Source organism: Rufibacter immobilis (genome assembly GCF_003721565.1).
GTDB classification, from domain to species: Bacteria; Bacteroidota; Bacteroidia; order Cytophagales; family Hymenobacteraceae; genus Nibribacter; species Nibribacter immobilis.
Genome location: NZ_RJJE01000001.1, coordinates 458,375 through 516,045, shown reverse-complemented (window position 1 = coordinate 516,045; position 57,671 = coordinate 458,375). Strand labels below are relative to the sequence as shown.

The window sequence follows — 57,671 nt, the reverse complement described above, 5'->3', positions numbered from 1 at the left end:
GCTTTTGCCACAGACGCTCGCAGGACCTCCGGAGGCTACGAGGTCAGCACTTGATTTTCTGGTTTCAAAGAACCTGCCCATTTCTCTATACACTTATATATTCCACGCTGCCCCTATGTTCCACGCTGTCGCGAGACTAAAGTCTCGTGACACGGGATGATGCGAGTCTCCAGACTCGCCAGGAACCATCAGCAACACGTAAAATGGAGTCTGGAGATTCCACAAATCCATCGGCACGAGTCTACAGACTCGCGCCAGTTTCTTCTACTATTCATGTCCAAAAGACCTCGGATCGTCCTGAGGACCTGCGAGCGTCTCTGTGCCGTTTTACGTTTTTGGCCTACTTTTCACAAAACAGGCCAAAAACGCAAAACGGGCGAGATCTCCCAGACCTCACCCGTTTTGAACTAAGAACGAACAACTAATAACGAATAACTATCCGCGTAATCTCACGTCAATCTGCAGTTCATCTAACTGCGCTTGCACGATAGGGGAAGGAGCATCAATCATGACATCACGGCCCGAGTTGTTTTTTGGGAACGCAATGAAGTCGCGGATAGAATCTGCCCCGCCAAAGAGCGAGCACAGACGGTCAAACCCGAAGGCGATACCCCCGTGCGGAGGCGCACCGTACTCAAAGGCATCCAGCAGGAACCCGAACTGCGCCTGCGCTTCCTCGGGCGTGAAGCCCAACAGGTTAAACATGCGGCTTTGCACGCCCCGGTCATGGATCCGGATGGAGCCACCACCCACTTCCACACCGTTGATCACCATGTCATAGGCATTGGCACGCACGGCGCCGGGGTTGGTGTCAATCAGGTCCATGTCCTCGGGCTTGGGCGAGGTGAACGGGTGGTGCATGGCGTGGTAGCGGTTGCTATCCTCGTCCCACTCCAGGAGCGGGAAGTCCAGTACCCATAGGGTGGAGAACGTGTCTTTGTCACGCAGGCCTAAACGACTGCCCATCTCCAGACGCAGTTCATTTAAAGCTTTACGGGTTTTATCGGCGAAGCCGGCTAAGATCAGCAGTAAGTCACCGGGCTTCGCGTCAAAAGCCTGGGCCCATTGCGCTAAATCTTCTGGAGAGTAGAATTTGTCAACGCTTGATTTCACGCTGCCGTCTTCCTGCACGCGAGCATACACCAAACCGGTGGCTCCAACTTGCGGACGCTTTACAAAATCAGTCAGCTCATCCAGTTGCTTGCGGGTGAAATGGGCGCTGCCGCTGGCGTTAATGCCCACCACTAGCTCGGCATCATCAAACACTTTGAAACCTTTGTTCTTTACCAGGTCATTCAGCTCCACAAATTGCATGGCAAAACGGGTGTCTGGTTTGTCTGAGCCGTAGAGGCGCATGGCATCAGCGTAGGTCATGCGCGGGAAATCTCCCAATTCAATGCCTTTCACGGTCTTGAACAGGTGCTTCACTAAACCTTCAAAGGTGTTCAGGATGTCTTCCTGCGTCACGAAAGACATCTCGCAGTCAATCTGGGTGAACTCGGGCTGACGGTCGGCGCGGAGGTCTTCGTCCCGGAAGCACTTCACAATCTGGAAGTACTTGTCAAAGCCAGACACCATCAAGAGCTGCTTGAACGTTTGCGGTGACTGCGGCAGGGCGTAGAACTCGCCGGGGTTCATGCGGCTGGGCACCACAAAGTCGCGGGCTCCCTCGGGGGTGGATTTAATCAAGACCGGCGTTTCTACCTCAATAAAGCCCTGGCCGTCTAAGTACGCGCGGGTTTGCTGGCCCATGCGGTGGCGCAGCTCCAGGCTTTTGCGCACGGGCGAGCGGCGAAGGTCCAGGTAACGGTACTTCATGCGCAGGTCGTCGCCGCCGTCGGTGTCGTCCTCAATGAGGAAGGGAGGCAGTTTGGCGGGGTTCAGGATTTCCAGCGCAGTTACTTTTATCTCAATGTCGCCGGTGGCGATTTTGTCATTCTTAGAAATACGCTCAATCACGGTGCCGGTGGCTTTTACCACGTACTCGCGGCCCAGCGTGCGGGCGGTGGTCAGAACCGAGGCCTCAGAAACGCCTTCCTCCAGGCTTAGCTGCGTAATGCCGTAGCGGTCGCGCAGGTCAATCCAAAGCATGCCGCCTTTGTCGCGGGATTTCTGTACCCATCCGGTCAGGTTCACTTCCTGACCAACATTCTCCAGGCGTAATTCGCCGCAGGTGTGTGAACGAAGCATTGTGTCTGTTCTTTAGAAACTAAGCTGCAAAGGTAAGGATTGTTTTGGGAGTTGTTGAAATGCGTTTAACGGCTCTTTTTCCAAAATAAGCCCTAAAACAACTAGGGGAGAGAGCAGCACCGAACGCAGTAGATGTATCCTTCTCGGTTAGGGCCGTTTTTTCAAAAAAGAGCCGCTAAACAGAAAGGGCCGGAGCCTTGAAGAAGGACGTGCAGGGCAGAACGCTTTTTTGTGCAGAATTAATATGGAGTCTGGAGAAAGAAGCAATGCCATCACTTCTGCTTTTGAAAGGATGTGGTCTGGGTGCCACGTGCTCCGTGGGGTCTTTGGACGGGAATACGTGTAGGAACTAGCCCCGGCGCAGCTATCATTATCTGCGGTTTTGACTATTGTATAAAAGGAAGGTCTGTGAAAGACGTGGCTTTAGTGCTAGGTGAGAAGCCGTTTGAGTTGAAGAGGCAAAGTAGAGGCAGGTGCCCTTGAGTTCTACTGCTTTCTAATAAGCTATGGATGAAAAGGCCCGAAGAAATAAACTTGAGCCGCTCCTTTGCTAGCAGGAGAGCTATTGGCAAGTGAGCCTTATTTCTTTTGTGTAACTTGGACTAAAGTAAGTTTGTCTTAGGATTATAGAGGGGGTGTAAAAGCTTTTGGCAAGAGATATAAACGGTAGTGTGGCAGCTAAAGACTTAGCAGGAGGAATGAAGATAGAGCAACGGGGAATATTAACATTTTAGTATAATGCCTGCTAATATTTGCACTACTACTGATTTTGTATTTTTTGGTTTTACATGAAATAAAGAACTTGTTATAATCTTCGTAGAATCTCTTTGAAGAATAAAATAGCCTTGGTAAATAGCTTAAGAAATAGAATAGACGCAGTGGCTAGGAATGGTTGCAGAAGCGTTTGAAAACAGCTTAGAAATAGAAGAAACGTCTTAACATACAGAATTTTAACTAAGGAATAGAAATGTTTGGTTTATTGTGGCAGAAATCTTCATCGGCAAAATCTAAAAAGGGGTACGAGACACACTCCTTAACGAAAGAGGAGTATTTCGATAAGACCAATTACCCCCGCACCATAGTAAGTTTGCTGAACATTGTTGCTCCCAAAAAGGGGGTGATCTCTAACACCAGCGCTACCATCAATTTCAGAGGAGTAGAGTTTGGGGCTTCTGTGAAGGAAGCAAGACAAATTTTAGGCAAGCCTAACCTGCATGCGCACAAAGGCATGGAGGTAGATGGACATGAGATTCTGTTCTACAACTCTTCAATTGGTTCTGTACGTGTAACACAGTGTCTCCATTTTATTGATGGTCACTTTATTCTGGGTCAGACCATTATCAGAAGACCTACGCAAGATCAATACAAAGCTTTTGCGGAGAAGGTGCTGGAGAAGTATGATCTGTATGCAGAAGGCATGACACTGGCCGACCTGGAAGCAGAGTTGCCCGTGTGTGACCTAGACCGCAACCGAATTGAGTTGAGCCAGGCGTTCCACTTGACCATCAACTATGTGTCTGGTGATCCGAAGGCCATGCAGGCGCTGGAAAGCATCCGTGACCAAAGAAACAGCAAACGCTCTTCGGCTAAATCGAATTTCCGGGAGCAGGTAGCCAACTTTATATAAGTACATGGTGTAACCAAGATTCTGCCAAACATAAAAAGCCCTGGCTCCCATGGGAGCCAGGGCTTTTTATGTTTAAGGCTTTGTCAGTAGTGGCGCTACAAATGAGTATAGAGTTGTAGGCATGAAGTAAGATTCTCCTATTCCCAAGCATCTGCGGCCTGCTGCTTTCCAACAGTTTCTTTAAAAAATAGCGGAACTCCTGTTAGTTGAGCAGAAAGGTGCCAAGGTATAGCTTCCTCAGGAAGGTAACAGTTAAACTATGCCAGATTTTATGAGTTGTGTTTCATGATGCAGCTTGGTTGAGCTTTCTAATTGCCCATCTCCTGAATCGCGTTTAGCGAGGCTTTTTCTGAAATATGGGCAAAACTGACTAGATCTCCTCCTTCCATAGTTCTCAGACTGAGTGAAGCTAAGGGATTGGCTTTAGTGCCTCAGTTGTGGAAAGGTTGACCAGCGGCAACTTTGGATAGTGCAGGATTGCTTGTGCCTACTTCATTACCTTAATTCTTAGCACCTCCCTCGCTTTGTCATCTGAGTACTCTGTTGCTCAATGGATTCGTTTCTTAGTGCTCAAAAATAAAATCTACTTTGAAAACAGACTGGCTTAGATGAGGATAGTTATAAGTAAGAATAAACCTATTCTGGTTTGACTTATCTAGGGGCAGATTGATAATATTACTTTTTAAGAAGAATTTTAAGCTTAGATAAAGGCAAGTTGTTGTTGGAAGAAGCTTGTAATGAGAAATTATAAGAAAAAGTTAGCTATAAAAACCTTCGTATACAGCCTAAAAACAGGCTTTTTTTTGTTTTAGAAATTTTTTTATATATTTTTTACTACTGCTTCTTGCTTTCGTTCTGATTGTTTTAATATATTTGTCACATTCTTTTAAACAATTGAAATATTTAGCGCTTGTGGAGATCCGCAACAGGGACTACTCACGTTAAAAATTAAAGACATTCATTTTATATTAAAATTAAAAACAAAAAAGATGCAAGTGGCAAGGTTGATTCTAGTTGTATTATGCTTGATAGGTGCCTCTTTGCAAGTGTCTGCTTTCACAGAAGATATGCCATTGGTTTCTGCCTCTAAGCAGAAGATCAAGGAGATGTCTCAGCTCCTGAAGAAAGAGCCTAAAAATGTACAGGCCTACGTAACCCGAGCAGCTGCCAGAATGGAGCTTGGCGATCTGTATGGGGCCATCAAGGACTATTCAGCCGCTGAAGAGCTTTCTCCCGAAGATAAAACGAGTATCCTGATTGGTAGGGGAAACGCCTTTCTGGAAATTGGGGCTTATAAAGAAGCTCTCAAAGACTTTGATGCGGTGCTGGAGAAAGCCTCATCACCGGAAGCACAATATGGAAGAGCCGCCGCCAAATACTTTCTGGACGATCTCTTCGGGGCCATGCGCGATCTGGACGAAGTAGTAACTGAAAAGCCTGAGCATTCCAAAGCGTTGTTCAACCGCGCCATCGTGAAAATGGACCTGAACCAACTGGAAGGCGCCGTGTCAGATTTGAAAGCTTTCCTTGCTTACCATCCAGATCATAAAGACGCCCAAAATGCCTTAGCCAGCGCAAATGACCAGCTGGGGAGACGCTTTGCCAGACGCTAAACCCAAAGAATATACCCTTTCCTGTAGCCCCATATGCTACGCCCTCACCATTATAAACCTTATCTAATCCGAAATTAACAAACTGTCCACATCATGAAAAATTTTACCCTCACCCTCTGTCTTTTATTTGCTCTAGCGGTTAATGCCATGGCGCAAGACACCCCCGCCTTGAACAAAGCGCTGGAGAAAACCTGTAATTCAGTAACTCGCCTCATGGTGCAGTCAATGGGTTTAAACGAGAATGAGTACATTCAATTAAGAGCCCTGAACCAAAAGCGTTTAGCTAAGGCCGCTGAGGTAGCAAAAATGTACAGCAATGACGCCGAGATGCTTGACGCTCGCCTGAAAGAAATTGAAAGCAGCTTTGAGGGTGACCTGTACAAAATCCTGAACACTCGCCAGGCTACTGCGTATGCAGAATTCAAGGCTAAGCCAGAAGGAAATTTCCTGTCTATGGTACAGGAAGTAACCAAAGGCAGCAAGAAATAAGCAGCGTTAAATTCCATATAAAAAGAGTCGGCCCACTCCTCTGAGTGGGCCGACTCTTTTTATACACATTCTGGAATCCAAAAAATAAGGGAGCGCTTGAGCTTGACAATAAGTTACTGCCTTTTGCTCAGGAAATCCCATACCACCACGCCCACCGTCACGCTCACATTGAGGGAGTGTTTGGTCCCAAACTGCGGAATCTCCAGCACACCGGTTGCCTGCTCAATGACTTCCTCTTCCACGCCAAACACCTCATTCCCAAACACGAAGGCATATTTAGCATCTACATGCGGCTTGAAATCAGCTAAAGACGTGCTGTTCTGGGCCTGCTCCACAGCCCATACCTGATAACCCTGTTGCTTTAGTCCTTCCACAGCCTCCAGCGTAGTGGGCACGTGTACCCAATCCACAGATTCTGTGGCGCCCAAGGCAGTTTTGTGGATTTCTTTGTTGGGCGGCGTGCCGGTAATCCCGCACAGATAGATTTTCTCCACGGCAAAGGCATCTCCGGTCCTGAACGCCGAGCCCACGTTGTGCAGGCTCCGCACATTATCCAGCACCAAAACCAACGGATTTTTTTGCTTATTTTTGAAGTCCTCCACCGAGTCACGTTGGAGTTCGTCCATGCTTAACTTACGCATATCTTATTCATTTTCGGCCAGGCCGGATGAGACGCAAAGGTAACACAAAGCAGGGACAGATGCGTTTAGCGCCTGTTTTTCAAAAAAGAGCCGCTAAACGCACACAGGAGAGATCAAAAGAAGTGGGTCTTGCGGAAACAGGAAATAACCCTGAGTCCAGCATTGGAGCCGCAGCACAGTACCTTTTTAGCACAAGAGTTTTGGCCAAATCTGCAGAGTTCAGCGCTACGCCGCTGATGAAACAATACAATGCCATCAAGGCGAAACACCCGGGCGCGCTGTTGCTCTTCAGGGTAGGGGACTTTTATGAGACTTTTGGCGAAGATGCCATCAAAGCCAGCAAGATACTGGGCATTCTGCTGACCAAACGGGGGAACGGCTCGGCGGCAGAGACAGCATTGGCCGGTTTCCCGCACCATTCGCTGGATACCTATCTGCCCAAACTGGTGCGGGCCGGTGAACGCGTAGCCATCTGCGACCAGCTGGAAGACCCCAAAACCGTGAAAGGCATTGTGAAGCGGGGGGTAACGGAGCTGGTAACTCCGGGGGTGTCTTTCAACGATCAGGTGTTGGAGCAGAAGCGGAACAATTACCTGGCCTCGCTTCACTTCGGGAAAGGGCCACTGGTGGGTATTGCCTTACTGGATGCCTCTACCGGTGAATTCCTGCTGGCTCAGGGTGATGCAGGCTACGCCGCCAAGTTGCTCCAGAACTTCAGCCCCGCCGAGGTGCTCTTCTGCAAAGGCAAAAAAGAAACATTCTTCCAGACTTTTGGCAATGATTTCTGCCATTATGCGCTGGATGAGTGGGTGTACAGCTATGACTTCGCGCTGGAGGCGCTCACCAAGCAGTTCAATACCAAAACCCTCAAAGGCTTTGGGGTGGAGGCGCTCACGGAGGGTATCACGGCGGCCGGGGCCATCCTACACTATCTAGCCGAGACCCAGCACCACGACCTGCGCCACATCACGGCGCTGGGCCGCCTGGAGGAAGATAAGTACGTGTGGCTGGACCGCTTCACGGTGCGCAACCTGGAGTTGATCTATCCGCAGCACCCCGAGGGTGTGCCGTTGATTGACGTGCTGGATAACACCATTACGCCCATGGGCGGCCGGTTGCTGCGCAAGTGGCTGGTGCTGCCGTTAAAGGATGCAGCGCAGATCAGGCGGCGGTTAGATACCGTGGAGGCTTTGCAGGCCCGTCCAGAACTGTTGCATGACATCCACCACTACCTGAAACAGATCAGTGACCTGGAGCGCCTCATCTCTAAGGTGGCGGTGCGCCGGGTGAACCCCAGAGAGTTGTTGCAGTTGGCACGGGCGCTGGAGGCTACCCTACCCATTAAAGAACTATTGGCGGTGAGCGGCGTGCCCGCCCTGCAGAAGCTGGCCGATCAACTGCTGCCCTGCGAGAGCATTAGAGATGAGATCCAGAAAGTCCTGAAGCCCGATGCGCCGGTACTCACCAACCAGGGAAACATGGTGCAGAACGGTATTGATGCCGAACTGGACGAGCTGCGGGCCATTGCGTTTTCGGGCAAAGATTACCTGTTGCAGATTCAGCAGCGCGAGGTGCAGAACACGGGCATCAGCAGCCTGAAAATCGCCTACAACAAAGTGTTCGGTTATTACCTGGAGGTGACGCACGCCCACAAAGACAAAGTGCCCAGCTCCTGGATAAGAAAGCAGACGCTGGTGAACGCCGAGCGCTACATCACCGAGGAGCTTAAAACCTACGAGGAAAAGATCCTGCACGCCGAGGACCGGCTGTTCGTGATTGAGCAGCGCATCTTCAATGAACTGGTCTTGAGTGCCGCCGAGTTTGTGCCCCAGATTCAGCAGAACGCCAAAGCCCTGGGTATGCTGGACTGTCTGGCCAATTTCGCGCAGCTGGCCACCCAGAACAATTACGTGAAGCCCGAGGTAGACGAGAGCACCGTGCTCAATATCACGCAAGGCCGCCATCCGGTTATTGAAAAGCAACTGCCGGTGGGGGAGCGCTATGTGCCCAATGACATCAGGCTAGACAACGACGACCAGCAGATCATTATCATCACGGGGCCAAACATGGCCGGTAAAAGTGCCCTGTTGCGGCAGACGGCTTTAATTGTGCTCATGGCGCAGATTGGCTGCTTTGTGCCCGCGCAGGCGGCGCAGGTGGGCGTGATTGACAAAATCTTCACCCGGGTGGGCGCTTCAGACAACCTGAGCCGCGGCGAGAGTACGTTCATGGTGGAGATGACCGAAACGGCCAGCATCCTGAACAACCTCTCTGACCGCAGCCTGGTGCTCATGGATGAGATTGGCCGGGGCACCAGTACCTATGACGGCATTTCCATTGCCTGGGCCATTGTGGAGCACCTGCATAACGCGCCTAAAGGCCGGGCTAAAACCTTGTTCGCGACGCATTACCATGAACTGAACCAATTGGCCGAGGATTTCCCGCGGGTGCGCAACTTTAACGTGAGCGTGAAGGAAAGCAACGGCAGAATCTTGTTCATGCGCAAACTGGTGGAAGGTGGCAGTGCCCACAGCTTCGGGATACAGGTGGCGCAGATGGCGGGTATGCCCAACAGTATTGTGCTTAGGGCCAATGAAATCATGCACCACCTGGAGCAGGAGAAAATCAGCCACCCGCACCAAGATCCGCAGGAAACCCTCAAAACTCTGCCCAAGCAGCCGTACCAGCTCAGCATGTTTGAACTCAACGATCCGCAGTTGGTGCGCATTAAGGAATTGTTTGAGAAACTGGACATCAACACCATTACGCCGGTAGAGGCGCTGCTCAAACTCAACGAACTGAAGATGCTGGTAGACGGCAAACGGCAAAAAGCTTAATCTATCACTCAGGAACCTGAATTCTTAGGTAAGCCGAAGCCACCCGTTTAGGGGCTGTTTTTCCAAAAACGGCTCCTAAACGGGTGGCTTCGCTGCAAATAGAGCCCCACCAGAATATGGATGAAGGCTGCCCGCTCAATTTATCTGTAAACTTGGTGATGGGGCAGACTTTGTTAGGGCAAGACTGCTTCTAATGGGAGGAGGCTATGCAGCTAGGCTTGCTCCTACCTCTTGTAGGTGGAAGAATAAGCTGTGAAAGCTACCGCCGGGAAGCCATGCCAGACAAGAAAGAGGGTGGAGCATGTCTAATACCTAATAAAAAAGCGGAGGTAAATCACTGTTTTAGGCAATGTTTTGAAGAGAGGCGCTTTCTCTGTGGTGCCAAGAGTATCCGTTTAGGGGCTCTTTTTCCAAAAACAGCCTCTAAACGCTATAGGGCCACAAAATTATTTGAAATTTTTCTTCCTGATTTTCAGGGAGAAGCTGTAGTTGGTGAATTTTTTTTGAGGGCTGCGCTTGACATTAAGATTTTTGTGTATACCTTTGTATCACTAATTCAAACAGCGAGTTAGTTAAAACGCGAAAGTAGCTCAGTTGGTAGAGCGCGACCTTGCCAAGGTCGAGGTCGCGGGTTCGAACCCCGTCTTTCGCTCAAAACAAAAGACGTTGCCTCGGTAACGTCTTTTGTTTATCTGCCTAATTCATTTCCTTCGGGAGGTGAGGTTGCCGGGATGGTGGAACTGGTAGACACGCAAGACTTAAAATCTTGTGACCATTAGGTCGTGCGGGTTCGATTCCCGCTCCTGGTACAAAGCCGCTCATACGCACTGTATGAGCGGCTTTTTCTATTTATGCTCGCCTGGCTTGTTCAGCCTTTTGCCCAGATTACCACTGGCGCATGTGCTGTTCCTCAAACTCCAGGATGAACTCGGTGCCTTTGTTCACTTCACTTTGCACATAGATTTTGCCACCCAGGGTCTCTACCTGCGTCTTTACCATAAAAAGGCCCATGCCTTTGCCGTCTGTATGGAAATGAAACCGCTTGTACAGCCCAAAAAGCTTGTGTTCATGGGCTTTTAAGTCAATGCCCAAACCGTTGTCCCTGAAATAGAAGTAGATCTTACTATCTATTTTGTCGGCGATGATTTCAATAATAGGCCTTTGGTCTGGTTGGCGGTATTTGATGCTGTTGGAAATGAGGTTGGAGAAAATGCTGTGCAGGTAGCTCTTGATGGAATAGATTTTCCCCAGGCGGGAGAAATCTGTGTAGATCAGGACATTTTCTTTGTCAATCAGATTCGCGACCATAGACTTGATATCATCCACTAGCTGTTGGAGGTCTATTTCCTCTTTCATCTCATTGATCTGCCGGCGTATCTGCAACACGTTGTTCAAATCCTTGATCACGGTGTCCAGCTTGTTCACGGAGATTTGGAGTCCGTCCATAGACTTTTTAAAGGCAGAATTCTCTGGGGGGAGCATCCTGATCAGGTTGGAGAGGCCCATGATGTTGGCCACCGGAGCCCTGAGGTTGTGGGAGACAATGTACGCAAACTGCTCCAGGTCTTTGTTGCGCTGTAGCAGATCTGAGGTAATGCGCTCGTTCTCCAGCTGGGCCAACCATTCTTTGGTGACATCATGCGTTATGCCTATTAGTTTTACGGGTTTCCCGTCAGGTTCTACTATCGCCTTAAATTCATTGTATAGGTATTTTACGCTGCCGTTTTTGAGCACCATGCGGCAGTTGAACTGGTAAGAGGTGTCTGCTTTGTAGGTTTGGGCCGTCAGCATCTTGCGAGAGTGCTCCACATCCTCGGGGTGCACGAACGTCATGAATGATTCCAGCTTGGTAGGTGTCTCAGTAGGTGAGGTGCCCAAGATGCGGTAGATCTCATCAGACCAAATGGCCTCCTGGGGCTCCAAAGAAAATTCCCAACTACCCACATGTGACAGGGCCTGTGCCTCCTTCAATCTCTCTGAGCTCATCCTTAGTTCATCTACGGCCCTCAGTAATGCTTCTTCACTGGCTTTTTTAGAAGTGATGTCCCACCTAATGGCCAGATACTGGTGCGGGCTGCCCTGCTCATCCAGGATGGGGACAATGGTGGTCTCAGTCCAGTAGTAGACACCGTCTTTGGTCAGGTCTTTGATCTCGCCTTTCCAGATGTTGCCCCGTGAGATGGTCTCCCACATATCTTGGAAGAATTCTTTGGAGTGGTAGCCGGACTTGGTGATGCGGTGGTTTTTGCCTAACAGTTCTTCCTGGCGGTAACCGGAGATGTTGCAGAAGTTGTCATTGACGTAGATAAAGGCGCCGGTTTTATCTGTGATCTCCACAATGGAAGATTGGTCTAGGGCATATTTGTAGTCAGAGACTTCCTTGATACGCTCGGCCACGCTTTTCTCCAAAGAGATGTTTAGGTTCCGGATAAGTTCATCGGCCTGTTTCTTTTCTGTGATGTCTACCGCCGCAGAAACAATACATTCTTTCCCGTCTAGGCGAAGGATCTCTGCGTGGGTAGAGATATGGTGAATAGCGCCCTGTTTGGTTTTTACCTCCAGTTCCAGAGACTTCACCCGCTGCTCATTTCTAAGCTTCTGGGCAAAGGCGGTACGGTCATGCTCATTTTTCCAGAGTTGGAGCTCTGTGCTGGATTTGCCCAGGATTTCTTCTTTAGGGTAACCAAAAAACTGACAAAACCGATCATTCACATCTAAGTAGGCACCCGTGTTGGCGTCTGAGATGGATTTGATGATGGGGCTTTTGTAAAAAATGGTAGAGAACAGGAGTTCGCTGTCCTTTAGCTTTTTCTCTGCCCGCTTACGGTCTGTGATGTCTTCAAAGGCCAGCAGAATGCAGTCTAGGTTGTTGAGGTGCATGCGCTCAATGTTGTACATGACATCCCTTATTTCGCCGCTTTGGGTGCGGAGCCGCATTTCCAGATTGCGTACCTTTTGGTTGTTGAGCACCATCTGGATCACATTTTCCCGGTCCTGCGGATTAGGATATAGCTTCAGCTCATGGGCGGTGCGGCCAATGACCTGTTCGCGCGAATAGCCCAGGAAGGCCAAAGAATTGTCATTGGTGTCAATGATTTTACCGGTAGAAAGTTCTGTGAGCGCCAGCATAATAGGGCTCTTGTAGAAGAGAATGGAGAAAAGTTGTTCCTTTTCTCTCAGGAGCTCCGCCGCCTGCTGCCTGCTCCGGAGGGTTTTGTGGATAAGCCAATAGGTGGCCATGAAAAATAGGAACATGAAGGCCGTAAAGACAATGAAGGTGTGCAGCATGTTGTTGAGCTTGCTCTGCGTGTTTTCATCGGCTAAAAGCTGCTTGGCCTGTTGTTGGTGCTCTATGGCCTTTACCACAGCTCTGAAAAGATAGAGATGCTGGTGTAGTTTCTCCTCAAGTACCGTGAAGGATGCGCCTGAGGGGCTGGCCTTGACCTGGGCCACCAGACGCGAAGAGAGAGAAATGACAGAGTCTGCGTGTTGCATTAACCGCTGCATGTCTTCTGATTTACCCAGGCCCGTGGCGTCAATACTCTGTAACACCCGTAGGCTTCTTGGGTAATTGGCAAGTCCTTTCCCGTGCTGCTCCAGCGCCTGGGTGTGGCCCTGGGTGGCATAGGCGATGGCTCCGTTGTTAATATTCAATATGTTGTTTTCCAAGGGCTCTATGGCTCTCAGAATGTCAAGCGCAATTTGGTCCTGGCGGTAAAGGGTATAGGTGTCGTTTAGGTTTAAGTACGCAAGTGTAGTAAAGAATACCAAACTAAGGAAAGCGACAAGGAAAACCCCGGATAATATTCTCTGGATGTACATGAGTGGTATGGCAAAAGAATAGAAAATTTAATACTGTAATTGAGTTCATGCACTAAGACCGGAGCGTAGTACTTATCTGGTAAGATATTAAATAATATTGGCATTTATACTACTGTAGAAGCCTTAAAGGGGTTTTGCTGGTCTCCTGCTTATACCTAAAGAATATAGCTGTAGCGTAAAGTTTAACCAACAGCGGCGGTGCAGAAGGAGCCAAGTAAGGAACAGTTTATCCTCATGCTGGCATCACCCTTCTGGCAATCTAAAAGCATTTGGTTCAGTCTGCGCGTGGTGCGCATAAGCAAATATTTCCCATTTAGAATGAATACGCTACTCTGGTTCTTTTACGGCAGTATTGGCCGCCCGTTATGTAGTGATTGCCTTTACCGCGTTATCCTTCCATCCCTTAGAGGCTTTGGCGGTAAGCGCTGGCTTTTAAACCAACGGCCTGTGCTTCCGGTGCTGGGATTAAGGGCTAGGCACCATCCATGTCAAGTGCCAAGACCCCTCCAGAATCGGGTAAGAGCGGGTAGAGAAAGTTAACCTCTAGGTACATTAAAAGAGCAGCCTCGTCAGAAAACCTGACGAGGCTGGTTTATGTCTGTTTTTGGAAAAAGGGGCGCTAAAGGGGAAATGCTTGTGCCATGATGTTACTCCTGCTATGCCATCTGAACAGGAGTTGCGTTTAGGGGCTGTTTTCCCAAAAACAGCCCCTAAACGCAAACATATCATGAAGTACAGGCTGCAGCTGTGCGCTATTGAGGCCAAGAGATTTATTTCATTTCCAGCACCACCACAGAAAACGGCGGAAGCTCCACTTTCAGCGAATTGCCTTTCAGCTTGGCCCCCTTGAAAGTGGTAGGTGTGATCAGATTTGGTTTCTCAAAAGTGTTGTGGTCTTGCAGCGCCTTGGAAGCCAGAATGCGTCCGGTCACCGATTTGTAATTGGCTCCGTCAATGGCAATGGAAATCTCTTGTTTGTTTTTAGGGTCAATGTTCACCAGGGAAATGTGCGTGATGCCATTCTTGTCCCGGGAGGCGGAGCCGTTCACGGCCGTCAGTTTTTCAGTGCCTAGGGTATAGTTGGTACTCTTCACGGTAAGCGGAAGGAAAGTGGCGTCTTGGTGCACATTGTACATCTCCATCACGTGGTAGGTGGGGGTGAGCAGCATTTTCTCTTCGTCTGTTAAAATGACGGCCTGAAGCACGTTGATAGCTTGTGCCAGATTGGCCATGCGCACGCGGTCTGCGTGGTTGTTGAAGATGTTTAGGGTAGAGCCGGCAATCATGGCGTCACGCATGGTGTTCTGCTGGTACAGGAAGCCAGGGTTGGTGCCTGGCTCTACTTCGTACCAGCCTCCCCATTCATCTACCACCAGGGCTATTTTCTTCTCTGGGTCATACTTATCCATGATGGCTGAGTGCTTCTGGATGAGCTCCTCCATAAACAGCGCCTGTTTCATGGTAGAGAAGTACTGTTGCTCTGAGAAACCAACAGCCGGGCCTTTCTTTTCCCAGTTAATGACGGAATAGTGGTGGAGGGCAATGCCCTCAATCAGGTTCTTGGGGATAATCTTCATCAATGTCTCCGTCCAGGTGTAGTCTGAAGAACTGGCCCCGGAAGCAATTCTGAACAGGTTGCCGGTATTGCCCCAGTCAGAGACGAAGGTGGCGTATTTGCGATATTCATTGGCATAGTAATCTGCCGTCATGTTTCCTCCGCAGCCCCAGGCTTCGTTCCCAATGCCCCAGTACTTCACTTTCCAGGGTTTGTCGCGGCCATTCTTCCTGCGAAGGTCAGACATGGGGCTCACTCCGGCGAAATTTACGTATTGCACCCAGTCGGCCAGCTCCTGCACCAAGCCACTTCCCACGTTACCGGCCAGATAGGGCTCTGTGCCCAGCAGTTCGCACATGTTCAGGAAGTCATGCGTCCCAAAACTGTTGTTCTCCGTAACACCGCCCCACCAGTTGTTCACGATGGAAGGCCGCTGGTCTTTAGGACCAATGCCGTCTTTCCAGTGGTAGGTATCAGCGAAGCAACCGCCGGGCCAGCGCAGATTAGGGATCTTCAGCTTCTTCAGCGCCGCCACCACATCATTCCTAACCCCAGCCGTATGCGGAATCTTGGTGTTGTTCTCTCCCACGTAGAAGCCCCCATAAATGCACCGCCCCAAATGTTCCGCGAAATGCCCATAGATGTGTCGGCTAATGGTTACTTCTGCCTTGGCGGGTACTGTAAGGGTGGCGGTGGTTTGTCCGTAGGAACCCAGGCTGCTCAACAGGAGGAGAAAGATGGTAATTGTGTTTTTCATACTTGAAGGCGGTTTAGGGAGCGTTTGTTTCTAAATGTTTGAAGCAGGAAGTTAAATATAGGAGAAGTTTGCAATAAATATAAGTGTATTTATTACATTTATATAAACAAACGCGAAGGCTTTTGCGGTTTGCGGAGGAGAAGAGTTTGGAAGAAGAAACCATAAAAAATTATGCTTTTGTGTTTAGGGGCTGTTTTTCCAAAAACAGCCCCTAAACGACACCACGGCCTGAGGTCTTAACCTCTTGTGTCTAAAACCTAAAGTGGAAGAAAATAGATGAAGTTGAGCGTCCTACGAATATTGTTTTTTGCGTTACTGCCTGCAGTGGGGTGTGCCCAGGCAGGGCGATTGCAGGGTTTTCCGTTAACGGCGGTGCGGTTGCTGGACAGTCCCTTCAAACAGGCGCAGCAGACAGATTTAAATTATCTCCTGTCCCTGGACATGGACCGGTTATTGGCTCCTTATCAAAAAGAGGCCGGAATCCAGCCGAAGGCTGAGAACTACGGCAACTGGGAAAACACCGGCCTGGACGGGCACATTGGGGGGCATTACGTGTCGGCGTTGGCGTTGATGTATGCTTCCACGGGAGATCAGGAGATGCTGCGCCGGCTGAACTACATGGTAGACCAGCTGGAGGCTTGCCAACAGAAAAGCGGCAACGGGTATCTGGGCGGCACCCCCGGCGGCAAGCAGATGTGGCAAGACATCAAAGCTGGTAAAATAGAGGCCGGAAGCTTCTCCCTGAACAAGAAATGGGTGCCTTGGTACAACATCCATAAAACCTACGCGGGCCTGCGCGATGCCTACCTTTTTGCCGGAAATGAGAAAGCTAAGAACATGCTGGTGAAGCTCTCAGATTGGTGTATAGATCTTACCGCTAACCTCACCGATGCCCAGATCCAGGACATGCTCCGGAGCGAGCACGGCGGCATGAACGAAGTATTCGCCGATGTGGCTCAAATCACCGGAGACAAAAAGTACCTTACCATAGCAAAGCGGTTCTCTCAGATCTCCGTACTCAATCCTTTGCTGCAAGGCAAAGACCAGCTGAACGGCATGCACGCCAACACCCAAATCCCGAAGGTGATTGGCTATCAGCGGGTGGCCGAGGTGGGTGGTGATACTAGCTGGACCAAGGCCGCCGATTTCTTCTGGAACACCGTGGTCAACCACCGCACCGTTTCCATTGGGGGCAATAGCGTGAGCGAGCATTTCCACCCGGCCAATAATTTCTCTTCCATGCTGGAAAGCAAAGAAGGCCCCGAGACGTGCAACACCTACAACATGCTCAAGCTCTCCAAGCAACTGTTTCTGAACAGCGCCTCCGCCCAATACCTGAACTACTATGAGCGGGCCATGTACAACCACATCCTCTCATCGCAGCATCCAAGCCGGGGAGGCTTTGTCTATTTCACGCCAATGCGGCCGCGTCATTACCGCGTATATTCCCAACCTCAGGAAGATTTCTGGTGCTGCGTGGGCTCGGGCCTGGAGAACCATGGCAAATACGGCGAGCTGGTCTATGCCCATACAGACAAAGACCTGTACGTAAACCTGTTCCTCCCTTCGCGGCTAGAATGGCAAGCGAAAGGATTGGCCTTAACCCAGAAAACGAAATTCCCCTTTGAGGAACGTTCAGAACTCACCCTGAACCTGAAGAAAGCCCAGAAATTCACCCTGTACATCCGGCAGCCGGAGTGGGTGAAGCAAGGTCTGGTGCAAGTGATGGTTAATGGCAAAGAAGCAAAAACAAGTACGGCCGTGGCCGGGTACGTGGGCATTGACCGGAAGTGGAAATCAGGGGATGTGGTGGCATTCTCCCTGCCCATGGAAACCAAAGCCGAATATTTACCCGATGGCTCACCCTGGGTGTCTTTTGTGCACGGCCCCATTGTGCTAGCCGCCGCAACCGATAAAAAAGACTTGACCGGCTTACTAGCAGATGGCAGCCGCATGGGGCACGTGGCCAATGGGCCGCTGTACTCGCTGGAGGAAGCGCCTCTGCTGGTGTCTTCTGCCAAAAACGTGGCCAATCTTATTCAACCGGTCCCCGGAAAACCCTTCACCTTTACTGCTTCGGGGCTGATCCAGCCCAGCCAGTACAAAGGCCTGGAGCTGGTGCCTTTCTACCAGATACACGATGCCCGCTACATGGTGTATTGGCCGGTGACCACCCCTGAAGGATTGGAAGCCAGAAAAGCCGCTATCAAAGAAAAAGAAAGAGAGAAGCTGGCACTGGAAGCCAGAACGGTAGACCAGGTAGCCCCCGGCGAACAGCAACCTGAGTCAGATCATGGGTTCCAGGGAGAACGCACCGAAACCGGTGTTCACCGCGACCGGCATTGGCGGCACGCCACAGGCTGGTTCAGCTATAACCTGAAAAACAAAGGCACCGGGGCCCGCAAGCTGCGCGTGACCTACTTTGGGCGGGACCGTGACCGGGCGTTTGACATTCTGGTGAACAACCAACTGCTCAAAACAGTGACCGCAGACGGTTCCGGCGGCGACAAGTTTGTGGAGGTAGACTATGAACTGCCCGCCCACCTGCTGACCAAAGCCTCGAATAACGTCTTAAATATCCAATTCCGGGCGAAAGAAGGCTCTTCCACGGCGGGTATCTACGAAGTCCGGTTGTTGAAGTAAAATTGCCCTTTGCTGAGTCTGGTCATCAAAGTAACAACTGTTCTTAGGCTCAAACTCGATAGTATCTGTTTTAATAGAAGTAACATGAAGAACAAAACCCTTTCCTTCACGGCCCTGGCCGCCGGATGTATGATGGCGTTCAACCTGAATGCGCAGACAAATTCGGCTACTAAGACCTTGCAGATAAAAGATGTCTGCCTCAGCCAGCATCAACAAGAAAATGAACGAACTCATCCTGAAAATCGGGAATACCGCTGTTAAAGCCCAAGACGGGGAGTTTGTGCTGGAGGGTGTGAATACGCGCAGGACATGAGCACACTGCAAAACCGGAGCAGCAGCTCTCTGAGGCAGTACAGCCATCAACCAGTGCAACATCTATTCAGGTGAAGAACAAGCGTGTGAAGCCTTCACAAGAGCCCTGCTCAGTGAACGTGATCTGGGTGAAGATCTCTTGATAGATAGTCTCAGGGGGAGTTGATGAATGAAAGTAAAAGGACCAATCCGGCACCGTTGCCGGGTAATCCGGCGGAGGCTGGCGGAAATGCCATTGAGGCGCCTTTTATTTTCAAGAAAAACGGCTATTATTACCTGTTCGCTTCCATTGACTATTGCTGCAAAGGCGCTAAAAGTGATTACAAGATGATAGTGGGTCGGGCCAAAGATGTGCAGGGGCCATATCTGGATAAAAACGGAGTGGCCCTGGATGCGGGCGGCGGCACCGTTCTGCTGGAAGGAAACGAAAAGTGGAATGGCGTGGGCCACAACGCGGTCTACACCTTTGATAGAACAGATTACATTATCTTTCACGGGTATGACGCCACCCAGAACGGCAGGCCCGAACTCAGGATTGAGAAGCTTGCCTGGGACAAAGCACAGTGGCCCATAGTAGAGATAAACCAGTAGAAGAAAGCAGGCGCGCCTTCAGGAGTAAAGCGTTTTTCTCTGTAAAGGAAACGCCTGCTTTGCTAAATATTCAATTGAAACCCATAACTAGCCCATGAAATACGTAGTAAGACCTTTTACCACTTTACTGATTAGCTCCATGATGTTAGCCAGCGCCTGTAACCAGAACTCGGGGAACCAAGAAAGTCAGAACCAAGAGACAGAAACCGCCGCCGCCCAGGAGGCCAAATTGCCTGCCCGCGCCAATTTCCAGAAGACCATAGACGGCAAAGAAACTGATCTGTTCGTGCTCAAGAACAAGAACAACGTGCAGGCGGCCATCACCAACTACGGCGGAAGGCTGGTGAGCCTGCTGGTGCCAGACAAGAACGGCAAACTGGTAGATGTATCTGTGGGGTTTGACAACGTGGAAGCCTACACCAAAGGCTCAGATACGTTCTTCGGGGCTACTATTGGCCGGTACGGCAACCGCATCGCCGAGGGCAAATTCAAGCTGGAAGGCAAAGAATACACGCTGGCTACCAACAACGGCGCCAACCACCTGCACGGCGGAAACAAAGGTTTTTCCCGCGTGGTCTGGGATGCCAAACAGGTAGATGATAAAACCCTGGAGCTGACGTATCTTTCCAAAGACATGGAAGAAGGCTACCCCGGTAACCTGAACGTGAAGGTCACCTACACCCTCACCGACGAAAACGAACTGAAGGTAAGCTACGAGGCTACCACCGATAAAGCCACCATTGTCAACCTCACCAACCACACCTTCTTCAACCTGAACGGCGAGGGCAGCGGCGATGTGCTGGGCCACCAGCTGTACATCAACGCAGACCGCTACACCCCGGTAGATTCCACATTGATTCCAACGGGTATTGAACCTATAGCCGGCACGCCTTTTGATTTCAAGACACCTGCCGCCATTGGCGCTAGAATCAAAGACCAGCACCCGCAACTCCAGTACGGCAACGGCTATGACCATAACTATGTGCTGAACGGTGCTTCTGGCAAAGACCTGCGTGTGGCAGCTACCGCGCAAGGTGACAAGACCGGCATCTTCATGGAAATAAGCACTCAGGAGCCGGGCATCCAGTTCTACAGCGGAAACTTCATGGAAGGCGCCAACACCCTTAAGTCCGGGGCCAAAGACGAGTTCCGGAATGCCTTCTGCCTGGAAACCCAACACTTCCCAGATTCTCCCAACCAGCCAGATTTCCCCAGCACGGTTTTAAAGCCGGGGCAGACCTACAGCACTGTAACGGTGCACAAATTCTCCGTGAAATAAGAAGGCGACCCTTTGATGAAATTCCCCCAGAAACAGGCTGATGAATCTGTTTCTGGGGGAATTTTCTTTTGCGTTTAGGGGCCGTTTTTCCAAAAACAGCCCATAAACGCAAAAGCTGTTTTAGCCAGGTTTAGATGCACAGGAACGAAATCTGCCGTTGCGCTTGGCAGGAAGCTTGTAAATTGCCTACTATTCTTTTATTTGCTGCGAGATTAGCGGGTTCCCTCCACGTTTTTAGAAACAGGAGAAAGGCCGCTATCTTTGAGTGGAGATGAAACGGCATGGGCGGCAAACTTTTCCTGGAACGGGAGCTGCCCCGTGCAAAACATATCAGCGGAATGATGAAATATTCGGGGCAGACACGGGTTCTGGTAGCGGTTGACTGTATCATATTTGGCTTTGACGGGGAGAATTTCAAGCTGCTGTTGATTCAGCGCGGATTTGCGCCCCAAAAGCAGAAATGGAGCCTCATGGGCGGTTTTATTCAGCCCCATGAAAGTCTGGAGGTAGGTGCCCAGCGTGTCCTGAAACAACTGACCGGCCTGGAGGGGGTGTACCTGGAGCAGATATCCGCCTTCAGTGAACCTACCCGTGACCCCGTGGAGCGTACCATTGCGGTACCTTATTTCGCCCTCATTGATATTCAGAAGTACCAAGCCCAGCTCAGCTCAGACTACCACGCCGAGTGGTTTATGCTAGGCGATCATCCGCAGCTAATCTTTGACCATGAGCAAATGGTGGAGATGGCCAAAATGCGGCTGCGCTACAAGGCCGCGCTGCATCCCATCCTGTTTGAGCTGCTCCCGGAGAAATTCACCCTGCCGCAGTTGCAGACGCTCTATGAGAAGCTCTATGACACCACCTTTGATAAACGCAACTTCAGCCGGAAAGTACTGTCTACCAACCTGCTGGTGCGGCAAAAGGAGAAGGACAAAGAGAATTCCAGAAAAGGCGCGTTCTACTTTAAGCTGGATAAGGAAAAGTACTACGACAACTTCCAGGCCTTCCTGAAGTTCATTCCCAACCCAGAGAAGTTTCTGCTGTAGCAAAAAAAGGCAGTGGCAAGCTGCGTGAAAGTATAAATCGCGTTTAGGGGCTGTTTTTCAAAAAACGGCCCCTAAACGCGATTTGTGTTACAGCAATCCCTGTACTATCCTAAGAAGTAGTGACTTCCATAGTTGCGGTGTTCTGATTCCCGTCATAGAGTAAGCTCATAGAATTAAATTAAGTGTCATAATTACATTTTATGAATCTTATTGTTATAATTGTAAAATGATGTTTTGCCGGTGTAGAATAATTTTTATTTCCGTAAAACGGGGAGGAGTTGTTTGGCCGGGAGTGGATAAACGTTAAGCTGACTTCAATAAGGAATATGGCACAAGATATATATGTGATTGGCGTAGACTACGGTTCAGACTCGGTAAGGTCGGTGCTGGTGAACGCTTTAAGCGGGGAGGAAGTCGCCTCTTCGGTGTTCAACTATCCGCGCTGGAGCAAAGGGCTTTACTCAGACGCTTCTGCCAATCGGTTTCGCCAACATCCTTTAGATTATATAGAGGGGCTGGAGCACACCATTAAAGACTGTCTTCAGAAAGCTGGCGCTGAAGTAGCGGCCAATGTGAAAGGCATCTCGGTAGACACCACGGGCTCTACACCGGTGGCGGTAGACAAAACCGGAACGCCGCTGGCGCTGCTGCCCGGCTTTGAGGAAAACCCCAACGCCATGTTCGTGCTCTGGAAAGACCATACCGGCGTACAGGAAGCCGCCGAGATCAATGCCCACGCCACCAAATTTGAGCCGAATTACCTGAAATACGTAGGCGGCATCTACTCCTCAGAGTGGTTCTGGGCCAAATTGCTGCACGTGCTGCGCGAAGACGAGAAAGTGCGCGAAGCCACTTACTCCTGGGTTGAGCACTGCGACTGGGTGCCGTTTTTGCTTACCGGAGGTTCAGACGTGGGGCAAATGAAACGTGGCATCTGTTCCGCCGGCCATAAATCCCTTTATGCTGAAGAATTTGGGGGATTGCCCGCCAATGAGTTTTTCGCTACCCTTGATCCCTTGCTGGACGGCTTTACCTCCCGGTTATTCACCCAAACCTATACTTCAGACCAAGCCGCTGGTACCTTAAGCCCTGAATGGGCCGAGCGCCTGGGTTTGTCCACAGAGGTGGTAGTGGGCGTAGGGGCGTTTGATGCGCACATGGGCGCCGTGGGTGGCCAGATTGAACCCTACCACCTGAGCAAAGTGATGGGCACCTCCACCTGTGACATGCTGGTAGCCCCCCTGCACGAAGTGCAGGATACGTTGGTGAACGGCATCTGCGGACAGGTGCCGGGTTCTGTGATTCCGGGTATGATGGGCATGGAAGCCGGTCAATCTGCTTTTGGAGATACGTACGCGTGGTTCAAGCGCCTTCTGCTGTGGCCCTTGCAAAACCTTTTGGCTGGTTCCAAAGTCATTGATGCGGCTACCGCCGAGGCCTTGGTAAACGAGGTATCAGATAAAATCATCCCAGAGTTGAGCCAGGCCGCCGATCAGATTCCGCTGTCTGAGCATAATGAGTTTGCCATTGACTGGTTCAACGGCCGCCGGACCCCAGACGCAAATCAGGTGCTGAAAGGCGCCATCTCCGGTTTAGGCCTGGGCAGCGATGCCCCCCGCATGTTCAGAGCCTTGGTAGAAGCCACTTGCTTTGGCGCTAAGAAAATTGTGGACCGGTTCAATGAGCAGGGCGTGCCGGTAAAAGGCTTAATTGGTCTGGGCGGCGTGGCCCGTAAATCGCCGTTCATCATGCAGATGATGGCCGATGTCATGAACATGCCCATCAGAATCCATAAGTCAGAACAGACCTGTGCCATAGGGGCCGCCATGTTCGCGGCTACTGCCGCCGGAATCTACAAAAAAGTAGAGGACGCTATGGCCGCTATGGGCCAGGGCTTCGATCTGGAATATTTCCCTAACCCAGAGAAAACCGAACTGTACGCCAAGCGCTACCGGCAATATACGGAGCTGGGAGGCTTCCTGGAGGAGCACAGCCAATCAGCCAAGTCTGCCGCCGTTTCAGATTTACCCGAGACGGGCAGTAAAGCCCAGGCCGGCGAGACAGAAGTAGATACCCAACGGCAGGAAGAACTGGAGAATACTTCTGCCAGCACCACCACCATCAGCTAGAGCTTCATGAGTGCTTACCAATACATAAAAGAAGAAGCGTACCACGCCAACATGCAACTGCCCAAATTGGGGCTGGTGTTGTTCACCTTCGGGAACGTGAGTGCCGTAGACCGGGCGCAGGGCGTGTTTGCCATCAAGCCCAGCGGCGTACCGTATGAAGACCTGTCGCCGGAGAAAATGGTCATTGTAGACTTTGACGGCAACACGGTAGAAGGTTCTTTGCGGCCTTCGTCAGACACTAAAACCCACGCCGTACTGTACAAGCATTGGGAGAACATTGGCGGCATTGTGCATACACACTCCACCTACGCCACCGCCTGGGCCCAGGCCCAACGCGACATTCCCATTTACGGCACCACCCACGCCGACCACCTCACCACCGATGTACCCTGCGCCCCGCCCATGGATGATGCCATGATTCAGGGCAACTATGAGTACGAGACCGGTTTCCAGATCATGAACTATCTAGAGGAGAAGGGCATGAGCTATGAAGAAGTGGAGATGGTACTGGTAGGTAACCACGCACCGTTCACCTGGGGAAAGGACGCGAAGAAAGCCGTGTACAACAGTGCGGTGGTAGAGGAAATAGCCCGTATGGCGTTTCTCACAGAGCAGATAAGGCCGCAGGTGCCCAGACTCAAAGATTCGCTCATCAAAAAACACTTTGAACGGAAGCACGGGCCAGATTCTTACTACGGCCAGTGAAAACTCCGTTAGGAGAACTATCAGCAACAGGAGGTGAACTTTGCCCGCTTGGCGGGAAGTGCATCTTTAACCAACATAACCCATGATTGATTTAAAACAATTTGAAGTCTGGTTTATTACCGGAAGCCAGCATCTATACGGCCAGGAAACCCTTGACCAGGTAACCGCCCACTCGCAGGAAATTGTGAAAGGACTGGACAGTGCCCCTCAAATGCCGGTACGGGTGGTGTACAAGCCTACCGTGAAAACCACGGAGGAGATTTTCAGGATCTGCCAGGAAGCCAACGTGGCCGAAAACTGTATTGGGGTCATCACCTGGATGCACACCTTCTCGCCGGCCAAAATGTGGATCAGAGGTTTGTCTATCCTGAAGAAGCCTTTGCTGCACCTGCACACCCAGTTTAACCGCGACATTCCCTGGAATTCCATTGACATGGATTTCATGAACCTGAACCAAAGCGCCCACGGCGACCGGGAGTTCGGGTTTATGGTGTCTCGTATGCGCATCAACCGTAAAGTAGTGGTAGGCCACTGGCAAGACCCGGAGGTGCTGGAGCAACTGAACAACTGGTGCCGTGTGGCCGCTGGCTGGTATGACTGGCAAGGCGCCAAGTTTGTGCGGTTCGGGGATAACATGCGCTACGTGGCCGTAACCGAAGGCGATAAAGTAGAGGCCGAGCTGAAATTCGGGTTTGCGGTGAACACCCATGGCATTGGCGATTTGGTAGCCGTCATTAATCAGGTGAGCGACCAAGCCATTGACCAACTGGTACAGGAGTACGAAACCAAATATACCGTAGCGGCAAATCTGCTGGAAGGCGGAGAGCAGCGCGCCTCTTTAAGGGAAGCGGCCAAAATTGAGATTGGCTTGCGCACCTTCCTGGAAAACGGCGGCTACAAAGGCTTCTCAGATACCTTTGAAGACCTGCACGGCATGGTGCAGTTGCCGGGTATTGCGGTGCAGCGCCTCATGGCCGACGGCTATGGCTTCGCCGGTGAAGGCGACTGGAAAACTGCCGCGCTAGTACGCGCCATGAAAGTAATGGGCAGCGGTCTGCCCGGCGGCAACGCCTTCATGGAAGATTACACCTACCATTTCGATCCCAATAATTCTCTGGTGCTGGGTTCACACATGCTGGAAGTAGACGAGGCCCTGGCTTCAGACAAACCATCCTGCGAGATCCACCCATTGGGCATTGGTGGCAAAGCCGATCCGGTGCGCCTGGTGTTCAATGTGGGCGCAGGCCTGGCGCTCAACGCCTCAGTGGTAGACATGGGCAACCGGTTCCGTTTGATCGTGAACGAAGTGGAGGCCGTAGCCCCGCAGAACGAACTGCCCAACCTCCCGGTAGCTCGCGTACTCTGGAAACCCCTTCCTGACATGAAAACCGGCTGTGCCGCCTGGATTCTGGCCGGAGGCGCGCACCACACCTGCTACAGCCAGAACATCAGCGCAGAGCAGTTACAGGATTTCGCTGAGATGGCCGGCATTGAGTGCGTGGTCATCAACCAAGACACTAAATTAAGCCAACTGAAGAACGAGCTGCGGTGGAGCGAGGTGTATTATCAGTCCTTCAAAGGCTAAGTCAGGGATAGGTTATTTGATCTGGAAACAGACAGACAGGGGCGTAGAAGTGCTCCTGAGCAAAAAGCGGGCATGCCAATGTTCGCTTTTTGCTTTTTTATGGACTAATTGCCGTATCTTAAATCTGTAGCCGTTAGCAGGCTCAGACAAAACCAATTCTGTTTTTGTCTGAGCCTGCTGCGCCCAAACCAATTTTGCGTTTAGAGGCCGTTTTTCCAAAAAGAGGCGCTAAACGCAAACGGCACCGTGCGCTGCCTTTGAAAACAAACCACGTGAAGGACTACCTACTGTTCATAGACATAGAATCCTCTGGCCTTCCCTTGCGCTGGGACTTGCCTTATTCAGAGGACCAGAACTGGCCGCACACGGTACAGGTAGCGTGGTTTGTGTATACCCAGGCAGGGCAGGAGGTAAAGCACGAAGACCACTACATCAGACCAGACGGTTTTGAGGTGGACGCCTCATCCATAGAAATACACCACTTAACCCCGGAGTTTCTGCAAGCGCACGGCAAAAGCCGCGAAGAAGTTTTGTTGCGGCTCCAGAAAGACTTGCGGGAGTTTCAGCCCATGGTGGTGGGGCACTTCATGGAATTCGACTACCACGTCCTGAGCGCCGACTACTATCGGTCTGGCCTGCCCAGTCCGTTTGAAGGCCTGGACACCTTCTGCACCATGCGGGCCTCAGGAGAACAGGTGCGTTTTTCGCCCAGAAAATACCTGCGCCTGGGCGAACTCTACAGCTACCTCTTCCATAAAACCCTGGAGAACCAACATAACGCGGTGGTAGATGCCCGCGCGGCCGCCGAATGTTATTTTGAACTGCGGCAGCGGCACCTCATCACCGCGGCTTCAGTGGCAGGGCAGCAGAGGCAATCAAATAAAATCAGACAGGAGACCTTTGCTAAACCCCGGCGCCTGAAATGGTTGCTCTGGGGTCTGGGCCTTTTACTTATTCTACTTTTACTTTTCTATTGGCTATGAACGAACGTCTTAAGTTTCTGAAGAGCGTGAAGCCTTTCCACTTGCTGGGAGAAGATGTGCTGCTGGGCGTGCTAGACCTGCTGGTGGAAATTAAGTACCAGAAAGATACCCTCATTTACCACCAGGAAGTAACCAAGCTCAAAGGCGTGGACCTGATTGTGGCTGGCGAATATGAGTCGTTTTTCTATGATACGGCCCAGAACAAGCGCCTGCTGGAAACTCACCAGCGCGGGTATTGCTACGGCGGCATCTCTATGCTGCTCAACCGCAAGAAGTCTCTGCGCACGGTCATCGCTAAGAAAGGAACGGTGGTGTACCATCTGCCCAAGAAAGATTTCAGGGCGCTGGCCAAGTCTAATGAAGGGTTCCTGCACCATTTCACCCAGGAGTTCGGGCTGCGCATGCTCAATGAGGAGTTTGCCCATTTTGTGAAGCGCCCCACTTCCTTTGAGGAAAACTACATTGCCACAGACCAATTGTATTCGCGCCGAATTGAGAGTGTGGAGTACCGTGAGATTGTCACCTGCGGCGCTACGGCTCCCATTTACATGGCGGCCCGCCTCATGGCCCAGCACAAGACCAGCTGCCTCTTCGTGAAAAATGAGCAGGACCAGATTGTAGGCTACATCACAGACATCACGCTGCGCGACAACGTGGTGGCGGCCCAGGAAGACGTGCGGGGGCAGGCCCGGGAAATCATGGACAACCCCATTGTGTCCATCAAGAAAGAGGCGTACGTGCATGAGGCCATCCTGCTCATGTTCCGGACCAAAACCCGCTACCTGCTTATAGAAGACCAAGGGCAGTACATAGGCATGATCAGCCGGAGCAAATTGTTGAGCGACCAGGCGCAGTCGCCGTTCATGTTCATTCAGTCGGTGAAATTGGCGCGGTCTGGCAATGAGCTGCGCGAAAGATGGAAGCGGGTGCCCGAGATTGTGATGCAACTGCTGCTGCGCGGGGCCAAGCCCGAAATCATCAACCAGGTCATCACCACCGTAGCCGACACCATTGCCCAGAAGGTGATTGAGGAGGTGATTGCCATCTGCGGTCCGGCCCCGGCTAAGTTTGTGTTCATGGTGCTGGGCAGCGAGGGCCGCAAAGAACAGACCCTCAAAACCGATCAGGACAACGCCATCATCTACGAAGACAAAGCCAATGAGCAGCGCGAGCTGGTGCGCGAGTATTTCCTCAAGTTCGCCGATATGGTTTCTGAGAAGCTGGATTACATTGGCTTCAGCTATTGCGCCGGCGGCTACATGGCCAAGAATCCCAAATGGACGCACTCGCTCTCGCACTGGAAGCGCAATTACCAGGGCTGGATGCAGGAAATCCTCCCCGAGACGGCCATCATGTTCTCCACCTTCTTTGACTGCCGCTACATTTACGGTGATGCCAGCATCATGCAGGAACTGGTTTCTTTCCTGGACCAGGAATTGCAGAAGCCCATGCCGCGCCTGTTCTTCCACATGGCCAAGAACGCTTTGCAGTATGAGCCGCCGCTCACATTTTTCAACAACATCAGGACGTTTACGGTGGGCTCCCAGCAGGTGATTGACATCAAGAAAGCCATGACGCCCATTGTAGATCTGGTGCGGGTGCACGCCCTGCAGAACCGTATTTTCAAGACCAATACCGGCGAGCGGATAGAGGCCCTGGCCGAAGCCGGTGTGTTCACGGAGAAGCAGTGCCAGGAACTGATGCAGTCTTACTACTACCTCATGGGCTTGCGCCTCCGCAAACAGGCCACCCAGATCATGCAGGACAAAACCGAACCAGACAATTATTTAGACTTGCAGAGCCTCACCAAAATTGAGCAGGTCACGCTCAAGGAGATTTTCAAGACCATCTCAGATTTTCAGCTGGGCATTAAGGTGCAGTTCACCAACAACCTCTTCGGGTAAAAACAGCATTGCGTTTCGGGGCCGTTTTTCCAAAAACGGCCCCGAAACGCAATGTGCAAATATATCATCTGATAAGACCGCTTACGCCTCTGCTCCGGTGAAAAGCTTCTCCAGCTCCGGGTCTGTGTAATCCTGCACGTAGCCCACAATGTTGGTGTACGCTGAGAATTCCTCTTTCCCGTGCATGGTGGTGAGCACCATGCAGTCCATCTGGGCATTCTGGGCGGCCTCCACGCCTTTGGGGGCGTCTTCAAACACCAGACAGTCTTTGGGGTCTATGCCCAGTTTCTCGGCGGCTTTCAGGAAGGTCTCGGGGTGGGGCTTGCTTTTGTCTACTTCATCGGCGGAGACCAGCGCCTGGAAATACGGCCTGATGTCCAGGTTGTCTACCACAAAGTCAATGTTGAACATAATGGCGGCGGTAGCAATGGCCATTTTAATGTTCTTCTCCTTCGCCTTGGCCAGAAACTGGTCTAACCCGTTGAGGAGCTTGAGGTGCGAGATGTACTCGGCCTGGTAAATCTTCTCTTTCTCCACCGATAGCTCCTGGGCTTCCTGGTCTGTGAAACGGTCCTCGCCGAAGAGCCGGGCCAGCACCTCACTGTTCTTGCCGTACATTTCGACTTTTACCTGCTCACGGCTGAGGGAGGCGTTCAGCTTCTGGGTAACTACTTTGTGCCACGCGGTGGTGTGGAAATCCATGTCGTCAATCATGGTGCCGTTCATGTCAAACAGGAAGGCTTTGTATGTGGGGGTATTCATGTACGCTAAATTAAGTCAAGTACTTGGATACGGTTTCTACAAAAAACGGGCTCTATGAGAGCCCGTTTTTTGTTTGTATCTGTTTTCTGTTTAGGGTGTCTTTTTCCAAAAAGAAGGCAAAACCAACAGATTACTTGGCCAGCGCCTTTTTGCGCTCCATCACCTTCTGCACGGCTTTGATGATGTGCTCATCATCCAGGCCGTACTTTTTCATGAGTTGCTCCGGCGTACCGCTTTCCCCGAAGGAATCGTTCACGGCCACGTACTCCATAGGCGTTGGCGTGTTCTGCGCCAGCAACTGGGCAATGCTGTCGCCCAGGCCGCCCAGGCGGTTGTGCTCCTCGGCACTCACCACGCAACCCGTTTTGGCCACAGACTTGAGTACAGCCTCGGCGTCTAACGGTTTAATGGTGTGGATGTTGATGATCTCAGCGGAGATGCCCATCTCAGCGAGTTTCTCCCCAGCTTTGATGGCTTCCCACACCAGGTGACCCGTGGCGAAGATGCTCACGTCTGTGCCTTCGTTCACCATCCAGGCTTTGCCGATGACAAACTCCTGGTCGGCGGGCGTGAACACCGGAACTACCGGGCGCCCGAAGCGCAGGTATACCGGGCCGTGGTGCTCAGCGATGGCCATGGTGGCGGCTTTGGTCTGGTTGTAGTCACAAGGGTTGATGACGGTCATGCCGGGCAGCATTTTCATGAGCCCGATGTCTTCCAGAATCTGGTGCGTGGCTCCGTCTTCGCCCAGCGTTAAACCCGCGTGCGAGGCGCAGATTTTCACGTTTTTGTCTGAATACGCGATGGACTGACGGATCTGGTCATACACGCGGCCCGTAGAGAAGTTGGCGAAGGTACCCGTGAACGGGATTTTACCGCCAATGGTCATACCGGCGGCAATGCCCATCATGTTGGCTTCGGCAATACCCACTTGCACAAAACGCTCAGGGAATTCCTTAATAAAGTCTCCCATTTTGAGGGAACCCACCAAGTCAGCACACAGGGCTACCACGTTTTCGTTTTTTCGGCCAGCTTCTACCAGCCCCGCGCCAAAACCAGAGCGGGTGTCTTTTGATTCTGTATAGGTGTATTTTTTCATTTGAATATTTTCGGTTGACGCCCTGTAATGCAAGGCAATGGAAGTTGTCTGCGTTTTAAGGCTGTTTTTGGAAAAGGAGCCCTAAAACGCAGCGTTCAAGTTTTGGGAAGCATCTTAGTAATCCTGCATGCCGCTGGTGAGCTGGTTCAGCGCCAGAGACAGCTGCTCATCATTAGGTGCTACGCCGTGCCATTTGTGCGATCCCATCATGAAATCTACGCCGTGGCCCATGTTGGTTTGCATCAGAATCATAATGGGCTTGCCTTTGCGCGTCTTGGCTTTGGCCAGTTCCAGCACTCTAATCACATCTGCCAAGTCATTGCCGTTCATCTCCAGCACGTCCCAACCAAAAGCTTCCCACTTGGCGCGCAGGCTTCCCAAGGCTAATACTTGATCGGTGGGGCCGTCAATCTGCTGGCCGTTCACGTCAATGGTAGAAATGAGGTTGTCTACTTTGTTGTGCGGCGCGAACAAGGCGGCTTCCCAAATCTGGCCTTCCTGCAACTCGCCGTCGCCGTGCAAGGAGAACACCAGACCTGCATCATTGTTCAGTTTCTTGGTCAAGGCGGCGCCAATGGCCACGGACAAACCCTGGCCTAATGAACCCGAGGCAATGCGCACGCCCGGCAGCCCTTCATGGGTGGTAGGGTGCCCTTGCAGGCGGGAATCCAGTTTACGGAAAGACTGCAGCTCGCTCACCTCAAAGTAACCGGCACGGGCCAACACGCTGTACCACACCGGCGAGATATGGCCGTTGGAAAGGAAGAACAGGTCTTCGCCCTCGCCGTTCATGTTGAAGTCCGTCTTGTGGTTCATGATCTTGAAGTACAGCGCCACCAGGTAATCTGTGCAGCCCAGGGAGCCGCCGGGGTGGCCAGACTGGCAGCCGTGCACCATGCGCACGATGTCACGGCGCACTTGTTTGGCAATCTGTTCCAGTTCTTCTAATGACTTGGTCTCTTTCTCTTCTGTTTGCATACGTTCGTTTTTATTCTGTTGCCCTTGGCAGGCGTGGCTATTATTTCCTTTGTACGGGTTGGCCTCTGGCGTTTCATGCCGCGGCTAAATGGAAGATGAACAGGCAGTTGCAGGAGCCCTGATTATGCGGTCAGGAATGGGCCTTTCTCGTCCGGTTCAAAAATACACCTAGATTATTTATGCCAACGTTGGTATAGTTAAGAAAATTTACCCGTAAGTCCGAAAAAAGAGGAGGAAAAGATCATCTCTGCGTTAAAAAGAAGGTTAGCTTCACGCCCGCTATGGAATTTGACATCATTACCAAACCTTTTGAGGAGCTCACGCCGCAGGAGCTCTATGATCTTTTGCAGCTTAGGAGCGCGGTATTTGTGGTGGAACAGAACTGCGTGTTCCTGGACCCCGACGGACTGGACAACCAATGCCAGCACTTGCTGTTTTACCGAGGCGCCACGCTGGAGGCCTATGCCCGGCTGGTGCCGGCGGGAGTTTCTTACCCAGAGCTTTCCATTGGGCGCATCATCACCAGCGCGGCCGTGCGCGGCACCGGTGTAGGCTACCAGTTGGTGCAGAAAGCTATTGAGGAAACCTACCGTCTGTTCGGCCCCGGGCCGATTAAGATTGGGGCGCAGCTGTACGCCAAGAAATTCTACGAGCGCTTCGGGTTTGTGCAGTCCAGTGACGTGTATGACGAGGACGGCATTGACCATATCAAAATGATAAAGCCGGCTGGAGAATAGCCAAAACAAAGAGGGTGCGTTTAGGGGCTGTTTTTCCAAAAAAACAGCCCCTAAACGCACCCTCGGCCTAAATACTCTAGTATTTAGGTGTTTACTTCACCACCGCCGTAATGGGCTTGCCTACGGTGCCATTTGGCGTCTGAATGTGCAGCAGGGCTGCTAGGGTAGGTGCCACATCGGTCATGTAAGTAGGTATATTGGTGCTGCCCGCTTTGATGTTCCAGCCCATGAACAGGAGCGGCAGGTGAGTGTCATAGGGGTTCCAGGCGCCGTGGCTGGCTCCGGTTTTGGAGGTAGTGGCCACGTAACCAGGTTTCAGGATGATCTGGATGCTGCCGGTGCGTTTGGGGTTGTAGCTGTTGGCAATTTGCTCTCTAATGGTAAACGGCACCAAATGCGCGTTGGCGTTGCCCATGTCTACGGCGTACATCACTTCGGGCTCCATCTGCAGCTTGGCAATCACGGCTTTTTTGATGAGGTCAATGTCCAGTTTCTTGGCGGCTATCTGGTCCCAGTCAAAGTGCACCTGATAGCTGGACATGGAGCGCACCAGATTCTCGGCCCCGAAGGTGGAGGCCAGCATTTTGTTCAGCTCGGCCTGCACGGGCTTTGAGTTCCAATTGCCGCCGTTCAGCTTGTTTTCCTGGGAATAGCCAATGGCGTGGCCCACGCCGTGGTCGGCGGTGAGGAACACCAGGTACTGCCCTTTGCCTACTTTGCTGTCCAGGAACTTGAAGAACTTGGCCAGATCCTGGTCCAGGCGCAGGTAGGTGTCTTCAATCTCAATGGAGTTTGGCCCAAACATGTGGCCCACGTAGTCTGTGGAGGCGCAGTTGATGGTCAGGAAATCGGTGGCCTCGCCCTGACCCATGTTGTAGCCGTTCACCGCCGCCGAAGCGAAGTCCAGAATAAAGGTATTGCCGTGGGGGGTGGTGCGGAAAGCGTCTTTTTTCTTGGCGTAAGCGGCCGGTAGGTTATGCGGGAAGGTAGTGGTGGTTTCGCCGGGCAGGCGGCCCTCATAGGCTTTGGCGTCTTCGTCGCTGTTTTTGTAAGTGCCAATGGGGTACAGCGTCTGCCAGGGTTGTTTCATGAACTCGGCGGCGCGCTGCTGCTTGTTGAAGTTCTGCACCCACTCCGGCAGCGTAGGCATGTAGAACGTGCTGGTGATAAAGTTACCCGATTCATCATCGAACCAAAAAGCACCGTTGGCCATGTGCCCGGCGGGCAGGATGGAGGCGCGGTCTTTCAGGGAAACGCCCACCACTTTAGACTGCTTGTTGGTGGCCATGCGCAGCTCGTCGGTGATGGTAGAGGCCAGCAGGTTGCGCGGTGACATCTGCCCTTCGGTGGTGGCGGCGCTGCCCACGGTCTGTACCGTGTTGTCTTCGGTGCAGTACACGGTTTTGCCGGTGAGTTGGTCTACCCAGCTGTTGCCGGTAATGCCATGCACGCCGGGCACCGAACCGGTGTAAATAGAGGAGTGCCCTACGGCCGTGGCCGAAGGCAGGTAGTTGATGTAGTGGTTCTCACAGGAGAAGCCTTCGCGCAACAGGCGCTTAAAGCCGTCTTTGCCGTAGCGGTCATTGAAGCGGTACAGGTAGTCCCAGCGCATCTGGTCAATGACAATGCCCACCACCAATTTTGGCCGGTCTACTTTGTCTTTGCTGGTTTTGGGGGCTGAGGTGGCCTGGTAGCCCAGGTGCAGGAGAAGGGTAAAGAGTACTACAAATTTTCTCATGAGGGAATTCATTCAAGAGGGTGTTGGCCTGTCTGTTAGGAGGCAGATGAAGAGCTTAACTTTAAATTTTTTAAAAGTAAGGACAAAATAGTAAAGAATTGAAACAAGTGAGAACAATATGAAAGGATACTTGTAAGCAAGCGACTATGAAAGCGCCACGGCGAATGCTTTGCCCCAGTCACGCCAATTCCTGTTTAGGGGCCGTTTTTCTGAAAACAGCTCAAAAACAGGAATTGGCGTGGGGGAACATCAGAATTGAAATCGGCCGGAAGGCCATTCTTTAAGAGCGGGGTTATTGCCGCACCAGGACGCTTTTCTCTTTTTTGGGACCTCTGTTGAAGAATTTGGCTTTCGCGCTTTTGGACGGGAGCAGGGTTTGGATGGCCGCGGCCGCTTCTATGGGTAAATCAGATTCCAGCACATCGGCCCCGGCTTTGAACACTTCTTGGTAGGCGGTGCGGCGGGCGGCGGGGTCCGGGAGTTTGTCATAGGTAGGCGCCGCCGAAACCATGCACATCACGCCACGGGCGTGCAGCAGATCAATGACTTCTTTGGTTTCGGGTTTTACCTCGGGCCCCACGTAGGCCATGATGCTGCTCCACGGCACGCCCGCTTTCTCGTAAGACTCCAGCTCTTTCTTCGTCTTCACAAACGCCGACATCATGATGCCCTCTATCTGGTCATAGTAGTATTTGGCCTGCTTGGCGTTGTGCACGGTGACCATGACGTGGGCGGCAGCGTTGTGTTCCTTGATCTTTTTCACGGTCATGGCCAGCGGCACGTCTTTTTTGTCCAGGTTCACCACGGTTTTGCCTTTGCTCCATTTGATGACCTCGTCTAGGGTAGGGATGCCGAATTCGGTCACGTTGCCTTCCACGTCTTTGAGTTTGAGTTTCTGTAGTTCTGCCCAGGTGTAGTCAGCCACTTTGCCGGTGCCGGTGGTGGTGCGGTCCAGAGTAGCGTCATGCATGAGTACAATCACGCTGTCTTTGGTGAGGCGCGGGTCAATCTCAAAGAAGGCGGGCGTGTGCCGCAGCGTCTCCTCAAACGACGGTATGGAATTCTCCGGGAAACCTTTCACAATGCTGCCCCGGTGTCCGCTCAAAATGGGCACGTCTTTGCCCGTGTACTTGAAAAACTGGTGCAGCTCTTTGGTGTTCTTGATGTGGAGGTTCTGCAAAGGCTCTTTTTGCTGCGCCAGGCTGGGGTTACCCAACAGCAGAAGCGCGAGGCCTGCCCCAACGGCAGAAACTTGAAGGCGAAAAGATGGCTTGAATAATCGCATAAAGGTCTGGGGTTAGACGGTAAGGTAAGAAAGATGCCAAGAAGACTTCACCTCTCTGGCAGATTTGACTAGAAGATGAATTCCTGCCGAGTTGCGTTTAGGGGCTGTTTTCTGAAAAACAGCCCCTAAACGCAACTGGTGCATATTCTAGCCGGTAAGCTGTTTTGAGTTCTCTGTTGTTCTCTCATTTGCAGCCATTCACGTGTGAGTTATGGGTGGCCGAATTTCTGTTTAGCGGCTGTTTTTCTGAAAATAGCCCCAAACCGTGATCACAAGCCGATACTTGCCCAGAATGCGTTTAGAGGCTGTTTTCTGAAAATCAGCCCCTAAACGCAATAGATGGGTTGTGCCGCCAGTGGCCGTAGGCAATCCAGCTACAGTTTGCTGTTGAGGTGCACCAGGGAAAGCTCGCCCGCGGCATCCAGTTCAAACATAGTCACCGAAGAATTGTCGATCACGAACTTGCGGTAATTGCGCACGGGCATGCCCAGTTTGTAGGCCAGGTAAAACCGGTTCACGCCATTGTGCGCCACCGTGAGCACGTTCCCCGAAGGGTGTTTCTTCACCAGCGACATATAGAAATCATCCACCCGGGCAATGACCTCACCTGCCGTTTCGCCGGTGCCGCCCGCTTTGGTCTGCATGGGGTCCTGGCACCAGTCCTGCCAAAGCGCTTCGTTCTCCGGGATGAACTCTTCCTTGCGTTTTCCTTCCCATAACCCGAAATCCGCTTCAATGAGGCGTTCATCTGTGGTCACGGGGAGGTTGCCGCTGGCCAGTTGCGCCGTTTTATAGGCCCGCTCCAGCGGCGAAGAGTACACCGCATCAAACGTCACGTTCTGGAGTTGGGCGGCGGCGAGTTGGGCTTGCTCCAGGCCTTTGGGGGTAAGTGGTAAATCAGTGCGGCCACAGTACCGGTTGCCGTCGGCGTTCCAGGCGGTCTGGCCGTGGCGCAGTAAATAAACGTTAAGCATATTGGTGATCAGTGATGTATCCTTTCTCCTGCAAGATGCGCAAAAATTCGGCGTAACTTTTGGCGTAGGCCTGGCTCAGGGCAGGAGTAGGATGGATTTCTTTTTCTATTTGGGTTAAGGCTTGGGTGGCTTCTTCAATGGAGGTGAAATGTGTTTTAGACGCGGCCAGAATGGCGGCACCCACGGCCCCGGTCACGTGCCGCATTTTGTAAATGGGCAGGTTGAGCACGTTACTCCTGATGGTAAGCCAGGCCTCGCTGTTGCTGGCGCCGCCGGCGGTGTACACGGCCTTCACCTCTTCGCCGGAAAGCTGCTGAATAAGGTCAAACGCGTATTTCTCCACGTAAGCCACGCCTTCCATGTTAGCCACAAACCGTTCGGCCCTTGACAAACCTTCCGGCTCAAAGCTACGGGCCTGCGGCGCGATGAACGGGAACCGCTCACCCTGCTGGCGCAAGGGATACGCCAAATGCCCCGAAGGAATGATGGCCGCAGCTTGTTCGTTTAACTGGGCTAAATCTTCCTGAAACTCTTTGGTGACCCAGTCGGCGCCGGTGTTGCTGGCCCCGCCCGGCATCCAGTAACCTTCGGGGTGACGGTGGCTATAGAGCCGGTCTTCGGGGTCGTTGATTTGCTGCCGGGTCACGCCTTTCACCACTAAAGTAGTCCCGATGGTGGTATTCCAGTCGCCCAATTTCACGGCTCCGGAGGCCACCTGAGAGGCGCAGCCATCGGTCATGCCCGCCACTACCTGCAGGGCTGGAGAAAGACCCAGTTCTTCGGCCAGGGCCGAGTCTAACGTACCAATGGGTGTACCGGAAGGAACCACGGTAGGCAGCCATTCTTTTTGGATAGGCAGCTGTTCATAGACATAGGCTGGCCAGAAACCTTCCTGCACGTCATAGCCAGATTTGAGGGCGTTGGTATAATCGGTCACGGCCCAAACGCCACTCAGTTGACCAATGATAAAGTCAGTGGCATGTACCCAATGGGCTATTTGGGCAGCCTTTTCCGGAAATTGATTCGAAAACCAGACCATCTTAGACAAGCCGCTGGAAGCGTTGAACCCGGTATAACCACTGGGATGGTAAGCCTCGGCCATGCTTTTGCAAAGTTTCCCTTCCGCCGCCGAGCGACCGTCGCTGTACATGAGGGCATTGTGCAGGGGTTGGTGCCGGGCATCTAAAGGAATCACCGTGCCGGAAGTAGACGTCACCGACACCGCTTTGATCTCTGCCAGATTTATTTGGCCGTTTACCTCCGCCAGTAAGGCTTTGAGCGAACGCTTGCACGCCGCCCACCACTCCGTAGGCGATTGCTCTTCCCTGGACTGGTTGCTGAGCGGGAAGGCTTCTTCAGAGCTGCCCAGTTGTTCTCCGGTCACGTCCAGCAGCACCACGCGGGCACCCTGGGTACCAATGTCGATGCCTAAAAAGTAAGGGGCGGTCATACTACCGCCTCCTCACAGATGTGTTTGAACGTTTGGCGCGTCCGTTTCCACTCCTCATAAAGGGCAAGGTAACGGCTGTCTTCCTGTGGTTCTACCACCATAGGCGGAGCGGGCGCGTAGCTGGTTTCTTCCAGGGCCTCGTTACAGATAAGAGCGCCGCCTACCACCGTGGCCTGACGGTAGTTTTCGCGCAGATAGACTTTCTTGTTGAGCAAATCGGCAATGAACTGGCGCAGCAGTTGGCTCTGGAACCCGCCACCACAGGCCCACACGTAGTCCTGCTCCACCGCTGAGATGTCATGCAACGAGTTGAAGTTCTCCTTGATGCTGCAGGCAATGTCCCATAAGGTGGCCCACACGAAGTGCGCCCGGGTTAACGTGTGAGTTACCGGAGCCGGAAAGATGAAGCCGCCTTTGGTGATAGGGCCTTTCTCATCGGCTAACAAGGAACCCAGAGAGGCCACGCAGCACGCTTCCTGTACCTGAGCCAGTTCCTGTTCAATAACCTCGTAGCTTTCATTAGGGTAGAAAATCTCTTTCAGGCGCTGGTAGTTGAGGCCGGTGACCCCCGCGTTGGTTTCCACGGCAAGAGTATGTTCATCTATGTGCCGGTTGGTCCAGGAGCGCTCCCGGGTGTCTGTGATGTACTCATTCACCAGCTTAAAGATGGGCGTGGTTGTGCCGGAAACTATCACCACATCGTCTAGTTCAGGCTGCGTACCTTTTACGGCCAATTGGGTATCGGCGCCGCCGATGATGACCTGTGCCTCCGGCGAAATCTGGAAAGCCGCCGCCGCCGCTGGGGTAATAGTGCCTAACACAGTGCCCGAGTCCCCCAATGGAGAAAGCAGCATGGGATCTATGTCAAAGATAGCGCACAGCTCAGGAGACCAGGATTTGCGGGCCACATCATAGAGCAGCGTTTCAGAGGCCTGAGAATGTTCATAACGCGCCACACCGCTGAGCATGTACTGCGCCCAGTCACTGATGCTCAAAAACGTGCGGGTCTGCTCCCAGATCTCCGGCCGCCGCTCCCGTACGCCTACCAGCTTTAACGCCGAGAACAGCGAGGTTGGGTAACGACCCGCCAGCTCATAGATATAGCTTTTATCCTGCATGATGAAGTCCCATTCGCGGCCCCGGTGGTCAATGTTGGGCAGCCCTATGAGAGAGCCGCCGTCATGGCCAATCAGGACAATGCCCTCGCGCTGGCTGGTGGCCGTGAGGGCTTTTACCTCTACCTCCGGCGCATTATTCAGAGCGGTTATAGCCAGCTTGGTAATGACGCTCCACAAGTGGTTGGGATCAAAGAAGATGGAGTTGGGGTACAGCGCATCGGTTTGGTAGGGCATGTTGTCCCGCTCTACGCTCAGCACCTCACCGTTTTTGGCAGCCACGGCCACGCGTACGTTTCCCGTGCCAATGTCTACAATAATAAATGCTTCCTGTGCAGCCATGTTCGCTTAGCTTTTAACGGCCAATATTTCTTTGTTTGCCAATTGTTTAATGTTCTTGTCCTCCTTGATGAACCAGGCTACCAACGCGTCATTCATAATATAGGCGTGGTGGTCTTCCACCTCAAACGTGGCCCCGGCAATGTGCGGGGTAGCCAGTACGTGCGGGTGGTGAATGATTTTATAGTCAACTTCATCTGGTGGCTCATGGTCAAACACGTCCAGGATGGCGCCTTTGATGCGGTTGTTCTCCAGAGCGTCTAGCAGGGCCTCGCGTTTCACCACCACGGCGCGGGCGGTATTCACGAAGATGGCTTCTGGTTTCATGAGCGAAATAAGGCTTTCATCTATCATGCCCGTGGTTTGGGGGGTAACCGGTAAATGCACCGACACAATATCGCTGGAAGCGAAGACTTCTTCCAAACTTACTTTCTGGTAATCTGGGTCCGGCGACTCGGTGTAAGGGTCATAGAACTGGATGGTGCAGGGGAAGCATTTCACCATGTTGGCAATGCGCTGGCCAATAGCCCCGAAGCCGACCATGCCAATGGTTTTTCCGGCAAGTTCGCTGCCTTTAAACTGTAGGTAAGACGTATGTGCCCCGGCTTCCCAGTTTTCGCCCTCCAGCCAGGCGCAGCCGGCTATGGTATTCCGCATGAAGGTGATCACGTTGGCCACGAACATTTCGGCCACGGCCTGGGCGTTGCGGGCGGGAGTATGGAACACCGGAATATCATTTTCAGTGGCGGTCTCAACGGCCACGTTAGAAGGGGTGCCGCGGCAGACGCCTATAAATTGCAAGTCTGGATATGCGTTGATGACTTCCTTGGTGACATGGTCATGCTCGGTGATGAGCGCGTCGGCTTGGGTTTCCTCTAGCAGCCCGATGAGTTCTTCTTCGTTATAAGCGCGGCCATGCGGTTTCCAGGGGCGGTAGATGACTTCGCCAAAGGTTTCCTGCAACACTTGCTGTGCTTTCTCGTGGTAAGGGGCGGTTATTAAAATTCTCATAAGCGTAGTTTAAGTCTCTAATGAATGGTTCTGGAAAGGCCGGCTGGGGGAAGCGAACCTGCCTGGGGTGAGGGTTTATATGATGACCGATGGATTTAATTCTTTTTCCTCCTGCCGGAGGGGAGCCGCTTCTTCTTTGACTAAATGGGCGGTTTTGGCATTGTCTGGTAAGGTGATGAATTTAGTAAGCACCGCGCTGAGCAGATAGAGGCCAGCCAGAATCCAGACCACTCCTTCGGCCCCGGCTACGCCAATGAACACGCCTACAATGGCCGGGCCCAGAAACACGGGTAACCCAGCGCCTAAATTGAGAATAGCCATGGCGGCGCCTTTGTCTTTCTTTACCAGGGAAGGCACCAGCGCCGAGAGAGGCACATAGCCTGCCAGCAAGGCTCCCCAAAGTACTCCTGCCAGCATTACGGCCCAGAAATTACTGCCCATGAGCTGCGGCGCGTAGTAAAACAGTAGGGTGGAAATGGCGCAGCCCACGCCGCCAAACCACATTACGGTGTTGCGCCAGCCCAATTGGTCGCCCACAAACCCGAAGATTAGGTTAAATGCGATGTTGGCGGTGAAAATGGTGCCCCAGATTTGCAGCCATTCGGTGGTAGAAAAGCCATGGGCAGCCATGTAGGTGGGCAGGAAAACCGGGAAGGCAAATTGCGCCGTGGTGTTAATAACGCGCACCAGTCCGCCTAACAGTACTTTGGGCTCTTCTTTCACAATGGTGAGACCTTTCATGAGTTCCTGGGCTTTGGCCCCGGCGTTGGTATGGCTAGCTTTGAATTTATCTCGGTTCAGGACTAGCGCGAACAAACCGCCCACCAGTACCCAGAAGATAGAGCTCCACATGGTGTTGATATAGCCCAGTTCCTGAATGGCCCAGCTGGAGTAATAAGCGCCCAGTACGTTTAAGCCGCCCGTAAATACAAACCAGAACCAGCCCACGGCCCGGCCCAGTTTCTGTTGCGGACTGCGGTACGTGATCCAGACCAGGAACGAGTAGGCAAACAGGGGGTACCCAAAGCCGCGTAGGGCGTAGGTGAACAGCATCATGGGGAAGTTCCGATCAGTCATGCCGTAGCCTACAAACCCGATGGTGCCCGCAATGTAAAGGAGCAAGCCCCAGGCCATGGTTTTCTTAGCGCCATAGCCTTCGGCTAACACCCCGGAGAACCAGGACGAGATAGCGATGGTCACGCCGTAGACCGTAAACAAAGACGCCGATTGCTGGATAGACATGCCATGCTCCAGCAGGTACGGGCTCAGCCATCCCTGTTCCAGGCCATCGCCCATCATGAAAATCAAAATACCTAAGTACCCCCATCCCAATTGGCTCGGAATGCCGGCTTTGTCCAGGAGGGAGTTGCCTGCTGTTGAATGGTTTTGCATGTCTTTTCTGTTTAGGCTTACTAATTGATTTACTTCTATTTATTTAAGCGTAATAATTCCAGGATACAGCATGCCTTCTGCGGCGGGGAGTTGCAGGCCCAGCAGTTTGGCGGCCAGCGGGGCAATGTCTACCAGTTCCATCTCTGCGATGACCTGGCCTTTCTTAAAACCGGCCCCATACCCTATGAAGCCGGTTTGGATGTCTGGGAAATCTGGGAAGTAGCCGTGCGTGCCGCCCTGTGAAGAAGTGAAGGCCTGGCTGGTGTAGGAGTTCCCGAAGGAGATGCCCGGTACGGGAGCTAATGCCAGAACCGCGTTAGGATCGGCCCCGGCTTGGAGTAGTTCTTGCCGGCTCAGCACCCTGAACAGCTTCTGCTGGCTTTGGGGCAAGGCCGCTAATATCTGCAGCACCTGCTGCAGGGTCTTCTTGTCGTTCTTGTCCTTTAAGTGAAGAAAGGTGGAGCCACTCGCCGATTTGAACTGGGCTTTCCAGTCATCTTTCTTGAGGTCTTTGATCAGTCCGGCCTTGGCCAACCACACGTTGGGGTTGATGTTGGTGTGACGGTCTACAAAGCCGTGGTCCCCCGTCACAATCACCGCCGTCTGGTCTTTGATGCCCGCTTTCTCCAGTGACTCCAGGATGAACCGGATGGCATGGTCTGCCCCGGCTACCGCTTTTCTGACGTTTTCGCCGTGGCGGCCCTGTGCATGTTCCGCGTGGTCTACCGCCGCCAGGTGCACGGTGGTGAAGTTGGGTTTGTACTTCCTGAGCAGGTAACCGGCCATACGGGCCACATTGTCATCCATGCTCAGGTAATCTTTGTCCAGGTTGAAATCATGGGCTTCCAGCTTTCCGGTGGCGTTCTGCTCCAGTTCTGCCCAGAGACCGGGTGTGCCGTTCTTGGCCGTAATCTCCCGTCGGTCTGAGTTGCCGATGGGCCAAATATCTGGGATGTTGTAATCTATGGGGGCGCCCGCTGTTACCGGCCAGAGCACGGAGGCCGAGGTGAGGTTGGCTTGTCGTAATGCATCCCAGATGGTGGGGCTTTTGATGGCGCTGTACTCCCAGTACCACTTGCCGGTGGCACCCTGGGGCTCAAAAGGGTCATTGTAGTAGATGCCGTGTTTGGCGGGTTTTACTCCGGTTACCAGTGTGGTGTGTGACGGAAAGGTAACCGTGGGGAAAACCCCGTTCACCCCTTTGGCATGCACGCCACCGGCCATCATCTGTTGCAGGGTCACCGCTCCCCAGGAGGGATCCAGGTAAAAGTCTGGCCGGAAACCGTCAATGGTAATCAATACCACGTGCTTGGCGCCCTGCCCTAAGGCGTGGAGGCAGAAAGAGGCGGCAAACAGGACCGTGAAGATGAATGGTTTCATGTGACAGGGGTGAAGGTCAGGAAATAACAAGGACAAGGATAATTCTCTCTTCAAGCTTTCTGCCTGAGTATGCCTTCGCATTGCCGGGTTGTCAAATTCTTACTTGTAAGGCTTTTCTTTTCTAGAATTTGATGAAGTAGTAGTGTAGGGCGCGGGTTATTCAAATAAATCAAATTTAATTAAATTAAACAAAAGTAAAGTATATGTAAATTAACTTAAGTAAGAAAATTAAATCTTGAAAGTGAATTAAAAGGCGAAAAGCTTTGAGTAGAGCAGTTGTTAAGAGTATAGGGGCAATAAAGTGCTGTGGTAAGGGAAGACGCACTAGGTAGATAGGCCGGGCATACTTTCAGTAGAAGTCAATCTGGGGTAGCGGCAATTCCAGATTCAGGGATCAGGCTTTATGTGTTAGGTGATTCAAACCAGGTATGCCTGAATGTTAGCCGATTATGCTCAGTATCTTTTATCTGCTTGGCTATATGGGTTATAAAAGAATATCGGCGGAGACGAAATAGTGGTCGCTGGGGAACTGCCCTTTGATTTTGTCTTTGATTATGGTTGACGCCAAGGCTTTCACTGGGCCTTTGGTATAAATGAAGTCAATCTTCTTGCTGTTTTTTTTGGCTTCTTCGCTTTGAAAGCCATGCGCCGTCACGCCTGGTTCGGTTGGGCCATTTATCTCGGCGTAGGAGTCCTTCCAGTTAGCTTCTCTGATGGCGGTGTGAAGGGCATTGTTGGCGCCTGCGTTGAAATCGCCGGTGAGGAGTTGGGGGAAATTGGCAGGATATTGGGCAGCTTCCTCCAGGAGTAGCTTCGTCTGCTTTTCCCGGGCTTCCTGTGCCTTGTGGTCCAGGTGGGTGTTCACTACCCTGAATTCCTTGCCCGTTTTCTTTTCCCGGAGCCGTACCCAACTGGCATTGCGGGCGCGCGCCGTGTTCCAGGAGAGGCTGCCGCCCAGAAGCGGTGTCTCTGACAGCCAGAAGGTGCCCCCGGTGATCAGTTCATAGCGGGCGGTGGAAAACAGAATTGGGTTTTTGGCGATGCCGTGGTAGCCCGTGGGGTTTGCGTCCATCTCCGGTCCGTCAAACCCGAAGAGCTGGTAGCCAGAAAAAGCTTTTCGGAAGTCATCTGACTGCACTTTTAGCACTTCCTGCAGGCAGAGGATGTCAGGCTTGTGGTTTTTAATGACCTGCAGGCAAATGTCGCGGCGCTGGGGCCAGCCTACTCCCTTGGCCTCGTCCTCAGGCAGGGCTACCCGTATGTTGCAGCACAGCACCCGGTGCGTATTGCTGCTCTTTTTTTCTGCTACAGGTACTGAGGCCCAGCTCAATTGGCTCAGCCAGGGACCGAGGGCGGCTAAGCTGGCGCCTTTCAAAAAGGTTCTTCTGGAGGTCATGGGGTGGAAAGGGATGGTTGGGGAAAGCCTTGGTTGATGTTGCGATTAGCGGCTGTTTTTCCTAAAACAGGCCTAAAACGCAAATGAAAAGTTTGAGCAAAAACTTCCTGGAAGGAAGTGAAAGCTGTTAAAAAAGTGCTGTTCCCTTTGGGGAAGGATCATGTGGGTTTACAGGGAGAGACTTGCGGTAATATTTTCTGTTTAGGGGCTATTTTCAGAAAAATAGCCCCTAAACAGAATGCTTTGATTACGCTTCCTGCATTTCCTGCACTGGGGCCGGCCTCAGGTAGGCGCCCGTAGCCAGTAGTTCTTCCTGCAGTTGCTTCACGTCAATTTGTGACGGCGCCACGCCCGCTCTCACCGCAATCTTGGCAGCCCGGCCCGCAGCCTCGCCCATGGCCATGCACGGTGCCATCACCCGTATCGCCGACATGGCTTCATGGGTGGTGGAGATGCAGCGGCCCGCTACCAGCAGGTTTTCTACTTTCTGTGGCACCAGTGAACGGTACGGAATGTCATAGCAATCACCGCACCACTCCAGGGTGCAGCCGCCGCCCTGCGGGTGGTGGATGTCCAGGGGGTAGCTGGCCACGGCCACGGCGTCTTCAAAGCGGCCGCAGCTGAGGATGTCTTCCTTGGTCATGACGTACTGGCCCACAATGCGGCGGGTTTCGCGTATGCCCAGGAACGGTGCCATTTTGGCGAAGTAAGCGTTTTCAAAGCCCGGTACATACGCGGTAAGGTATTTCTGGATCTCAATCACCTGGCGGCGTCCTTCAATCTCTCCATGCGAAAGGCTGGCCGGGTTGGTGCCGTCCACGCCGTTGATGCGGGTCATGTTCACCCACACTTCGCCCTTGCGCAAACCAGTGATCAGAATGGTTCTTTCCACGGGCAGGTCAAAACCGGCTTCGCGGGCCTGTTGCATGAGGTTGCGCATGCCCACCACAATAAACTGGTGGTTCTGCCCAAAATACTCCGCCGGGATAAAATCTGTGAGGTAGGTGCGGGGTTCCTGGGCGATGCTCATGCGCAGTTTATCGGTGTCTACGCCGGCCAGGCAGAACATGAGGGTAGGAGGCTGGGCGCCGCCGGTTTCATTGCCCTGCTCACAGGGAACTCCGGCTTTAAAGGCTACATCGGCATCGCCGCTGCAGTCAATCACGGTCTTAGCCAGAATAGCCTCCCGGCCCGATTTGCTTTCAATCACCACGCCCCGCAGCTTGTCTCCGTCCATGACCACATCGGCAAAAAACACATAGAGCAGTACGTTTACGCCCGCTTCGGTGAGCATGTCCAGGGCGGTATTTTTCACGGCCTCTTGTTCTACCAAGGTAAGGCTCATGTGCAGGGGGCAGGGGCGGTGTTCGCTGGCGGCATCTTGGGCGGCCAGGCGGTCTATGAATTTCTGCGGAATGCCTTTGATGATCTGGTTGCCTTTCTGGCCCAGGAAGCCCAGAATAGGCAAGCCTATGGTCATGTTGCCGCCCAGAAAGCTGCGGCTGTCAATGAGGGTTACGTTGAGGCCATCCTCGGCGGCAGCCAAGGCGGCGGTAATGCCAGACGGACCTCCGCCTACCACCAATACATCGGTCTCCAGGCGCACGGGCACGGTTCTGGCGGGTTCGTTGACTGTTAAAAGATTCTCGTTCATGGTACTTACACGTTAAGCGTTAATTCTGAAGTATTTACTTGAGGAGCGTGGGTAGGGCTTGGTGCACTGCCGACGGATACCTTGGCTTTGGGTCTTTCAGGGCGCACCATGGTCCAGAGCACCAGCACGGCCAAGGGGTGCAGCAGCGCCATGGAAATGAAGATGCGCTCGGCGCCCAGGGTGCCCATTAATTGGCCCACGAAGTAGTTGAACACCACTGCGCCGGCCGCCCCGAACCCGCCCGCAATGCCCAATACGCTGGCCACGTTGTTGACCGGGAAGGCCTCTGCCACCACCACGCTCACGGTGAACAGCCAGCTGAGGCAGGCCATGCCTACAATACTGAAGATGAATAAAGTGACGAAAGGATTGGGGATGTATGGGGTGAGCACGCACAGCGGCGCCAGCACGGCCACGCTTGTGAGCATGATTTTGCGGGCCATAAGGGGCTGTTTGCCTTTCTTTACCAGACGGTCAGACCACGCTGAGGTGGCGATGGCGCCCAGGTCTGCTACGAGAAACGGAATCCATCCAAACATGCCCATCTGCTGTAAAGACAGGCCAGACTCTTCCTGCAGGTAGCCAGGTAGCCAGAAAAGACAGAAATACCATACAGGGTCGCTGATGAACCTGATGAGCAGGATGCCCCACAGGGTGCGAGTGCCCCATAGCTGGCGCCAGGTGAAGGCGGTGCTGTCGGCGGGGTTGCCGGTGCCTACGGCCTCGCGGGCTACTTCTGCGGGTGGCTCGCGGTAAATGAAAATCCACAGCACAGCAATGGCCAGCCCCACCGCTCCAGCCACCAGAAACACAAACTGCCAGTTGAACGCCAGTGCCAGCCAGGCCACCAGGGGCGGCGCAATGATAGCGCCAATGGAACTGCCCGCCACACAAAGGCTATTGGCGGTGGCCCGCATCTTGCCTGGGAACCAGATAGTAATGACCCGTAGCTGCGCCGGAAAGTTGGTGGGCTCGGCCATGCCCAACATGCCCCTGAAGAAGGTGAACTGCCCAATGCTCTTGGAAATGCCGCCGCCCAGACACGCCAGGGACCAGCCTATGATCCCGAAGAACATGGTCAGTTTAGCGCCAAACCGGTCTACCAGCCATCCCGTGACCGGGTACATAAGCGCGTAGCACACCGTGAAGATGTTCACGACCACTGCATAGCCAGAATCATCTAAACTGAATTCCTCTTTTAAAACGGGTTTGAGAATGGAGAGAATCTGGCGGTCAAAGTAATTGAAGACAATGGCCAGGAAAATGACCAGGATGATAAACCATCGTCGCCGGTTAGGGGGAAGCAGTGAGGCCATGGGTGCTTGGGGATTTGTTTGTTAGGTTCAGGTGTTGGTGGTGTGTTAAGTAGTTGCTTTCGGTTTTGCCATAAATGAAAGTAGATAGCTCTGTAAATAAAGAAAATTTAAATTTTTTAAACAAATTAAAAATTAAGTAAAAATTTGATGAAATCTAGTTTAGGATCTAGAATGACGGTGGCGCATAAAAAAATAGGTTTTGATGCGCAGTTGCTCCTTTAGTAGGATTGTTCCTCCTTTAGGGTAGTCTCTGGAGGAACAGTAAGAAAAGCAATGCCTTTGCGTTTAGGGGCCGTTTTTCCAAAAACGGCCCCTAAACGCAAAGGCATTGCTTAGTGGTTGGAGGTGGGGCAGTGCGACCTACATCTTCTCGTAAACGGCAAAGTCGTCTATATTCAGCCTGCCGTTGTTGATAGAAGTATTGTTGGTGGTGCCCAATCCCAATTTATTGATTCTGAACCTGACTTTGCCAGGGATATCCATGGTATAGGTGATGGTTTTGGCTACTGAGTTGGCATCTGTGATATTAGGGCCGTAGGCTTTCCAGGTTTTGCCATCATCAGTTGAATACTCCAGGCGGAAGGTACTGGAGGCATCTGTGTAATAAGCTCCATAGGAGAAAGAAACCTTGGAAGCTCCGTTCAATACGTTAAATTCCATTTGCAGGTAGGCTGCGGAGCTTAGGTTCTGTTGGAAACGTACCGCTTGTAAGCCCGGTAGGCTGAACCGGTCTCTGCCGGCGGTAGGGCCTAGCAATGCCTGGGTGAAACGCCATTTTCCGGTTTTCAGATCAAGGGTGGCGGGAGAGGTGTAGGAAGTTTTGGTAGGGCCTTCAAACGTCTCTGGGAAGCCTTCATAGATCGGGCCGCCCACATCTACCATGTCATTCAGGTTGCGTGGCCATAAACGGGCTTTTGGAGCATCGGCGGGGGAGGCGGCAAATGGCATGGCAATACCTGTGAAGGTGGCGCTGGCGGGAAGCGTGGCCGTGGCGAAAGTGGCTGATGGCTCCGTGTTCAGATCAATAGTGTCGGTGCCATCGGTGAGGGCTTTGAGGCCGGTGTAGGTATCAGTTACGGAAGGATTGGGTTTGATGGCGCCAGCGTACACCCGCACCAGGGTGGCTTCATAATTCTCCGGGAGGCTGTCCAGCAGGTAGGCGGTTACGTTGATGGGGGTAACCGGTCTGTTGGTGGCCACTTTGGTGATGCTGCCCGGGTTAATGCCTCTGAGTTGCAGCGCTCCGTTTACTTTGGTGAGCACGGCGTTTTCAATATTTTCCACCAGGAGAGAATCACCCAGGGCAAAGTTGGCGGCCGCGTCTCCCAGGTGCAGCGTGATTCCTTTGGTGAGGCCCTTCTTGAAGCTTTGGAGGACAATGGTGCCGGGTACAACGTTGCCGTTGGCGTAGTCTGAGATAACGGTGCCTCTCACTTGGTAAGCCTCCTTCATGTTTTGGCGAGTCAGGACCACGTCTTCTCCTTTGTAGAGGTGTCTAATGTCTTGGATAGCGATAACGGGGCTGAGGGAGCCTTCCTGGGCCTCGTAGTTGTCATACTCGCAGGAGGTCCATGTGCCCAGCATGAGCAGGGCAACTAATGTCTGGTATATTCTTTTCATGTTTTGTGCTTGCTAAGTTGAATAGGTGCATCATGCTTAAGGGCGTTGCCACCACACCAGTGTGTTAATGTTGTCTGGTCCTTGGTTGGCAATGGCAGCGTCTAGGTTGTTTTTGTTTGTAGACTGCAACACAATGGGGTAGATCATGCGAGATGGCATTTTCCCGCCATTCTCATGCCCTTGCCCTACCGGCAGAATTGGGTGACCAGTGCGGCGATACTCATACCATTGCTGAAAATCTGTGTAGAACAGCGCATAGTATTTCTGCAGATGGATTTTCTCGAGTTTGTCTTCCAGGGCCAGTGCGTCATCCCAAGCCAGTTCTTCTATGGTCACATAGTTGGCGGGTACGGTTGCGTTCCATTGGGTGATGGCGTTGGTGATTCCTGCCTCATAGTAAGTCTTGGCTGGGGTGGTGATCCAGCCGCGGGCGGCGGCTTCGGCTAGAATAAATTGGGTTTCAGCAAAGGTCATGATGTTCCCTAGGCGGTTGTCAGAAGCGAGGGTGGTAACAGGCTGTGACCTGGGTGTTACTTTCATATTCATTGGGTAGCCTCCCGGAATTCCTTCAAATTCACCATTGGAAATGGTGGCCCAGATAGGGAGTCTGGGGTCAGACCACTCTTTCAGATTGTTGATAAAGAACTGGGTGTATTTTACATCGTACCAGTCTGCGGGGCGCCAGGTGGCGAAAGGGTTGTCATAGGGGGCGGTACCTGTCCAGGTGATACGGGCACCGTCTGCGTTAGCCGCCATGATGGGATAGGTGGTGGCTTTGGTTTCTACTATTTCCCTGAATTTCTCCATGGCGGTCATACCATTGATCATAGGTTCAGAAGCTTTGTTGGAAAGGCGTAGCAGTAGCCTGAGGTACATGGAGTTGCCCAGTTTGCGCCAGTTGGCGGCCACGCCATCGTACACAGGGTCAGCGCTGATTTCGGCAGCCGGTAGATTGGGGGCGGTGGTGAGTAAAGTGTTCGCCTCCTCCAATTTCAGGAACATGTCTGCGTAAATATCGCGCTGGGTGTCAAACTTGGGGAGGAAAACCCGGTCTTTGCCCATGCTGGCTTCTGAGTAAGGGGCGTCGCCGTACATATCAGTGATAAGGGAAGTGACCCAGACTTGGCAGATCAGGCCTATGCCTTTGTAGGTATTGCCAGCCAAATCTGAGGAAGTGATCCTGGTTCTTTCAGCGCCGCCTTTATAGACATCTTTGAAGTTGGCCAGCTGTATGTACCAGTTGTTCCACATAGAGGTGGACTCATTGCTGCGGATGTCATACCGGAAAATTTTGCCTTCCACATCCCCCATGTTAATGTGCACTTGCATGAGTTCATTGTTAATGCGCTGGGCCCGGTCCATGTTCCTTTTTAGAACAGTGGTGATGGCGGGAGCCAAGAGTGTCTGCGGGAGCGCGAATTCGCTGGCGTTGGGGTTCTGGGCGAGCTCCATGAAATCATCTGTGCAAGCCGGATTGGCGGCCAGGAGCAGGCATAAAGCGTATAGGAGGGGTTTCTTGAATTTCATGTTGTGAGGAATTAAAAACCAACGGTGATGTTTAGGCCAATTGTTCTGGTAGAAGGAAGCTGGGCAGTCTCAAAGCCTTTGTCAATGGAGCCGCCGGTAAGCGTGCCGAACTCAGGATCATAAATGGGCCACGGACTCCAAATGAACAAGTCGCGGCCGTAAATGCCAATGGAGGCTTTTTGTAAGCCAATGCGTTTGTACAGGGATGCCGGCAGAGTATAGTCAAAACGAGCTTCCCGCAGCTTGAGGAAATCAGTGCTGAAGGTGTTGCCTTCCACGTTTTCGCGTCCGGCGTGGGCTACGTAATAGGTGGTGATGTTTTCTGTGATGACATCATTAGGGCGGTACGTGCCGTCCAGGTTGCCTTCTGCGTCTCTGTTCGCAATCACTCCTTTGCCTACAATGCCATTGTCGCGGCCCGGTAGTGTAGACTTTATTTTGCCCAATTCTGTGTTGATGGCATTGGTCATGGAATAGGCGGAGCCGCCTGCCTGGCCGTCAACGAGGAAGCTGAATCTGAACTGTTTGTATCTGAACTCATTGCCTAAGCTGGCTTTCCAGTTGGGGTTGGTGTGGCCCAGATAAATAGGTTCCTGTGTTTGCAGTGGATAGCCGTTTTCATAGATGATTTGGCCGTCTGGTGCTCTTTGGTAGCCAATGCCGTAAATAGCATCCATTCTGCCGCCTACTCTGGCTTCTACCGCGCCTCTTAACCCGGTCTGTAACTGCAGAGACGGGAGGTCTTCTGTTAGAGAGAGTACTTTGTTGCGGTTAGCCGAGAATGTAGAGAATGCTTTCCAGTTTAAGCCCTTCTTGCTTTTAAGTAAAGTAGCGTTGGCTTCAATCTCAATACCCTGGTTCCGTACTTCCCCGGCATTGATTACGGCGGCGTTCAAACCTGTGGAGCGGTCTAGCCCAGCAGTAAGAATTTGGTCTTTGGTGCTGCCGCTGTACACGGTAAGATTTAAGCCCAGGCGGTTTTTGAGGAAGCGCATTTCAAGGCCGGCCTCATAGCTGGTGGTGTACAAGGGCTTCAGGTCTTCATTGGCCAGGGTGGTCTGGTTGGCCAATGCGCCCGGGAAGCCAGTGACGGCGTTATATCCTACAAAGGTCTGGTAAGGGGTGTTGCGGCCGCTTCCTACCCCGGCATAAGAGCCTCTCACTTTCATGTAAGAGATGGCGGAAGGAAAGCGCAGCATCTCAGACACAATGGCGCTCAGGTTCACTGAAGGGTAAAAGAACGACACGTTTTTGGTGGAAGTGGTGGTGGCCAATACGCTGTTCCAGTCATTGCGGGCAGTTACGTCCAGAAACAGGTAGTCATTGAAGCCGAAGGTAGCCAGGCCGTAAAAGCTGTTGATGACAAAGCTGCTGCGGAACGGAACCACAATTGGAAGGTCTCTGCTGTTGGCGATCTTGTAGATCTGGGGATAGATTAAGTTCTCGGCCCGTATTTCATCGCTCATGTACTCGTTAGACAAGTGGCTGCCACCCGCCGACACTGAGAAGTCAAACTTGTTGTTGATGATCTTGTTGTATTTGAGCAGGAAGTCGCTGTTAGCCTCCTGGGAATAGATGTTCTGGGAGACAAAGCGGCCCTGCTTGAATCGTTCTGTGTCAAAAGGCCTTTGTTGGGTTCTTTTGTCATGGGCAAAGTCAATGGCTGTGCGCACCATCAGGCTCAGGTCCTTGGTAAAGTTGTAGGTGGCGTTGATGTTGCCCGTAACCCCGTTGCGGTTCTGTCCATTGAGCATTTCATAGGAAATAAGGAAGGGGTTGTCTGGCAGACTGCTGAAGGGATAGTTTTGCTCAATACCTACCCGGTTGTTTCTCCAGTAATTTCTGAGCCAATTCAAGTCGCCGTTCGGAACCCAGTAGCTGGTCCAGTACATCACGGTTTGGTTGTTGTAGCCAATAGCCGGCAGGTTATCTGTAGACTTATTGGTGTAGTTGATCTTGGTGGCGATCTGTAATTTCTCGTTCACTCTGTGGCTGGCAGATAAGGCAACCGTGTTGCGGTTGTAGCCGGTGTTGGGCATCACCCATTCATTGTGCAGGTTGGTGAAGGAAAACCGGACTGCCGTATTCGCATTGCCGCCGTCTAGGGTAACGGTGTTGGTAAAGGTCTTTCCTGTTTGGAAGAAATCTTTGATGGCATTGGGGTAAGCCACCCACGGCGTGCGTTCTTTGCCGGTAGTTTGGGTGACAGGGTCAAACTGGAAATATTTCTGACCCTCAAACTTGGGTCCCCAGGCAGAACTGGTGGAGCGGGTGGTGGGGCCGTCTGCGGTGGCACCCCAGGAGTAGTACTGCTGTCCGTCCAAGCCTTGGCCGTACTCATATTGCCAGTCTGGCCATCTGGAAATGCTTTCAATAGAGGTGTTGGAGTTGACGGTGACTCCTATGCCTTTCACCCGGGAGGTGCCTGATTTGGTGGTGATGACTACTGCGCCATTGGCACCCCGTTGCCCGTAAAGCGCCGCAGCGCCGGGGCCTTTGAGGACGGTAACCGTTTCAATGTCTTCAGGGTTGATGTCATTTAAGCCATTCCCGAAATCCACGGGTTGGTCGCCGCCGGCAGAGCCGGTCATGCGGCCGCTTCCGTTGTTGATGACCACGCCGTCTACTACAATCAGGGCGCCGTTTTCGCCGGTTAAGTTGCTCTCGCCGCGTAAAATAATGGCGTTGGAGCCTGCGGGACCGCCGCCGGACCGGCTTAAGTTGACCCCGGCTACCTTACCTGATAAGGCGTCTGTCCAGTTATTAGACAAAGATTCTGTCAGTTGATCGCCCTGTACCGTGGTGGCGGAGTAGCCTAAGGCTTTTTCTTCTCGTTTAATCCCGAGGGCGGTTACCACTACCTCATTCAGGGTCTGGGAGTCTTCTTCCAGAACAATGTTGAGTGTATTAGCCTCCGGTATGTTTACTTCCCGTGTTTTGAATCCCACATAAGAGAACACTAGAGTGCCGGTATTAGCGGGCAGGGTGAGTGTGTAGCTTCCGTCGGCTCCGGTGGCGGTGGCAACAGTTGTGCCTTTTAGGAGTACTGTAACCCCAGGTAAGGGCTCACCGGAGCTGGAGGTGATTTTGCCGGTGATGGTCCGGGTAGGAATGCTTTGATTGGTAGATAGAAGAGTAGTGCGGGGCGCAGTTTGGGGTAAAGGCGAAGTGGTGGTCTCCTTTGCGGCCAGGTTCTGCCTGAGCTGCTGGTCTGCGCTGGCCAAGAGTTGGCCATTTGCCGGTACTATGTAGCCGGAAAGCCAAAACACCAACGCCAGGGGTGGTAGTTTGTGTAGAGTTTTGTACATAGCTTGATTCGTTTATGGGGTGGATAATGGGTTGTCTGGAAGCAAAGAGTGGGATTGGGTAAAAAAAGAGGAGAGGTGAAGGCCTGATGAAAGGCCGTGCGCGTCCCTGGCGTGCAGGAAGCTGCCGTCTTCTTTGGTGTGCGGTAGGTGGTGGGGGTTAGGTCTGCTGGGTTGTTATATCAAAACACAGGTTGCCATTGCCGTGGTTGTCTGATGTTGTGAATTTTGTAAAAGAGGGCCCGTAATTGCTTGAACTGTTTCAAAGAAAGAAAATTTAAATTTATTAAACAAAAATTTATTAAATAAAAGTTAATTGAAATAGAAGTTGGTTTATTTTAAACTTTTATTTTCTCTTGTTCGGTTCTTTAGCAGGAGTATAGTTCCGTATTGGGAACAGGCAAGTTGAGAAGCATGTCTTTTGTAGATAAGGCAGTTTTTTGGGTACTTTCTCTATGTTGGCGATAACTATAATGGGGAAAATCAATTATTGGCTGTTGTTAGTGCTTCAGTTGAACAAAGGTAGCTGTGGCCTAGACAGCATATGGCAGACTTTCGGTTAACAAATAGTTAATAGTTTGAAAACGTTTTTAACTTTACATTAAACAAAGCAGCTGTACCCTGCGCAAGGGATAGGCATGAGCTAAAAAGAAAGATGAATATTACTGAAAGGCATCAATTGATATTGCAGCGACTCCAGGAAAACGGCAAAGTGGGCATCCAGGAGTTGAGTGACTTGATGAAGGTAACGGGTGTAACCATCAGAAAGGACCTGAAACTTTTGGAGGATAAGAGCTTATTGTTCAGAACCCAGGGGGGCGCCTCTATCACCAACCCTTATACCATTGAGCGCCCCATCAACGAGAAAGAGTTCATGCGGGCCGATGAAAAGCAGAAAATTGCCAAAGCTGCTTTAGAGCTCATTGGGCAGCATGATTCCATCATCATAGGGTCTGGTACCACGGTTTTCCAGTTGGCGCGCTGCCTTTACCCCAGCAAGCACCTGACGGTGATTACGCCTGCCGTGCGGGTAACCCTGGAGTTATGTGCCCGGCCTAATGTGGAGGTGTTGCAGTTGGGTGGAGTGATCAGGCAGAACTCCTCTTCGGTGGCGGGAGCCTACGCCGAAGGAATTTTAGAGGACATTTCCTGCGGAACGCTGTTTCTGGGGGTAGACGGCATTGACCCGGACTTCGGGTTTTCTATTACCAACTTAGCGGAGACAAGCCTGAATCAGAAAATGATTGAATCGGCGCAGACAATTGCGGTGCTGGCGGATAGCAGCAAGTTTGGCCGGAGAGGCCTGGGCCGAGTGTGTCATCTGGAGCAGGTGCAGTACGTAGTCACTGACAGCGGCGTACAGCCTAGCATGGTAGAGCAGTTGGAAGAACGGGGAATCAAAGTGATTATAGCCAAATAAGCGTTAGGTTTTATGGCATGAGCGCCCAATGTGCTCTCTCTAAGAGGGTGCATTGGGCGTTGTCTTTTTCTGCCATAGTAGCGGCCGTTGCGTTTAGCGGCTCTTTTTCTAAAAATAGCCTCTAAACGCAACGTATTGCTTTTTGCTGATTTTGGGTAGGGTAAAAGCTAGGGTTAAGCAGATTTCTACTTGAATAAAGGCACGGTAAATTTGCTGTCCTCGTCTTCCTCCCATACATGGTTGCCGTTGGCCCGCGGGGCGATGGTGCGTACGCTAACAGTTTGGGCCTTCATGTCAAACTTCATCAGGCGCACGAGGCCGTTGCCCCCGTTGCGTTTCCCGGGCTCACTGGTTCTGGACTGGTAATCGGCTAGGAAAGCTTTGATAACGTTGCCATTGAACTCTTCACGCCGAAAACCTTCTCCGGCGCGGTGTCCGGAAAGCATCATGAAAACATTGGGAAACTTCTTGAACCGCTCGTAAATGCTCTTCCCTTGCGGGGTAAACTTGCTTGGGGTGCTGTTGTTGCCCGTGCCGGCTATTTCATTGCTTTTGCTGCCGGCGGGGCGGGCCAATATGCTATGGCTCACAATGATGGTTTTGCGGTTGGCGTGTTTGGTTAAAATGCCCTCTGCCCAGTCATGTACTTCTTTTTCCAGTGAGGCATTGTATTCGCTGTCATTGGGTTCATTGTACTCTAAGTAAAGCACCAGAAAATCCTGGCCACCCGCAGAAAACAGGTCATAGTGGTTGTCATTGCTCCCTGAAGGGCCATGGGCGCCACCGTAATAAGGCTTGGTCTCAAAATGCTTCCGACCGAAGAATTGTTCAAAACCTACTTGGGTGCTGCTTTCAGTGGGGTTGCCGTTGGGGGTTTGGTCATGGTTGCCTACCGCTACGCCGTAAGGAATGCCATGGGGTAAGTTCTTGGTGGGAGCCTCTAACTGGTATAAAACCGCGCTGGCACGGTCCCACTCCTCAGGCTTGGCTCTGCCGTGGTCTACTATGTCGCCAACGTGGGCTACATACGCAATTTTCTCGGCCTCCTGATTTTGTTTGATCCATTTAATCTGCTCCTCAAACATTTCCATGGTGCCACCATGCTTGAGGGAGGTGTAATATTGGGTGTCTGGCAAAACCACAATCTGGAAGTAGTCTTCCTCCATTGCCTTTTCTACTTGGGTAGACTTGCAGGCGGAGAGGCCCAGGCAGAAAACCAGTGCCAAGGCTACATGTATTCTGCAAAAAGCTGGTAGAGTTCTTGTCATGCTAGGGTGTAGTTGAATCAATGAGAAAGGCTTGGGCTATGGTTGCCCTACTTTTGGGTAAATTCTGGAAAAACGGTCGCTAAACGCCATGGCTACTATATGCGGGCTTTGCTTGCCGTTGAAAACCTGCGCTGAAAAATTGAAATCCTCTTTAAAAGAAGAGGGTGCTCCGTTAAGGAAGGCGCCAAGGCTTTCGTTTACTGGTTATAGCTTGTGTAATAAAAGGTGCAGAGGCTTTCTGTTCTTTATTGAAGAACTTCTTTTGCTACCTCGCTGAGGCTAAAGTATAAAATATTTAAAATTAATTAAATATTTTAAACAAATTTAAATTCATTGTTCTTCATCATGCCAAGCGTAGTAAAGCTGGTTGTATGATATAGGCGGTTCTACTTAGTAGACTGCTAAAGGAGTTTAGCGGCTCATTTTCGGGAAAAAGGCTTAAAACGTGGAGGAAGGTAGCCGTTATAGAATGGGCAGCGCTAGAGCCATTTAAAAAACTTCTTCATCCAGTTCATTTTCTTCCCATAAGGTGGGTACCTAAGCGGCACATCTGGGTTGAAGCCTTTGGTGAGCACGCTTTTCTGGTGCGAAAAAGCCTCAAAGCTGGCTTTACCGTGGTAATTGGCCTGTCCGCTGGTGCCTACGCCGCCAAACGGGAGGTACGGATTGGTGAGGTGGGAAATGGTGTCATTGATACAAGCCCCGCCCGAAGAGGTTTGTGTTAGTACCATCTCCTGCGCAGTTCGGCTTTTAGAGAAGAAATAAAGCGCCAGCGGCTTAGGGTGCGCATTCACCGTCTGGATGGCCTCAGGCAATGTTTTAAACGTTAATACCGGTAACAAGGGCCCAAAGATTTCTTCCTGCATAATGGGATCATCCCAAGTGACTTTAGAAAGCAAGGTAGGGGCAATGTACCGTTGGGCGGCGTCTGTTTGGCCGCCAGAATAAATATGAGCCGGTTTCAGGAGTGTTTGAAGCCGGTGAAAATGCCGGTCATTAATGATGCGGGCAAAGTCTGGGCTCAAAGCAGGGTTGGAGCCGTAAAACTGCCGAATAGTACGGTCCAGATGAGCCAATAAAGGAGTTGCTACATTCTCCTGCACCAGCACATAGTCTGGGGCCACGCAGGTTTGACCGGCGTTCAGGAATTTGCCCCATACAATTCGTCTGGCAGCTACCTCCAGGTCTGCGGTGTCG

40 protein-coding genes and 2 tRNA genes (1 of these 42 cut by a window edge) are annotated in these 57,671 nt (G+C 52.1%); 19 read left to right on the top strand and 23 right to left on the bottom strand.

The window, feature by feature from the left end; genetic code table 11:
• Nucleotides 1-435 precede the first annotated feature (435 nt).
• Nucleotides 436-2,190: an aspartate--tRNA ligase gene (gene aspS / locus EFA69_RS02155; protein WP_123131423.1), complete on the bottom strand. Its 1,755-nt coding sequence runs from the start codon at nucleotides 2,188-2,190 to the stop codon at nucleotides 436-438.
• 967 nt (nucleotides 2,191-3,157) lie between these two features.
• Here aspS and EFA69_RS02150 point away from each other — a divergent pair.
• The 3 genes from EFA69_RS02150 to EFA69_RS02140 all read left to right on the top strand — a co-directional run bounded on the left by EFA69_RS02150 (nucleotide 3,158) and on the right by EFA69_RS02140 (nucleotide 5,919).
• Complete coding sequence (locus tag EFA69_RS02150) at nucleotides 3,158-3,817, top strand: hypothetical protein (RefSeq protein WP_123131422.1); 660 nt, start codon at nucleotides 3,158-3,160, stop codon at nucleotides 3,815-3,817.
• 1,067 nt (nucleotides 3,818-4,884) lie between these two features.
• Nucleotides 4,885-5,430, top strand: a complete 546-nt coding sequence (locus EFA69_RS02145; RefSeq protein ID WP_183906657.1) for a tetratricopeptide repeat protein — start codon at nucleotides 4,885-4,887, stop codon at nucleotides 5,428-5,430.
• A gap of 93 nt (nucleotides 5,431-5,523) precedes the next feature.
• Nucleotides 5,524-5,919, top strand: a complete 396-nt coding sequence (locus EFA69_RS02140) for a hypothetical protein (RefSeq protein WP_123131420.1) — start codon at nucleotides 5,524-5,526, stop codon at nucleotides 5,917-5,919.
• A 113-nt stretch (nucleotides 5,920-6,032) separates the two neighbouring features.
• Here the strand turns inward: EFA69_RS02140 and EFA69_RS02135 are convergent, their stop codons facing one another.
• A complete protein-coding gene (locus EFA69_RS02135) occupies nucleotides 6,033-6,560 on the bottom strand; it encodes an RNA methyltransferase (protein WP_123131419.1) in 528 nt (175 codons plus the stop codon).
• Between the two features lie 236 nt (nucleotides 6,561-6,796).
• Here EFA69_RS02135 and mutS point away from each other — a divergent pair, with 236 nt between their 5' ends.
• From mutS to EFA69_RS02115, 4 genes are all read left to right on the top strand, one after another.
• The gene (gene mutS / locus EFA69_RS02130) at nucleotides 6,797-9,397 is read left to right on the top strand and encodes a DNA mismatch repair protein MutS (RefSeq protein ID WP_123131501.1); all 2,601 of its coding nucleotides are present in this window, start codon (nucleotides 6,797-6,799) and stop codon (nucleotides 9,395-9,397) included.
• A 275-nt stretch (nucleotides 9,398-9,672) separates the two neighbouring features.
• A complete protein-coding gene (locus tag EFA69_RS02125; RefSeq protein WP_123131418.1) occupies nucleotides 9,673-9,969 on the top strand; it encodes a hypothetical protein in 297 nt (98 codons plus the stop codon).
• Nucleotides 9,970-9,976: 7 nt separating this feature from the next.
• Nucleotides 9,977-10,049, top strand: a tRNA-Gly gene (locus tag EFA69_RS02120).
• Nucleotides 10,050-10,122: 73 nt separating this feature from the next.
• Nucleotides 10,123-10,206: transfer RNA gene (locus EFA69_RS02115), tRNA-Leu, on the top strand.
• Between the two features lie 76 nt (nucleotides 10,207-10,282).
• Here the strand turns inward: EFA69_RS02115 and EFA69_RS02110 are convergent.
• Nucleotides 10,283-13,066, bottom strand: coding sequence for a PAS domain-containing sensor histidine kinase (locus EFA69_RS02110; RefSeq protein WP_183906656.1), 2,784 nt, complete (start codon nucleotides 13,064-13,066; stop codon nucleotides 10,283-10,285).
• A 923-nt stretch (nucleotides 13,067-13,989) separates the two neighbouring features.
• On the bottom strand, nucleotides 13,990-15,531 hold the full coding sequence (locus tag EFA69_RS02105; RefSeq protein WP_123131416.1) for an alpha-N-arabinofuranosidase: 1,542 nt from the start codon (nucleotides 15,529-15,531) through the stop codon (nucleotides 13,990-13,992).
• Nucleotides 15,532-15,879: 348 nt separating this feature from the next.
• Between EFA69_RS02105 and EFA69_RS02100 the strand changes: the two genes are divergently transcribed.
• The 10 genes from EFA69_RS02100 (at nucleotide 15,880) to EFA69_RS02060 (ending at nucleotide 28,708) form a co-directional block, all read left to right on the top strand.
• Nucleotides 15,880-18,174, top strand: coding sequence for a glycoside hydrolase family 127 protein (locus tag EFA69_RS02100; RefSeq protein WP_245964468.1), 2,295 nt, complete (start codon nucleotides 15,880-15,882; stop codon nucleotides 18,172-18,174).
• A 190-nt stretch (nucleotides 18,175-18,364) separates the two neighbouring features.
• A complete protein-coding gene (locus EFA69_RS20575; protein WP_262696961.1) occupies nucleotides 18,365-18,487 on the top strand; it encodes a hypothetical protein in 123 nt (40 codons plus the stop codon).
• Nucleotides 18,488-18,651: 164 nt separating this feature from the next.
• Nucleotides 18,652-19,077, top strand: a complete 426-nt coding sequence (locus EFA69_RS02095; protein ID WP_123131414.1) for a family 43 glycosylhydrolase — start codon at nucleotides 18,652-18,654, stop codon at nucleotides 19,075-19,077.
• 94 nt (nucleotides 19,078-19,171) lie between these two features.
• A complete protein-coding gene (locus tag EFA69_RS02090; RefSeq protein ID WP_221175652.1) occupies nucleotides 19,172-20,356 on the top strand; it encodes an aldose epimerase family protein in 1,185 nt (394 codons plus the stop codon).
• Nucleotides 20,357-20,694: 338 nt separating this feature from the next.
• Nucleotides 20,695-21,402, top strand: coding sequence for an NUDIX hydrolase (locus EFA69_RS02085; RefSeq protein WP_123131499.1), 708 nt, complete (start codon nucleotides 20,695-20,697; stop codon nucleotides 21,400-21,402).
• A 326-nt stretch (nucleotides 21,403-21,728) separates the two neighbouring features.
• Nucleotides 21,729-23,531, top strand: coding sequence for a ribulokinase (locus tag EFA69_RS02080; protein WP_123131413.1), 1,803 nt, complete (start codon nucleotides 21,729-21,731; stop codon nucleotides 23,529-23,531).
• Between the two features lie 6 nt (nucleotides 23,532-23,537).
• Nucleotides 23,538-24,236 (top strand): L-ribulose-5-phosphate 4-epimerase, encoded by a 699-nt coding sequence (locus tag EFA69_RS02075; protein WP_123131412.1) that lies wholly within the window; start codon nucleotides 23,538-23,540, stop codon nucleotides 24,234-24,236.
• An 82-nt stretch (nucleotides 24,237-24,318) separates the two neighbouring features.
• Nucleotides 24,319-25,821: an L-arabinose isomerase gene (araA, locus tag EFA69_RS02070; RefSeq protein ID WP_123131411.1), complete on the top strand. Its 1,503-nt coding sequence runs from the start codon at nucleotides 24,319-24,321 to the stop codon at nucleotides 25,819-25,821.
• Between the two features lie 272 nt (nucleotides 25,822-26,093).
• Nucleotides 26,094-26,804: a 3'-5' exonuclease gene (locus EFA69_RS02065; protein ID WP_183906655.1), complete on the top strand. Its 711-nt coding sequence runs from the start codon at nucleotides 26,094-26,096 to the stop codon at nucleotides 26,802-26,804.
• Nucleotides 26,801-28,708 (top strand): DUF294 nucleotidyltransferase-like domain-containing protein, encoded by a 1,908-nt coding sequence (locus tag EFA69_RS02060; protein WP_123131409.1) that lies wholly within the window; start codon nucleotides 26,801-26,803, stop codon nucleotides 28,706-28,708. Before EFA69_RS02065 ends, EFA69_RS02060 begins: the two co-directional genes overlap by 4 nt.
• A gap of 81 nt (nucleotides 28,709-28,789) precedes the next feature.
• Here EFA69_RS02060 and EFA69_RS02055 read toward each other — a convergent pair whose 3' ends face one another.
• From EFA69_RS02055 to EFA69_RS02045, 3 genes are all read right to left on the bottom strand, one after another.
• Nucleotides 28,790-29,470 carry an HAD family hydrolase gene (locus EFA69_RS02055; RefSeq protein WP_123131408.1) on the bottom strand — a complete coding sequence of 227 codons (681 nt, stop codon included), beginning with the start codon at nucleotides 29,468-29,470 and terminating at the stop codon, nucleotides 28,790-28,792.
• Nucleotides 29,471-29,600: 130 nt separating this feature from the next.
• On the bottom strand, nucleotides 29,601-30,569 hold the full coding sequence (locus tag EFA69_RS02050) for a transketolase family protein (protein ID WP_123131407.1): 969 nt from the start codon (nucleotides 30,567-30,569) through the stop codon (nucleotides 29,601-29,603).
• A 114-nt stretch (nucleotides 30,570-30,683) separates the two neighbouring features.
• Nucleotides 30,684-31,547 carry a transketolase gene (locus tag EFA69_RS02045; RefSeq protein WP_123131406.1) on the bottom strand — a complete coding sequence of 288 codons (864 nt, stop codon included), beginning with the start codon at nucleotides 31,545-31,547 and terminating at the stop codon, nucleotides 30,684-30,686.
• A 281-nt stretch (nucleotides 31,548-31,828) separates the two neighbouring features.
• Between EFA69_RS02045 and EFA69_RS02040 the strand changes: the two genes are divergently transcribed.
• Entirely contained in the window at nucleotides 31,829-32,284 is a 456-nt protein-coding gene (locus EFA69_RS02040) for a GNAT family N-acetyltransferase (RefSeq protein WP_123131405.1), read from the top strand.
• Nucleotides 32,285-32,375: 91 nt separating this feature from the next.
• On the opposite strand, the gene pafA is transcribed toward EFA69_RS02040, so the two are convergent.
• From pafA to EFA69_RS01970, 14 genes are all read right to left on the bottom strand, one after another.
• The gene (pafA, locus tag EFA69_RS02035; protein ID WP_123131498.1) at nucleotides 32,376-34,022 is read right to left on the bottom strand and encodes an alkaline phosphatase PafA; all 1,647 of its coding nucleotides are present in this window, start codon (nucleotides 34,020-34,022) and stop codon (nucleotides 32,376-32,378) included.
• A gap of 292 nt (nucleotides 34,023-34,314) precedes the next feature.
• Complete coding sequence (locus tag EFA69_RS02030) at nucleotides 34,315-35,307, bottom strand: glycerophosphodiester phosphodiesterase family protein (RefSeq protein WP_123131404.1); 993 nt, start codon at nucleotides 35,305-35,307, stop codon at nucleotides 34,315-34,317.
• Between the two features lie 374 nt (nucleotides 35,308-35,681).
• A complete protein-coding gene (locus EFA69_RS02025; RefSeq protein ID WP_123131403.1) occupies nucleotides 35,682-36,281 on the bottom strand; it encodes a histidine phosphatase family protein in 600 nt (199 codons plus the stop codon).
• Nucleotides 36,274-37,731: an FGGY-family carbohydrate kinase gene (locus tag EFA69_RS02020; protein WP_123131402.1), complete on the bottom strand. Its 1,458-nt coding sequence runs from the start codon at nucleotides 37,729-37,731 to the stop codon at nucleotides 36,274-36,276. Before EFA69_RS02020 ends, EFA69_RS02025 begins: the two co-directional genes overlap by 8 nt.
• Nucleotides 37,728-39,188: an FGGY-family carbohydrate kinase gene (locus tag EFA69_RS02015; RefSeq protein ID WP_123131401.1), complete on the bottom strand. Its 1,461-nt coding sequence runs from the start codon at nucleotides 39,186-39,188 to the stop codon at nucleotides 37,728-37,730. The genes EFA69_RS02020 and EFA69_RS02015 overlap by 4 nt, the downstream gene beginning before the upstream one ends.
• 6 nt (nucleotides 39,189-39,194) lie before the next feature.
• Nucleotides 39,195-40,196 carry a 2-hydroxyacid dehydrogenase gene (locus EFA69_RS02010; protein ID WP_123131400.1) on the bottom strand — a complete coding sequence of 334 codons (1,002 nt, stop codon included), beginning with the start codon at nucleotides 40,194-40,196 and terminating at the stop codon, nucleotides 39,195-39,197.
• A gap of 75 nt (nucleotides 40,197-40,271) precedes the next feature.
• Nucleotides 40,272-41,588, bottom strand: a complete 1,317-nt coding sequence (locus EFA69_RS02005) for an MFS transporter (RefSeq protein WP_123131399.1) — start codon at nucleotides 41,586-41,588, stop codon at nucleotides 40,272-40,274.
• Between the two features lie 39 nt (nucleotides 41,589-41,627).
• Nucleotides 41,628-42,968 (bottom strand): alkaline phosphatase family protein, encoded by a 1,341-nt coding sequence (locus tag EFA69_RS02000; protein ID WP_123131398.1) that lies wholly within the window; start codon nucleotides 42,966-42,968, stop codon nucleotides 41,628-41,630.
• Nucleotides 42,969-43,452: 484 nt separating this feature from the next.
• The gene (locus tag EFA69_RS01995; RefSeq protein WP_123131397.1) at nucleotides 43,453-44,364 is read right to left on the bottom strand and encodes an endonuclease/exonuclease/phosphatase family protein; all 912 of its coding nucleotides are present in this window, start codon (nucleotides 44,362-44,364) and stop codon (nucleotides 43,453-43,455) included.
• Nucleotides 44,365-44,611: 247 nt separating this feature from the next.
• Nucleotides 44,612-46,018: an FAD-dependent oxidoreductase gene (locus EFA69_RS01990; RefSeq protein ID WP_123131396.1), complete on the bottom strand. Its 1,407-nt coding sequence runs from the start codon at nucleotides 46,016-46,018 to the stop codon at nucleotides 44,612-44,614.
• 5 nt (nucleotides 46,019-46,023) lie between these two features.
• Nucleotides 46,024-47,334 carry an MFS transporter gene (locus EFA69_RS01985; RefSeq protein ID WP_082893771.1) on the bottom strand — a complete coding sequence of 437 codons (1,311 nt, stop codon included), beginning with the start codon at nucleotides 47,332-47,334 and terminating at the stop codon, nucleotides 46,024-46,026.
• Nucleotides 47,335-47,694: 360 nt separating this feature from the next.
• Nucleotides 47,695-48,954, bottom strand: coding sequence for a DUF5689 domain-containing protein (locus EFA69_RS01980; protein WP_148041229.1), 1,260 nt, complete (start codon nucleotides 48,952-48,954; stop codon nucleotides 47,695-47,697).
• 36 nt (nucleotides 48,955-48,990) lie between these two features.
• Entirely contained in the window at nucleotides 48,991-50,481 is a 1,491-nt protein-coding gene (locus EFA69_RS01975) for a SusD/RagB family nutrient-binding outer membrane lipoprotein (RefSeq protein WP_123131394.1), read from the bottom strand.
• An 11-nt stretch (nucleotides 50,482-50,492) separates the two neighbouring features.
• On the bottom strand, nucleotides 50,493-53,789 hold the full coding sequence (locus EFA69_RS01970; RefSeq protein ID WP_123131393.1) for a SusC/RagA family TonB-linked outer membrane protein: 3,297 nt from the start codon (nucleotides 53,787-53,789) through the stop codon (nucleotides 50,493-50,495).
• Nucleotides 53,790-54,441: 652 nt separating this feature from the next.
• Here EFA69_RS01970 and EFA69_RS01965 point away from each other — a divergent pair.
• Nucleotides 54,442-55,206: a DeoR/GlpR family DNA-binding transcription regulator gene (locus EFA69_RS01965; protein ID WP_123131392.1), complete on the top strand. Its 765-nt coding sequence runs from the start codon at nucleotides 54,442-54,444 to the stop codon at nucleotides 55,204-55,206.
• A gap of 185 nt (nucleotides 55,207-55,391) precedes the next feature.
• Here EFA69_RS01965 and EFA69_RS01960 read toward each other — a convergent pair whose 3' ends face one another.
• On the bottom strand, nucleotides 55,392-56,432 hold the full coding sequence (locus EFA69_RS01960) for a metallophosphoesterase (protein ID WP_221175651.1): 1,041 nt from the start codon (nucleotides 56,430-56,432) through the stop codon (nucleotides 55,392-55,394).
• 521 nt (nucleotides 56,433-56,953) lie between these two features.
• Nucleotides 56,954-57,671, bottom strand: partial view of an aldehyde dehydrogenase gene (locus EFA69_RS01955; RefSeq protein WP_123131497.1) — the 3' portion only. 668 nt of this gene lie beyond the right edge of the window; the window shows 718 of its 1,386 coding nt (coding positions 669-1,386); its start codon lies beyond the right edge, outside the window; the stop codon is at nucleotides 56,954-56,956.

Bases quoted from the DNA above. Each gene is read 5' to 3' on its own strand.
- aspS (WP_123131423.1), bottom strand. From the start codon at position 2,190: ATGCTTCGTTCACACACCTGCGGCGAATTACGCCTGGAGAATGTTGGT.
- EFA69_RS02150 (WP_123131422.1), top strand. From the start codon at position 3,158: ATGTTTGGTTTATTGTGGCAGAAATCTTCATCGGCAAAATCTAAAAAG.
- EFA69_RS02145 (WP_183906657.1), top strand. From the start codon at position 4,885: ATGCCATTGGTTTCTGCCTCTAAGCAGAAGATCAAGGAGATGTCTCAG.
- EFA69_RS02140 (WP_123131420.1), top strand. From the start codon at position 5,524: ATGAAAAATTTTACCCTCACCCTCTGTCTTTTATTTGCTCTAGCGGTT.
- EFA69_RS02135 (WP_123131419.1), bottom strand. From the start codon at position 6,560: ATGCGTAAGTTAAGCATGGACGAACTCCAACGTGACTCGGTGGAGGAC.
- mutS (WP_123131501.1), top strand. From the start codon at position 6,797: ATGAAACAATACAATGCCATCAAGGCGAAACACCCGGGCGCGCTGTTG.
- EFA69_RS02125 (WP_123131418.1), top strand. From the start codon at position 9,673: ATGCCAGACAAGAAAGAGGGTGGAGCATGTCTAATACCTAATAAAAAA.
- EFA69_RS02105 (WP_123131416.1), bottom strand. From the start codon at position 15,531: ATGAAAAACACAATTACCATCTTTCTCCTCCTGTTGAGCAGCCTGGGT.
- EFA69_RS20575 (WP_262696961.1), top strand. From the start codon at position 18,365: ATGTCTGCCTCAGCCAGCATCAACAAGAAAATGAACGAACTCATCCTG.
- EFA69_RS02095 (WP_123131414.1), top strand. From the start codon at position 18,652: ATGAATGAAAGTAAAAGGACCAATCCGGCACCGTTGCCGGGTAATCCG.
- EFA69_RS02090 (WP_221175652.1), top strand. From the start codon at position 19,172: ATGAAATACGTAGTAAGACCTTTTACCACTTTACTGATTAGCTCCATG.
- EFA69_RS02085 (WP_123131499.1), top strand. From the start codon at position 20,695: ATGATGAAATATTCGGGGCAGACACGGGTTCTGGTAGCGGTTGACTGT.
- EFA69_RS02080 (WP_123131413.1), top strand. From the start codon at position 21,729: ATGGCACAAGATATATATGTGATTGGCGTAGACTACGGTTCAGACTCG.
- EFA69_RS02075 (WP_123131412.1), top strand. From the start codon at position 23,538: ATGAGTGCTTACCAATACATAAAAGAAGAAGCGTACCACGCCAACATG.
- araA (WP_123131411.1), top strand. From the start codon at position 24,319: ATGATTGATTTAAAACAATTTGAAGTCTGGTTTATTACCGGAAGCCAG.
- EFA69_RS02060 (WP_123131409.1), top strand. From the start codon at position 26,801: ATGAACGAACGTCTTAAGTTTCTGAAGAGCGTGAAGCCTTTCCACTTG.
- EFA69_RS02055 (WP_123131408.1), bottom strand. From the start codon at position 29,470: ATGAATACCCCCACATACAAAGCCTTCCTGTTTGACATGAACGGCACC.
- EFA69_RS02050 (WP_123131407.1), bottom strand. From the start codon at position 30,569: ATGAAAAAATACACCTATACAGAATCAAAAGACACCCGCTCTGGTTTT.
- EFA69_RS02045 (WP_123131406.1), bottom strand. From the start codon at position 31,547: ATGCAAACAGAAGAGAAAGAGACCAAGTCATTAGAAGAACTGGAACAG.
- EFA69_RS02040 (WP_123131405.1), top strand. From the start codon at position 31,829: ATGGAATTTGACATCATTACCAAACCTTTTGAGGAGCTCACGCCGCAG.
- pafA (WP_123131498.1), bottom strand. From the start codon at position 34,022: ATGAGAAAATTTGTAGTACTCTTTACCCTTCTCCTGCACCTGGGCTAC.
- EFA69_RS02030 (WP_123131404.1), bottom strand. From the start codon at position 35,307: ATGCGATTATTCAAGCCATCTTTTCGCCTTCAAGTTTCTGCCGTTGGG.
- EFA69_RS02025 (WP_123131403.1), bottom strand. From the start codon at position 36,281: ATGCTTAACGTTTATTTACTGCGCCACGGCCAGACCGCCTGGAACGCC.
- EFA69_RS02020 (WP_123131402.1), bottom strand. From the start codon at position 37,731: ATGACCGCCCCTTACTTTTTAGGCATCGACATTGGTACCCAGGGTGCC.
- EFA69_RS02015 (WP_123131401.1), bottom strand. From the start codon at position 39,188: ATGGCTGCACAGGAAGCATTTATTATTGTAGACATTGGCACGGGAAAC.
- EFA69_RS02010 (WP_123131400.1), bottom strand. From the start codon at position 40,196: ATGAGAATTTTAATAACCGCCCCTTACCACGAGAAAGCACAGCAAGTG.
- EFA69_RS02005 (WP_123131399.1), bottom strand. From the start codon at position 41,588: ATGCAAAACCATTCAACAGCAGGCAACTCCCTCCTGGACAAAGCCGGC.
- EFA69_RS02000 (WP_123131398.1), bottom strand. From the start codon at position 42,968: ATGAAACCATTCATCTTCACGGTCCTGTTTGCCGCCTCTTTCTGCCTC.
- EFA69_RS01995 (WP_123131397.1), bottom strand. From the start codon at position 44,364: ATGACCTCCAGAAGAACCTTTTTGAAAGGCGCCAGCTTAGCCGCCCTC.
- EFA69_RS01990 (WP_123131396.1), bottom strand. From the start codon at position 46,018: ATGAACGAGAATCTTTTAACAGTCAACGAACCCGCCAGAACCGTGCCC.
- EFA69_RS01985 (WP_082893771.1), bottom strand. From the start codon at position 47,334: ATGGCCTCACTGCTTCCCCCTAACCGGCGACGATGGTTTATCATCCTG.
- EFA69_RS01980 (WP_148041229.1), bottom strand. From the start codon at position 48,954: ATGAAAAGAATATACCAGACATTAGTTGCCCTGCTCATGCTGGGCACA.
- EFA69_RS01975 (WP_123131394.1), bottom strand. From the start codon at position 50,481: ATGAAATTCAAGAAACCCCTCCTATACGCTTTATGCCTGCTCCTGGCC.
- EFA69_RS01970 (WP_123131393.1), bottom strand. From the start codon at position 53,789: ATGTACAAAACTCTACACAAACTACCACCCCTGGCGTTGGTGTTTTGG.
- EFA69_RS01965 (WP_123131392.1), top strand. From the start codon at position 54,442: ATGAATATTACTGAAAGGCATCAATTGATATTGCAGCGACTCCAGGAA.